General features: G+C 63.8%; 33 protein-coding genes and 3 pseudogenes. 24 read left to right on the top strand and 12 right to left on the bottom strand.

The annotated features are described in order from the left end of the window. Positions 1-2 precede the first annotated feature (2 nt). Positions 3-1,187, top strand: coding sequence for a beta-ketothiolase BktB (gene bktB / locus AC3FOF_RS40365; RefSeq protein ID WP_276267765.1), 1,185 nt, complete (start codon positions 3-5; stop codon positions 1,185-1,187). 296 nt (positions 1,188-1,483) lie between these two features. Here bktB and AC3FOF_RS40370 read toward each other — a convergent pair whose 3' ends face one another. Continuing rightward, positions 1,484-2,329, bottom strand: a complete 846-nt coding sequence (locus tag AC3FOF_RS40370; RefSeq protein WP_488729816.1) for an IclR family transcriptional regulator — start codon at positions 2,327-2,329, stop codon at positions 1,484-1,486. 118 nt (positions 2,330-2,447) lie between these two features. Here AC3FOF_RS40370 and AC3FOF_RS40375 point away from each other — a divergent pair, with 118 nt between their 5' ends. Further along, positions 2,448-3,869, top strand: a complete 1,422-nt coding sequence (locus tag AC3FOF_RS40375) for an amidase (RefSeq protein WP_488729817.1) — start codon at positions 2,448-2,450, stop codon at positions 3,867-3,869. Positions 3,870-3,901: 32 nt separating this feature from the next. Further along, positions 3,902-4,867 carry a Bug family tripartite tricarboxylate transporter substrate binding protein gene (locus tag AC3FOF_RS40380; protein ID WP_017224423.1) on the top strand — a complete coding sequence of 322 codons (966 nt, stop codon included), beginning with the start codon at positions 3,902-3,904 and terminating at the stop codon, positions 4,865-4,867. A gap of 666 nt (positions 4,868-5,533) precedes the next feature. Here the strand turns inward: AC3FOF_RS40380 and AC3FOF_RS40385 are convergent. Beyond that, a complete protein-coding gene (locus tag AC3FOF_RS40385; RefSeq protein WP_488729818.1) occupies positions 5,534-6,433 on the bottom strand; it encodes a LysR family transcriptional regulator in 900 nt (299 codons plus the stop codon). A 108-nt stretch (positions 6,434-6,541) separates the two neighbouring features. Between AC3FOF_RS40385 and AC3FOF_RS40390 the strand changes: the two genes are divergently transcribed. Beyond that, positions 6,542-7,315, top strand: coding sequence for an SDR family oxidoreductase (locus AC3FOF_RS40390; protein WP_017224425.1), 774 nt, complete (start codon positions 6,542-6,544; stop codon positions 7,313-7,315). A 302-nt stretch (positions 7,316-7,617) separates the two neighbouring features. Here the strand turns inward: AC3FOF_RS40390 and AC3FOF_RS40395 are convergent, their stop codons facing one another. Next, a complete protein-coding gene (locus AC3FOF_RS40395) occupies positions 7,618-8,061 on the bottom strand; it encodes a GNAT family N-acetyltransferase (RefSeq protein ID WP_017224426.1) in 444 nt (147 codons plus the stop codon). 393 nt (positions 8,062-8,454) lie between these two features. On the opposite strand from AC3FOF_RS40395, the pseudogene AC3FOF_RS40400 reads away from it, so the two are divergent. Further along, positions 8,455-8,908 (top strand): annotated as a pseudogene (locus AC3FOF_RS40400) (IS6 family transposase); the annotation flags it as partial. Here the strand turns inward: AC3FOF_RS40400 and AC3FOF_RS40405 are convergent. Beyond that, positions 8,906-9,841 (bottom strand): LysR family transcriptional regulator, encoded by a 936-nt coding sequence (locus AC3FOF_RS40405; protein ID WP_488729819.1) that lies wholly within the window; start codon positions 9,839-9,841, stop codon positions 8,906-8,908. The pseudogene AC3FOF_RS40400 and the gene AC3FOF_RS40405 overlap by 3 nt on opposite strands. Before the next feature lie 131 nt (positions 9,842-9,972). Between AC3FOF_RS40405 and AC3FOF_RS40410 the strand changes: the two genes are divergently transcribed. The 4 genes from AC3FOF_RS40410 (at position 9,973) to AC3FOF_RS40425 (ending at position 16,660) form a co-directional block, all read left to right on the top strand. Continuing rightward, positions 9,973-11,292 (top strand): MFS transporter, encoded by a 1,320-nt coding sequence (locus AC3FOF_RS40410; RefSeq protein ID WP_488729820.1) that lies wholly within the window; start codon positions 9,973-9,975, stop codon positions 11,290-11,292. Positions 11,293-11,454: 162 nt separating this feature from the next. After that, on the top strand, positions 11,455-12,594 hold the full coding sequence (locus AC3FOF_RS40415) for a serine hydrolase domain-containing protein (protein WP_276267770.1): 1,140 nt from the start codon (positions 11,455-11,457) through the stop codon (positions 12,592-12,594). Between the two features lie 615 nt (positions 12,595-13,209). Next, positions 13,210-13,968 (top strand): DeoR/GlpR family DNA-binding transcription regulator, encoded by a 759-nt coding sequence (locus tag AC3FOF_RS40420; protein ID WP_276267771.1) that lies wholly within the window; start codon positions 13,210-13,212, stop codon positions 13,966-13,968. Between the two features lie 493 nt (positions 13,969-14,461). Beyond that, positions 14,462-16,660, top strand: coding sequence for a phosphocholine-specific phospholipase C (locus tag AC3FOF_RS40425; RefSeq protein ID WP_276267773.1), 2,199 nt, complete (start codon positions 14,462-14,464; stop codon positions 16,658-16,660). Positions 16,661-16,712: 52 nt separating this feature from the next. On the opposite strand, the pseudogene AC3FOF_RS40430 reads toward AC3FOF_RS40425, so the two are convergent. Continuing rightward, positions 16,713-16,908 (bottom strand): annotated as a pseudogene (locus AC3FOF_RS40430) (hypothetical protein); the annotation flags it as partial. Between the two features lie 20 nt (positions 16,909-16,928). Then, positions 16,929-17,240, bottom strand: a complete 312-nt coding sequence (locus AC3FOF_RS40435; RefSeq protein ID WP_488729821.1) for a hypothetical protein — start codon at positions 17,238-17,240, stop codon at positions 16,929-16,931. Here AC3FOF_RS40435 and AC3FOF_RS40440 point away from each other — a divergent pair. After that, positions 17,233-17,979, top strand: coding sequence for a class I SAM-dependent methyltransferase (locus tag AC3FOF_RS40440; RefSeq protein ID WP_017224433.1), 747 nt, complete (start codon positions 17,233-17,235; stop codon positions 17,977-17,979). The genes AC3FOF_RS40435 and AC3FOF_RS40440 overlap by 8 nt on opposite strands. A gap of 445 nt (positions 17,980-18,424) precedes the next feature. On the opposite strand, the gene AC3FOF_RS40445 is transcribed toward AC3FOF_RS40440, so the two are convergent. Next, on the bottom strand, positions 18,425-19,462 hold the full coding sequence (locus AC3FOF_RS40445) for a zinc-dependent alcohol dehydrogenase family protein (protein WP_276265017.1): 1,038 nt from the start codon (positions 19,460-19,462) through the stop codon (positions 18,425-18,427). A gap of 526 nt (positions 19,463-19,988) precedes the next feature. Here AC3FOF_RS40445 and AC3FOF_RS40450 point away from each other — a divergent pair. Continuing rightward, positions 19,989-20,237, top strand: a complete 249-nt coding sequence (locus AC3FOF_RS40450; RefSeq protein ID WP_346430263.1) for a hypothetical protein — start codon at positions 19,989-19,991, stop codon at positions 20,235-20,237. A 207-nt stretch (positions 20,238-20,444) separates the two neighbouring features. On the opposite strand, the gene AC3FOF_RS40455 is transcribed toward AC3FOF_RS40450, so the two are convergent. After that, positions 20,445-21,140: a TetR/AcrR family transcriptional regulator gene (locus AC3FOF_RS40455; RefSeq protein ID WP_488729822.1), complete on the bottom strand. Its 696-nt coding sequence runs from the start codon at positions 21,138-21,140 to the stop codon at positions 20,445-20,447. A 119-nt stretch (positions 21,141-21,259) separates the two neighbouring features. On the opposite strand from AC3FOF_RS40455, the gene AC3FOF_RS40460 reads away from it, so the two are divergent. The 6 genes and pseudogenes from AC3FOF_RS40460 to AC3FOF_RS40485 form a co-directional block, all read left to right on the top strand. Continuing rightward, on the top strand, positions 21,260-22,135 hold the full coding sequence (locus AC3FOF_RS40460) for an alpha/beta fold hydrolase (protein ID WP_488729823.1): 876 nt from the start codon (positions 21,260-21,262) through the stop codon (positions 22,133-22,135). Beyond that, on the top strand, positions 22,132-22,530 hold the full coding sequence (locus AC3FOF_RS40465; RefSeq protein ID WP_488729824.1) for an FAD-dependent oxidoreductase: 399 nt from the start codon (positions 22,132-22,134) through the stop codon (positions 22,528-22,530). Before AC3FOF_RS40460 ends, AC3FOF_RS40465 begins: the two co-directional genes overlap by 4 nt. After that, positions 22,527-23,516: a VOC family protein gene (locus tag AC3FOF_RS40470; RefSeq protein WP_488729825.1), complete on the top strand. Its 990-nt coding sequence runs from the start codon at positions 22,527-22,529 to the stop codon at positions 23,514-23,516. Before AC3FOF_RS40465 ends, AC3FOF_RS40470 begins: the two co-directional genes overlap by 4 nt. Continuing rightward, on the top strand, positions 23,513-25,276 hold the full coding sequence (mhpA, locus tag AC3FOF_RS40475) for a bifunctional 3-(3-hydroxy-phenyl)propionate/3-hydroxycinnamic acid hydroxylase MhpA (protein WP_488729826.1): 1,764 nt from the start codon (positions 23,513-23,515) through the stop codon (positions 25,274-25,276). Before AC3FOF_RS40470 ends, mhpA begins: the two co-directional genes overlap by 4 nt. Further along, positions 25,273-26,058: a 2-keto-4-pentenoate hydratase gene (locus AC3FOF_RS40480; protein ID WP_488729827.1), complete on the top strand. Its 786-nt coding sequence runs from the start codon at positions 25,273-25,275 to the stop codon at positions 26,056-26,058. The genes mhpA and AC3FOF_RS40480 overlap by 4 nt, the downstream gene beginning before the upstream one ends. 259 nt (positions 26,059-26,317) lie before the next feature. Beyond that, a pseudogene (locus AC3FOF_RS40485) lies at positions 26,318-26,893 on the top strand (ISKra4-like element ISBte1 family transposase); the annotation flags it as partial. Between the two features lie 632 nt (positions 26,894-27,525). Here the strand turns inward: AC3FOF_RS40485 and AC3FOF_RS40490 are convergent. From AC3FOF_RS40490 to AC3FOF_RS40500, 3 genes are read right to left on the bottom strand one after another with little or no spacing between them, the layout of a single operon-like run. Beyond that, a complete protein-coding gene (locus AC3FOF_RS40490) occupies positions 27,526-29,001 on the bottom strand; it encodes an efflux transporter outer membrane subunit (RefSeq protein WP_488729828.1) in 1,476 nt (491 codons plus the stop codon). Positions 29,002-29,005: 4 nt separating this feature from the next. Next, complete coding sequence (locus tag AC3FOF_RS40495) at positions 29,006-32,149, bottom strand: multidrug efflux RND transporter permease subunit (protein WP_488729829.1); 3,144 nt, start codon at positions 32,147-32,149, stop codon at positions 29,006-29,008. A gap of 20 nt (positions 32,150-32,169) precedes the next feature. Beyond that, a complete protein-coding gene (locus AC3FOF_RS40500) occupies positions 32,170-33,327 on the bottom strand; it encodes an efflux RND transporter periplasmic adaptor subunit (RefSeq protein WP_488729830.1) in 1,158 nt (385 codons plus the stop codon). 116 nt (positions 33,328-33,443) lie between these two features. Between AC3FOF_RS40500 and AC3FOF_RS40505 the strand changes: the two genes are divergently transcribed. Together AC3FOF_RS40505 and AC3FOF_RS40510 are read left to right on the top strand one after the other, a co-directional pair. Continuing rightward, positions 33,444-34,190, top strand: coding sequence for a response regulator (locus tag AC3FOF_RS40505; protein WP_488729831.1), 747 nt, complete (start codon positions 33,444-33,446; stop codon positions 34,188-34,190). Then, positions 34,187-35,278, top strand: coding sequence for an ATP-binding protein (locus AC3FOF_RS40510; RefSeq protein ID WP_488729832.1), 1,092 nt, complete (start codon positions 34,187-34,189; stop codon positions 35,276-35,278). Before AC3FOF_RS40505 ends, AC3FOF_RS40510 begins: the two co-directional genes overlap by 4 nt. A 439-nt stretch (positions 35,279-35,717) precedes the next feature. Here AC3FOF_RS40510 and AC3FOF_RS40515 read toward each other — a convergent pair whose 3' ends face one another. After that, on the bottom strand, positions 35,718-36,212 hold the full coding sequence (locus AC3FOF_RS40515; protein ID WP_276265006.1) for a MarR family winged helix-turn-helix transcriptional regulator: 495 nt from the start codon (positions 36,210-36,212) through the stop codon (positions 35,718-35,720). Between the two features lie 506 nt (positions 36,213-36,718). On the opposite strand from AC3FOF_RS40515, the gene mhpT reads away from it, so the two are divergent. The 5 genes from mhpT to AC3FOF_RS40540 all read left to right on the top strand — a co-directional run bounded on the left by mhpT (position 36,719) and on the right by AC3FOF_RS40540 (position 44,018). Beyond that, entirely contained in the window at positions 36,719-37,933 is a 1,215-nt protein-coding gene (gene mhpT / locus AC3FOF_RS40520) for a 3-(3-hydroxy-phenyl)propionate transporter MhpT (protein ID WP_488729833.1), read from the top strand. A 66-nt stretch (positions 37,934-37,999) separates the two neighbouring features. Beyond that, positions 38,000-39,091, top strand: coding sequence for a porin (locus AC3FOF_RS40525; RefSeq protein ID WP_035806114.1), 1,092 nt, complete (start codon positions 38,000-38,002; stop codon positions 39,089-39,091). A gap of 369 nt (positions 39,092-39,460) precedes the next feature. Next, positions 39,461-40,933 (top strand): benzaldehyde dehydrogenase, encoded by a 1,473-nt coding sequence (locus AC3FOF_RS40530; RefSeq protein WP_488729834.1) that lies wholly within the window; start codon positions 39,461-39,463, stop codon positions 40,931-40,933. Positions 40,934-41,002: 69 nt separating this feature from the next. Beyond that, positions 41,003-41,836 carry a p-hydroxycinnamoyl CoA hydratase/lyase gene (locus AC3FOF_RS40535; protein WP_488728670.1) on the top strand — a complete coding sequence of 278 codons (834 nt, stop codon included), beginning with the start codon at positions 41,003-41,005 and terminating at the stop codon, positions 41,834-41,836. 16 nt (positions 41,837-41,852) lie between these two features. Further along, positions 41,853-44,018: an acetate--CoA ligase family protein gene (locus tag AC3FOF_RS40540; protein WP_488729835.1), complete on the top strand. Its 2,166-nt coding sequence runs from the start codon at positions 41,853-41,855 to the stop codon at positions 44,016-44,018. Positions 44,019-44,025: the final 7 nt, after the last annotated feature.

A 44,025-nucleotide genomic window follows, 5' to 3' on the forward strand; every position in this document is an offset into this window, starting at 1 on the left:
AGATGACACGTGAAGTGGTGGTGGTGAGCGGCGTGCGGACCGCGATCGGTACCTTCGGCGGCAGCCTGAAGGATCTTTCCCCGACCCAGATGGGTGCCATGGTGGTGCGTGAAGCACTGGCCCGCGCCCAGGTCAGCGGTGACGATGTCGGCCATGTGGTGTTTGGCAACGTGATCCAGACCGAACCACGGGATATGTACCTCGGCCGGGTGGCGGCAGTGGAGGGCGGCGTCACCATCGACGCGCCGGCACTGACCGTCAACCGCCTGTGCGGCTCGGGCCTGCAGGCCATCGTGAGCGCGGCGCAGTCCATCCTGCTGGGCGATACCGACGTGGCCATCGGCGGCGGGGCGGAAAGCATGAGCCGTGCGCCGTACCTGGCGCAGTCGGCACGCTGGGGGGCGCGCATGGGCGACGCCAAGATGCTCGACATGATGCTGGGCGCGCTGCACGATCCCTTCCATGGCATCCACATGGGCGTCACCGCCGAGAACGTGGCCAAGGAATACGACATCAGCCGCATCCAGCAGGACGAGGCCGCGCTGGAGTCGCATCGCCGTGCGTCGGCGGCGATCCGCGCCGGTCACTTCAAGGACCAGATCCTGCCGGTCACGCTGAAGGGCCGCAAGGGCGACGTCACCTTCGACACCGACGAGCACGTGCGCCACGACGCGGTCATGGAGGACATGTCCAAGCTCAAGCCGGTCTTCGTCAAGGAGAATGGCACGGTTACCGCGGGCAATGCCTCGGGCCTGAACGACGCCGCCGCCGCCGTGGTCCTGATGGAGCGTGCCGAGGCCGAGAAACGCGGCCTCAAGCCGCTGGCCCGCCTGGTCTCCTACGCGCATGCCGGCGTCGATCCCAAGACCATGGGCATCGGCCCGGTGCCGGCCACGAAGAAGGCGCTGGAACGCGCTGGCCTGACCGTGGCCGACCTCGACGTGATCGAAGCCAACGAGGCCTTTGCCGCACAGGCCTGCGCCGTCACCAAGGCGCTCGGGCTGGATTCGGCCAAGGTCAACCCGAACGGTTCAGGCATCTCGCTGGGCCACCCCATCGGCGCCACCGGCGCGCTGATCACCGTCAAGGCCCTGTACGAGCTGCAGCGCGTGCAAGGCCGCTATGCGCTGGTGACCATGTGCATCGGGGGCGGGCAGGGTATTGCTGCGATTTTTGAGCGGGTCTGAACTAAGGCCAAACCATTGCGCTTGGCACTGGGCGAGGGAGGAGCAGTTGGGGCGTGGCAATAAGAAGGGGAAATCCGGCAGGAAGTGTTGAGGATCATTACTCATATAAGTCAGCAAACTAGCGGACAGATGGGTACCTGAAGAACGAGCGCACGAGCTTTGGGTTGCGTTAATTTTTAGGGAGGTGCCGATTTGAAGTCAAACGGCTAGCGGAGGTGCGGCAGATCTCGCGAATTGCGGCCAATCCTCTTTAACGGCCGAGATCTGGAAAACCCAACTGCACGCGCGCCCGGCGATCAGGCCGGGCAGATGGCCTGTGCCGTCTGGAACAGCTCGGGCACGATCTCCCGCACAAGCCGCTCCCGTGGATAATCGTGCCCAGCAGCCGAGACGCTGATGGCGGCGAGCGGGAACTGCCTCCCGTCGCGGACCAGCACTGCCGCGCCGACCTGATTCTGCAGTACCTGACTATCGGTGAGCGCGTAGCCGTCTTCGCGGGCCTGGCGAATGGCGGCGAGCAGTTCATCGGGCTCGACCAGGGTGCGCGCCGTGAACGGCTGCCGCGGCGAGCGCTGCAACACCGAGAGCACTGCATCGTCGTCGAGCTGCGTCAGCAGCATGCGTCCCGCGCTGTTGCTCCAGGCCGGCATGCGACGGCCCGGCAGCATCTCGTTCAGTGTCAGTTGCCGGCTCGGCAAGCGCAGCAGGTAGATCATGTCCTGCCCCGCCAGCACGCTCATGTTCACCGCCAGCCCGCAGCGGTCGCGCAAGGCGACCAGATGCGGCGCCGCCATCGCGACCAGCCGGTCATTGCGCAGGAAGAAGTAGCCCAGCTCAACCACGCGAGGCCCAAGCCGATAGCGCCGCGATTCCGGGTCTTTCACCAGGTAATTCAGTTGCTCCCAGGTGTAGACGAAGCGCTGCGCCGCGCTCTTGCCCAGGCCGGTGACGCGCGCGATGTCGGTCAGTCCCAGCGATTCCGCGCTGTCACGGAAGGCCTCCAGCACGCGCATGCCCTTTTCCAACGAACCCACGAACAACGGATCGTCGGCGCGCTGGGCGGCGGTCGGTGTTTCCGTGTTGTCCTCGGGCGAGGTGGCGCCAGTGAGTCTGCCGCGCGGGTCCTTGGATGAAATCGTCATGGTGTCTCGGCAAAAGCTGATCGGGGAGGCTGGCGTGGATTGTCTCCGCTGCGGAATCCCCGTATGATGAATGAATAAACAATACAGTGTATTGTATAGCAATACAAGTGAGAATCCAATGACGAGCAAGCAGCCCTTGTGCCACTTGAGCGCGGTGGCACTCCGGACCGAAATCGGCGCCGGACGGGTCAGCGCTACAGAGGTGGTAACCGCGCACTTGGCGCAGATCGAGACCTGGAACCCGCGGGTCAACGCCATCGTGACGCTCGACGCGGAGCGCGCCCTGGCGCAGGCTGCCCGTGCCGACCAGGCACAGGCCAGCGGCGCCCCGCTGGGCTTGCTGCACGGCTTGCCGATCGCGCACAAGGACTCGTTCCTGACTGCGGGCATGCGCACCACTTATGGCTCACCGGTCTATCGCGATTTCATTCCCGAGCGGGACAGCCTGATCGTGACCCGCGAACGTGCGGCTGGCGCCATCACGCTGGGCAAGACGAACCTGCCGGAGTTCGGCGCGGGGTCGCAGACCTTCAACACCGTGTTCGGCCCCACCCGCAACCCGTACGACCTCGGCAAGACCGCGGGCGGCAGCAGCGGCGGGGCGGCCGCGGCTCTGGCTTGCGGCATGGTGCCGCTGGCCGATGGCACCGACATGGGCGGCTCGCTGCGCAACCCGGCGTCGTTCTGTAATGTGGTCGGGCTGCGTCCGTCCGCCGGCCGCGTGCCGCAATGGCCCACGGCCAGCCCGTACAACGCGCTGACCGTGGCGGGGCCGATGGCCCGCACGGTGGCTGATGTGGCGCTGCTGCTGGCCGCCACGGCCGGCCCCGACGCGCGCGATCCGCTGTCGATCGAACAGGATCCGCGCTGCTTCCTGGGCGCGCTCGAGCGCGACTTCAAGGGCACCCGCATTGCATTCGCGCCCACTTGGGGCGGCTTGCCCACGCAGCCGGCGGTGGTGCAGGCGCTCGATCGCCAGTTGGCGGTCTTCGAAGCGCTCGGCGCGCTGGTCGACATGGACTGCCCCGATTTCTCCGGCGCCGATGCATCGTTCCAGGCCCTGCGCGGGCAAGCTTTCGCGGTGGGATATGAAATGCTCCTACGGGAAAAACGCGACCAGCTCAAGGACTCGGTCATCTGGAACATAGAACTGGGCCTGCAGCAGGCGGGCTCGGTGCTGGTGCAGGCCGAACGCCAGCGCGCGGCGCTGTTCGCGCGCATGCACGCCTTCATGCAGACCCACGAATTCCTGATCGGCCCAGTCAGCCAGGTGGTGCCGTTCCCAGTCGAGCACGAGACCGTGCATGAGATCGAGGGAACGCCCATGCACAACTACATCGACTGGATGCGTTCGGGCTACTACCTGTCGTTGACCGGCCACCCGGTCATCTCGGTGCCGTGCGGCTTTACCGCCGACGGCTTGCCGGTCGGCATCCAGATCGTGGGCCGCTACCGCGACGAACTCGGCGTGCTGCAACTGGCCCGCGCCTTTGAACAAGCGACGCAGTTCTGGCTCCAGGCGCCGCGACTTCCCGACTGATTGCCACCTAAACCAAAGCAAGGGAGTTTCAGATGATCAAGCAGATACTCAACGCCGTCGTGTTTGGCGTCGTCTCCACCGCCTCGCTCTGCGCAAGCGCGCAGACCTACCCGACCAAGCCGGTCACCCTGGTGGTGCCGTTCCCGCCGGGCGGATCCGCCGACGTCATCGGTCGCCTCCTTGCCGCCAAGCTGGCACAGAACCTGGGCCAGTCCGTGGTGGTTGAAAACCGCCCGGGCGCCAATACCAGCCTCGCGGCCGCCGCAGTGGCGCGCGCGGCGCCGGACGGCTACACCGTCATGATCTCCGGGGCCCCCACGTATACGGTGAACCCGCTGCTCTATCAGAACCTGAAGTACGACCCGCTCAAGAGCTATGAGTACGTGGCGGCGGCGGGAAGCACGTCGTTCGTGATCCTGACCAATCCGCAAACCAAACTCAACAGTCTCGGCGATCTGACCACCCGCTCCTCCGAGCAGCCGCTGAGCTTCGGCTCGTTTGGCAATGGCTCGACGCCGCACATGGCCGGCGAGTTCCTGGCCCAGAAGACCGGCGTCAAGCTCCAGCACGTGCCCTACCGCGGCAGCGCGCCGGCGATGACCGACCTGATCGGCAACCAGATCCCGCTGTCGATTGACACCCTGGTCGCCGCGCTGCCGCAGATCAAGGCAGGCAAGGTCAAGGCGCTCGCGTTGACGGGCCACGCGCGTTCGGCGCTGGTGCCCAATGTGCCCACTGTGGCCGAAAGCGGTGTGGCCGGCTACGACTTTGAAACTTGGTTTGGCATCGTGGTGCCGCGCGGCACACCGGCCCCCATCGTGGCACGCCTGGCCAAGGGTGTGAGCACCGCAATGGCCGATCCGGACACGCGCACCAAGCTGCGCGATCAGGGATTCGAGTCGACCTTCCTCGACGCCGCAGCGTTCCGGCGCAAGGTGGAAAGCGAGTTGGATCGCAACGCGGGCATCATCAAGGTGGCGGGAATCACCGCCGACTGATCGTTGCATCGCAGCCCTGTCGCCGGCGAGTCGGTTTAGCCAAGCCGATGCACTGCCCATGGCACAGGCCACTGGGCGGTGACGCGCTACGGCTACGACGAGCGGGACTACGACTCCACTTGCATCACGATGATTGCGCCAGGAAATCGTCGGAAATGGGGTGATCGTACTATCCGTGCAAAACATAGCGGTAGCAAGGCGCGGAGCCGCCTGTAGCGAGCAATGCGTTTCGCGCGATCGGAGTATTTATAAGCCCCTGATAGATAATCACTTTCCGGGGCAAACCGCCAGAAAATGCACGGATAGTACGATCACCCCATCTACCCGCCGTGCACACCGGTTGCACACGCGCGAATCACACAACTTAGCCTGCAAGAAACGCCGCGAAACGGTCAATGTCCACGTTCCCGCCGCTAATGATGATGCACACGCGCTTGCCCATCAGGGCGCGATCGTCTTTGGCATGCTCATCAGGCCCAGTGTGGTGTTACGGAAGGCGCCGTCCGGCCACGCTACGGCGACCTGCATCGCCTGCAGGCAAGAATTGTCTGCGAGTGGATCATGCCTGATTGGGGGATTTATAAGTCATTGTTAGATTGGCCTTTCTGCAGCTTACCGGCTGAAAATGCTCGAAAAGCGCGATGACCTCAACCTGTACTGCAAACTTCAGCCAACAGCTACCTTTAAGACCTCCGTCAGCCAATCGCTGAACGCCTGGAGTCGCCGTGACAGGTGTCGGCGATGCGGATAGACCAGATGGACCGAGATTGACGGTGCTGGCCACGCTTGCAGCACCTCGACCAGCTCGCCTGCCGACAGGTGATTCTTGACGTCGAAGGCCGGGATCTGGATCAAGCCCAACCCGGCGAGGCAGCTGGCGATATAGGTCTCGGCGTTGTTCACCACCACCACGCCATCCATCCGCAGGGTCCGCAGGGACCCGTGCTCCATCCACTCCCAGGGTAAGACGCGTCCGCTCGTGGGAGACGCGTAGTTGACGGCTCGATGACCGGGCAGATCGGCAGGTGACTGGGGCACGCCGTGCTTCGACAGATAGGCCGGGCTGGCGCAGTTGACGAGCTGCAGCTGGCCCAATGGCCGCGCCACCAGGCTGCTGATGGAGAGCTTCCCCACGCGCAGGGCGCAGTCGATGCCTTCCTGCACCAGATCGATCATACGATCGCTAGAGCCCAACTCCAGCACCATGCCAGGATGGCGCTCGAAGAACATCGGCAACGCCGGGGCCACCAGCCGGCGCGCGATGCGGCTGGGCACGTCCACCCGCAGGCGCCCGGAAAGCGCCACGCCCTGCGGGCGGAACAGCTGCTCCAGTTCCTCGGCATCAGCCACCAGCGTGGCGGCGCGTTGCAGTAGCGCCTCGCCGTCCTGCGTCAGGCTCACTCGCCGCGTCGTGCGATTGAGCAAGCGCACGCCCAGGCGTGCTTCCAACTGCTGGATGGCCAGCGACACGGTAGGTCGCGGGAGCCCCATCTGGTCCGACGCAGCGGTGAAGCCGCCGCTGTGCGCCACACGCTGGAAGATGCGCAGCTGGTCGATCAGGTCCATGGCTTTATTGGTAACAAATCATGACTAGTCAATCTAATAAATTGAAGTTTATCGGTCAAGTTATGACCAATAGAATCCTTTAGCCATCCCCCCTGACTGGAGTCTCCCATGTCCAAGCACACCATCCCTGGCAAAGTTATCCTGATCGCCGGCGGCGCCAAGAACCTGGGCGGCCTGATCGCCCGTGACCTCGTTGCCCACGGCGCCAGGGCCGTGGCCATTCACTACAACAGCGATGCCAGCAAGGCCGACGCAGACGCCACGGTGGCCGCCCTCGAGAGCGCGGGTGCCAAGGCCGTCGCGCTGCAGGCCGACCTGACTACGGCCAGCGCCGTCGAAAAGCTGTTCGCCAATGCAGTAGCCGCCGTCGGCCGCCCGGACATCGCCATCAACACAGTGGGCAAGGTGCTGAAGAAGCCGATCGTCGAGATCAGCGAAGCCGAATACGACGAGATGAGCGCGGTCAACGCCAAGTCAGCATTCTTTTTCCTCAAGGAAGCCGGCAAGCATGTCAACGACGGCGGCAAGATCTGCACGCTCGTCACTTCGCTGCTGGGCGCCTTCACGCCGTTCTACGCCTCCTATGCCGGTACCAAGGCGCCGGTCGAGCATTTCACAAGAGCGGCCGCCAAGGAGTTCGGCGAGCGCGGCATTTCGGTAACTGCCGTCGGCCCGGGCCCGATGGACACGCCGTTCTTCTATGGTCAGGAGAGTACCGACGCGCAGGCCTATCACAAGACGGCCGCGGCGTTGTCTCCCTTCAGCAAGACCGGGCTGACCGACATCGAGGACGTGGTCCCCTTCATTCGCCATCTGGTGAGCGACGGCTGGTGGATCACCGGACAGACTATCCTGATCAACGGCGGGTACACGACGAAGTAAGCCGGGACGCTGTGCCGCCTCGTTTTTGGCTGAAGAGGCGGCCGGCCTTGCGAGCCGGTGGCCTGTGGGTGAACGGCTATCCCGGCGTTGCCCCGACCTTGGGCGGTTTCGCCCTTGCCCTATCCGGCCTGATGAGGGGGGCGCTGAAGCGGGTGGGCGCAGGCGTAGCGATAGGGGTGGCGAGCATATACGGGCCTGGTCTGCTCACACCTTTGCACAGCGGCACGTTCCAATCACCCCGCGCAAGCGTTACGCCGAGGAGCGCCGACGGGGTCCCGCCGGCGCTAACGCTCCTCGATGGCTCAAGTGAGCTCGCACCGCATGCAGAGAGCAGATGCCTGTGCTGCACGTTGAAATGCCGCCGACATTTTGATTTTTGCGGGGACCTGATCAGCAGGGAACAGGGAAAATCCCCAACGCGCAAAGTAGGCTGGGGCAGTGGTAGACAACAGGTAGGCCTCGCGCACTTCGGTCCCGCGAGCCTGCATCAATAGCGCTTCGACCAGTTGGCTGGCGATACCCCTGTCACGAAATGTCGGCTCGACCGCTACCGAGCGGATAAGGATCGCCTCACCGTGCCTTTCTGCTGCCGCGCACCCGATGACCCGACCATCTGCCAGCGCAATTTGGAACGAATCGATGATGTCGGAGACATCCTCCGTAGGCAGTCCGCAGCACTCAAGCAGTTCGGAAATTTGCTGGTAATCGGTTTGAGAGGCCGCGCGCAAACGAACGTCGGTCAACATTTCGACTAGGTCTCCAGGTTGCGCCGCCCCGGACGGGGAGAGGTCGGCTGCACTCGATGATCGCCTGATGGCATCTGCCCGCCATTTTTGTCATGCCGCCTTGGCCTGGCCCGGCTGAAGGGGGGCAGCGTCATTCGCGGGCTCGGCCAACATAGCCGGCACCCTACCACACTTGGTCCCGCAAGCCGGCTCTTCCGGCTATGGGCGTTTGAGAGTGATGATGCCTACTGCCGGAGCGGCACGGCTTCCGATGCCGGGCGATCTGGTCCTTGAGCATCGCCAGGCAGATCAAGCATGCGGGCATTGTCAGGTTGCCGGCTCGGTCGCGTAAGATGGCGCTATGAAGAAGAGGCAAGCTCGCTCCATCGCGGCCATCGCTATCCCGCCGCGGTCATCAGCAGCGCGGTGCGTTGGTACCTCCGGTTCAATCTGAGCCTGCGCGACATCGAGGAGCTGCTGTTCGAGCGAGGCGTGGTCGTAACCTATGGGACCATCCGTTGCTGGTGTGACAAATTCGGGGCCCACTTTGCTCACCGGGTGAAAGCCGAGCGGCGCAAACCGGGAAACGCCTGACATCTCGATGAGATGTTCGTGACGCTCGCGTGGCGCGCCACACCTGCTGTGGCGCGCAGTAGTCGAGCATGGCGCCGAACTCGACATCCTGCTGCAAAAGCGGCGCGACAAGGCTGCGGCCAAACGCTTCTTCAAGCGGCTGCTTCGCTCATGCCCAGTACCGAGCAAGATCGTCACCGATCAGTTGCGCAGCTATCCTGCGGCAAAGGCTGACGTTCCGGAACTGGCGAACGTGAAACATGTGTTCGTCAAAGCCAGCGCTCGCGTGAATTCAAGCCAGCATGCGCTGGATCTCCAGCCGCGCGCATTCGGCAAACCAGTCGGCCGACGCGTCCAGCCTGTGGCCCTTGCGCGTGACGAGGCCCAGGGGCAGGCTGGGCAGGGGCTGGCGCACGACAATCTCCTTGGAAACGCCGGCCAGCCAGGGTACCGAGAGGATGGGCCGGGGCGTGGGAACAATGGCGGCCCCTTCGGATGAAAGTACCAGTGATGCCATGGAGGAGGTGCATTCCATGGCCTGGCCCAGCGCGCTCACGCTATGGCTGGCTAGCCAGCGTCTTACCGCCTCGCTGATGCCGCCGCGCGAGCTGTCCAGCAGCCAGGGAGCGGCATGGGCCAGGTCGGCTAGGTCGTAGGATTGCGGCACCGGGTGCTTGCTGCGGCTGCGTGAAGCGGAGGCGGAGGCGGGCAGGCGGCCTGCGAGCGCGATTTCCAGCTCTCCCAGATTCTCAAATGCGAGGTCCGAGCCCTGCGCCCCGGGCAGTACGGCCGCGATGGCCAAGTCGATGGTGCCATCGCGCAGCATGGGCAGGGTCTGGGACAGAAAGGCATCGCGGATGCTCAGCGGAGCGTGGGGAAAGCGTTGCCGAAAGCGCGAGACGGTCTCGGTCAGGCAGACCAGCGAGAACGTGGGCGTGACCGCCACCTTGACGGGCGGACTGCCGAGGCCTTGCCTGTGGCGCACGGCGGCGCGCGCCTCGTCCATCTGGGCGAGTATGAGCTTGGCATGGGCCAGTAACTCCGCGCCCACAGGCGTGAGGCTCACGCCCTGCGGGTTGCGTTGCAGCAAGGAGGCCTGCATGTCCAGCTCCAGTTCGCGCAAGGCCTTGGTCAAGGCGGTCTGGGACAGCGACAAGGACTGGGCTGCGCGCCGGATGCTGCCGTGCTCGGCCACGGCGACCAGTGCATGCATCTGGTGTTTTTTCATGAGGGCTGATCGCGTCGCCAGGTGGAGATGACAACCAAAAGTGTGCGCCCTGAGATTTTACCGCTACCACCTGCATTGACCCAGCGCGCATAGTCGCAGGCATAACGATCAAAACTCCCAGGAGACGCCCCGTGCATTCCACCACTCAGGCCGCCACGCCCATTCGAGAACCATTTGACCAGGACAAGGGCGAGCAGGATCGCATCTACGCCAAGGTCACTCTGCGCCTGATCAGCTTTCTGTTCATCGGCTATGTGTTTGCCTTCATAGACCGCACCAACGTGGGCTTTGCCAAGCTGGGCATGCAGGCCGAGCTTGGCTTTAGCGAAGCCGTGTTCGGCCTGGGCGCGGGTATTTTCTTCGTGAGCTATTTTCTGCTCGAAGTGCCCAGCAACATCATGCTGGGCCGCTTTGGCGCGCGCCGCTGGATCGCGCGCATTCTGATCACGTGGGGCCTGCTGTCAGCGGCCACCTTGCTGGTGAAGACACCTACGCAGTTCTACGCGGTGCGCTTCTTGCTGGGTGGGGCCGAGGCGGGCTTCTTCCCCGGGGTGATGCTGTATCTGACGCAGTGGTACCCGGCCGAGCGCCGCAGCCGCGTGATCACCTTGTTCATGGCCGCCATTCCCGTAGGCAGCTTGCTTGGCGGCGTTGTCTCTGGCTGGATCTTGCAGCACTTCGCAAGCAGCTCCCTCATGGCTGCGTGGCAGTGGCTGTTTCTGCTCGAAGGCGCGCCTGCCGCGCTGGTGGGCGTGATCGCGCTGTGGTATCTGGATGACGGCATAGACCAGGCGCGCTGGCTCAGCCCAGCGGAAAAGCAGATGCTCAAGGCCCATGTGGCCAGCGATGGTAACCAAGCCATGACGCACAGCGTGGCCCAGGCGATGCGCTCGCCCCTGGTTTGGCTGCTGGCCTTCGTCAACTTCGCCTATCTGGCCGGGGTGACGCTGATGTTCTGGATGCCCAGCATGCTGCGCGACGCGGGCGTCAAGAGCACCGTGACCATCGGCTGGATGGTGGCCGCGCCGTTCGCGCTGGCCGTGGTGGGCATGCTGGCTCTGGGGCGCACCTCGGACCGTTTGCGCGAGCGGCGCTGGCATACGGCGATTCCCGGGCTGATCAGCGTCCTGGGCGTGGCCTTGATGCCGTTTGCGATGGGCGACGCCAACTTGCTTTTGATGGTATCGCTGCTGGCTGTGACGGGCAACGTGGTAGCCAATGCCTTGTACTGGAATCTGCCAACGGCCCTGCTTTCGGGCCCAGCGGCCCTGGTGGGCATTGCCTTCATCAACGCCTTTGGGCAGATGGCGGGCTTCCTGGGCCCCACGGTGTTTGGCAAGCTGTTCACGGTAACAGGTTCGGCCACCACGGGGCTTTACTTGCTGGCCGCAATGCTGGCCCTGGGCAGCCTGGCCGTGCTCGTGATTCCGCGTCGGCTGGTGAACCGCTGAGCGCAAGCACTGCCACTTCCTTCGATTCTCCGCGTGGCCCGGGCACTTTCGGGGCGCGTCTTTTCCATACCGCAGCAAGGAGTTCAGGCCATGGCGCCCGAATGCAGCTCTCTGATCCAACGAGGACCACAAGAACAACGAGGCCTGGGCGCGGCCCAGGATTTGTATGAACTCAGCGCCGAGGTGCAGACCCATACCTTTCGCAACATGCCGGCGCTATATCCGGTGCGGATCGTGCCGCGCGGCGCGCAGGTTCGTGCGCTGGGGCGGGGCCCGGAGATCGATCCGCGCTACGAGGTCGATGGCCAGAGCCTCGATGCCCAGGCCTTCATGGCGCGCAACGACGTGACCGGCCTGCTGGTGATGAAGGGCGACGACGTCGTGCTCGAGCGCTATGCCCAGGGCAATGACGAGGGCACGCGCTGGACCTCGTTTTCCGTGGCCAAGTCCATCTCCTCCACCCTGGTAGGGGCGGCGCTGCACGATGGTGCCATTGCCAGCCTCGACGATTCGGTGGTGCGCTACGTGCCCGCGCTCAAGGGATCGGGCTATGAGGGCGTGACGGTGGAGCAGGTGCTGAACATGACATCCGGCCTGCGCTGGGACGAGACCTACCGCAATCCAGGATCGGACAGGCGTGCCATGTTCGCAGCCCAGCTCAGCCTGGTGCCGGGCAGCATCCTGAAGGTGCTCGCGCAGTTGCCGCGCATGCATGCGCCGGGAACGGTGTTCAACTACAGCACGGGAGAGTCGTTCCTGCAGGCCGAGATCGTGAGCGCCGCCACGGGCATGAGTGCCGCCAGCTACCTGTCGAAAAAAATCTGGCAGCCCTTGGGGATGGAACGAGATAGCTTCTGGCAGCTGGACAGCCCTGATGGCATGGAGATAGGCAGCAGCGGCTTTGGCGCGGTGTTGCGCGACTATGGGCGCTTTGGCCGTTTCATCGCCAATGGCGGGTGCGTAGAGGGCCGTGCCGTGCTGCCGCCGGGCTGGGTGGACGACATTCCCAACCTGCCCGGGGACTCGGCGTTGCTCGACGTCAAGCCCTATGCGGGAGGCCATGCCCTGGGCTATCACCGCCAGTGGTGGCTGCTGCCCCAGGGCGAGAAGGCCTTGCCGGCCCATGGTCCCGGGGCGTTCTCGGCCATAGGCGTGTTCGGCCAGTACCTCTACATCAACCGCGATGCCGACGTAGTGGCCGTGCTTTGGGGCTCGGCGTCGGCGCCCGAGATGCCCGCTTACGAGGGCGAGATACTCGCATTCCTGGGCGCGGCCGTGCAAGCCGCGGGCCAAGCGGGTTAACGGTCCTGGACCACCGGGCGCGGGCGCCCCATGCCACTGCCTTTCCTACCGGATGCGAACTTAGGTCAGCTATCTGGTACCCCCTTGACGACTTCCCAAGTGAAAGCCGTGGCGCCGCAGAGCCTTGCTGCAGGCGGCTCCAAGCCCGACTACCGCCCCGAAAGATTCCGTCCTTTTCGCAGAAGAACGCCACGGGCTTCATCTACTTTTCCTCTTGGGCCGACGCCCCTTCGGTCCAGCCCCACTACAGGACCTTCAACCCTGCTACGGACGTCTCCGCCCCTGTGCCCCGTATCGGTACTCTCATCCTTGCGGAGACTTTCCGCTTGGATTTATCCCTTCGCATCGGGACGATAGGTTCCCAAATTCCTTATCGAAGCCTGCATCAAAGTCACGCCACCTTTGTGCCGGCTGCCGATTAGGCCGTCAGCAGGCATCGCCCAAGCTTGTCCCGGAGCGTGCAATCCCCCCCCCAGACCCGCGCATTGCTCCGCCCGACCTGCCTCTCCAATCCGCAACGCAAAACGAATCCGCTCGCCGGCAATGCCGGTCATGTTGTCGTCACATCCGCCAAGTACATTTTCATTCGAACATAATTCTTGCGCGAATGAACAAATGAGCCTGAGCCGCCGTCAACGAGACATCCTCGACTGGTTGCACGAAGTCGACCAGCTGAGCACTGAGCAACTGGCCGGCCACTTCAACGTGAGCAGCCAAACGATCCGTCGCGACATCAACGATCTCGATGAACAAGGCCTGGTCAAGCGCGTGCACGGCGGACTGAGCCTGCCGACGAACCAGCACAATAAGAGTTTCCTGCAGCGAAGCAATGTCCAGATCGAACGCAAGCGCCGTATCGCGCAGGCGGCCGTCGGTCTCATGCAGGACGACGCGACGATCTTTCTTGGCTATGGCACGACGGTGGCGGAATTCGCGCGTGCCCTTCCTCCGGACCGGCCGCTACGCGTGGTGACGAACAACATCGATGCCGTACGGGCTTTGGCCGACAAACCTGGGATAGAGACCTGGGTGGCTGGCGGCAAGCTGCGGCCAGCCGACCGCGATGTGATGGGAAGCGCCACGCTCGACTTCCTGCGCAAGTTCCGCGCGCACTTCGCGATCTGCGGCGTGGGCGCCGTGAGCGCCGACGGCACGCTCTACGAATTCCAGCCGGACGAAGCCGAATTGACCCAGGTCCTCCTCACGCACAGCCATCGCAGGCTGCTGCTTGCCGACAGTAGCAAGTTTCTGCGCGAGGCGCCCTGCAGGGTGGCGACGCTCGAACAGGTCGATCACTTCTTCACCGATGCCGACGTCTCCGCCGAGCTGCAAGCGCTCTGCGAGCGCGCGGGCGTGGAGACGCACCTTTGCTAAATGCCATGGCATGCCGGAACGGGACCAACGACTCGCGTATCGGCAGGCCCGACGTACCCCGACATACCAGACGCGAACGCGCTCGCGCGGCGTCGAAAACAAACCCCATGAAGCGTACCGGCACAGTCTTTCCCTCGCAGCCGAGCCTGCTCTAGGTACGCCCCGTGGTTGTCGCAGTACTCGCCATTGCGGCCGCCCGAATGACCACGAAGCACATCGCAACGATTCTTGCTCGGACTGCAACTGACCATCTCATGACTAGACCAATCCCTACACATCAAGAAACAAGCCGATCCATGCTGGGCATTGGTGCGCTATGCATCGTGTTGTTGCTGGGTGGCTGCGGTGGCGACGACAACGCGACGACGCCAACCACTCCGGCCAACCCCGGCGGCACTACGCCAGCGGCCTGCACCACGGCGCACTGCGCGCCAGCGCCCTGACTGAGGCACACCAAGATTTTGTCCGAGCAACCCGCAATCCTTGATCCGGTATGACCTTCAATCCTTCCAAACGCAAGTTCCTGCGCTCCTCCCTTGGCACCGCTGCCGCTGCCGCGACGCTTTCCACCTTCCCTCCGAGCATCCGGCGCGCGCTAGCCATCGAGGCCAACAACGCCACCGGCACCATTCAGGACGTCAAGCACGTGGTGATGGTGATGCTCGAAAACCGCGCCTTCGACAGCTACTTCGGCACCTTCAAGGGCGTGCGCGGCTATGGCGACCGCCATCCCATTCCGCTGGCCAATGGTCGCAATGTCTTCTACCAGACCGATGCGCTCGGCAACACTGTCACCCCGTACCACCTCGACGTGGCGAAGGGCAACGCGCAACGCGCTGGCGGCACGCCGCACACGTGGCCCGATGCGCAGGCAGCGTGGGATCACGGCCGCATGAATAAGTGGCCGAGCGCCAAGACGCCACTGTCGATGTCGTACTTCGAGAATACCGAGGTGCCGTTCCACCGTGCCCTGGCAGATGCATTCACGCTGTGCGACGCCTATCACTGCTCGATGCACACCGGCACCATTCCGAACCGGCTTTTCTACTGGACTGGCACCAACGGCCCGAGCGGCTCCAACGTGGCGGCCATGGTGAACGAGTTCAATGGCGGCAACGATGTCGGGCCGTCCTCGCAGGGCTGGACGTGGACCACCTACGCCGATCGCCTGGAGGCAGCCGGCGTGCCCTGGAAGGTCTACCAAACCTTGAACGACAACTTCGGCTGCAACGAGTTGATGTGCTTCCGCCACTGGCGCGCCGCCATCGAGTCGATGCCAGTAGCGCGCCGTCCGGTAGCCCTCCCTGCCATCTCGCCCGCGTACGATCCCACAATCGACGACGCGCTCAGCCCGCTTGCAAAGGGGTTCGGCAACACGATGCCCGACGGGTTCCTGCAGACGTTCCGTGACGACGTGCAGAACGGCACGCTGCCCTCGGTGTCGTGGATCGTTGCGCCGTCCACCTACAGCGAACACCCCGGCCCCTCCAGCCCAGCGCAAGGCGGCTGGTACATCCAGCAAGTCCTGGACGCGCTCACCGCGAATCCGGACGTCTGGAGCAAGACCGTGCTGCTGATCAACTACGACGAGAACGACGGCTTCTTCGACCACCTGCCGCCGCCGTCGGCACCGTCGCGCAACCCCGATGGCACCTTGGCCGGCGCGAGCACGCTGTCAGACGCCGACATGGCCTTCGAGTACTTCAACTATACACCGGCGACTTCGAACCAGCTGACGATGGACGGCAAACCCTTCGGCCCCGGCCCGCGCGTGCCGCTTTGGGTGATCTCGCCGTGGAGCCGTGGCGGATGGGTCAACTCGCAGACGTTCGACCACACCTCCACGCTGCTCTTTCTGGAGAAGCGGTTTGGCGTGCGCGAGCCCCAGATCGGCGCGTATCGCCGCGCCGTTTGCGGCGACCTGACGTCCGCCTTCAACTTTGTGAATCCGAACAAGGAGCGCATTCCCACGCTGGCCGGCCGCACGACCAAGGTGGCGGTCGACACCCTGGTGAAGACACAAGCCGCCATGCCCGCGATTCCGGTGCCCGCGGCGGCGAGCTTGCCGGTGCAGGAAGCCGGCTCCCGCCCTTCCCGTGCGCTGCCTTACGAATTGCACACCACCGCGCGTACCGACGCCTCGGGGACCGTCACGCTGCTGTTTGCTAACAACAGCACGAATGGCGTTGGTGCCGTGTTCCACGTCTACGACAAGCTTCATCTCGACAGCATTCCGCGACGCTACGTAGTGGAAGCAGGCAAATCCCTCGACGGGCTCTGGAGTACTGCCGCCGACACGGGCAGGTACAACCTCTGGGTGCTCGGCCCGAATGGCTACCACCGCGAATTCATCGGCGATACGAAAGAGCAGTCCACCGCGGGCGGCGTGGAAGTCCAGGTCTGCTACGCGTTGTGCGATCCGCCGCAGGTGCAGGTCAAGCTGTATAACCGCGGCACCAAGGCGGCCAACTTCAGCGTCAGCGCAACGGCTTACCGGACCGATGGTCCGTGGTCCGCGCGTGTCGAGGTAGGTCAGGTCGGCGAGCTGAACTGGGCGGTGGGCGAAAGCGGCGGCTGGTATGACCTTGTAGTCAACTGCGACGCCGCGCCTGCGTTCCAGCGCAGGTTCGCTGGCCGAATCGAGAACGGCAAGGACTCGGTCTCGGACCCGGCGATGGGCCAAGCGGCCTGAGCGACCAGGCGAGCGACACCCCGGCACGTGGTCCCGGGGCATTTTCACACCGCTATTTACGCAGATCGAAGCGGTCGAGGTTCATCACCTTGACCCAGTCTGCGACGAAGTCCTTCACGAACCTGTCCGCTCCGTTCTCGCTTGCGTAGACTTCGCAGAGTGTCCTTAGCCGGGCATTTGAACCGAATACAAGATCCACGCGCGATCCGGTCCACTTCACCTGTCCTGTCTGGATCGCGTCCTTCGAACCACATTGCGCGAGCGCCTTTCAAGCCGTTCCGCCTTGGGGCCGGTGGTCAAAAATCCGGGCGCGGCGGTGGCCGCTCCCGGTGTTACGTCCAAAACCAAAGCCGCCACGCAGCCGACTTCGATCAGGCGGCAGCGTGGCGGCGTACAAATGCCTTGTACGCGTTCTTAGCGTGATCGGTCGGATGCCACATCTGGCCAATCGCACTTCAAACATCAGGAGATGCGGCTTCACGGGAAGCTGTTCAGCATGTTCCTGCCGGGCGACAATACAGATATCAGCGTCATCCAGTTGAAGCTGTTCACCCATAAAGAGATTTCGCGAAATGGACATTCCACGGATCTTCAACATCACTGAGAGCGCTCATCGCATCCATAACCCGATTACCCCCGAAAAGCTCGCCACGCTCGGTGCTGCTCTACGCCTGCAACCAGGGGCGCAAGTGCTCGATCTCGGCAGCGGTTCAGGGGAGATGCTATGTACCTGGGCACGCGATCATGGCGTTATCGGCACCGGCATCGACATGAGCCCACTGTTCACTGAGCAAGCGAAACGCCGTGCGGTAGAACTCGGCGTCGCCGATCAAGTCCGGTTCATCCATGGCGATGCCGCCGGCTATGTCTCTGACGAGAAAGCCTGTGTGGCGGCCTGTGTCGGTGCCACATGGATCGGCGGAGGAGTCGGCGGCACTATCGAGCTTTTGGCGCGCAGCCTGCGCGCCGGAGGGATCATCCTCATCGGTGAGCCCTACTGGCGGCAGTTTCCGCCGACGGAAGATGTGGCTAAGGGGTGCCTTGCCAACTCCATCTCCGACTTTCTCAAGCTTCCAGAACTGCTCGCGTCTTTCGGCCACCTTGGCTACGACGTCGTTGAAATGGTCCTGGCTGACCAGGACGGCTGGGACAGATACGAGGCGGCCAAATGGCTCACCATGCGCTGCTGGCTTGAAGCCAATTCCGATGACGAGTTCGCGAAAGAGGTTCGAGCCCAACTGGCCTCGGAACCCGAGCGCTACACTACCTACACACGTGAATACCTAGGCTGGGGTGTGTTCGCGCTGATGGCTCGGTGATGAGGACGGCTACGCAAGTGGAAGAAGGCCGAGAGCCGGACTGACGTCTTCGGTACGTCGCCTTTGCGTCAATAGCCTTGTCGTGGGGGCGCGGGAACCGCCCCCCCGCCCGTTAGGGGAAGGGTTATGGTCCCCCCCCCCCCCCTTGTGGTCCATTCGCGTGTTGGGGGGGGGGTTTACCGCCCCGACGCGCAGTTGCGTGAACTGGTGAGAAGCCACCCGAACGCCACGATCAGGGAGTTGGTCCAAGGCAAGGCATGGCCGAGATTCGCAACTATGCTCTGCAGCGCATAATTGCGATTATGCACAGTTCCCGGTTATGCGCAGTCCGTAGGGCATTAGGAATTGCAATGTCCGGCCTTCAACTGCTTGCGCCAGATCTGGCCCGAAACGGCCTCGCATAATCGGTTGTGCGTCCGAAATTCGGTCGGACGGCGTCCGAAATTCAGGCGGAAATAATGACCTTCAATGCCTTGGACTGCGCCGCATTGGCGAAGGTGTCATACGCTTGCATAATCTCCTCAAGGCGGAACCGGTGCGTAATCAGTTGAGCCGGATCCAGCTTCTTGGCCGCCACGGTCTTGAGCAGCATTCCCGTCGTCTGGGTGTCCACCAGCCGCGTTGTGATAGAGATGTTCTGCATCCACAACGTTTCGAGATGGAGGTCCACTTTGCTGCCATGTACACCCACGTTGGCAATCACTCCACCGGGCGCAACGATGTCCTGGCAAACCTGAAAGGTTGCCGGGATCCCGACAGCTTCGATGGCCGTGTCCACGCCCAATCCGTCGGTCAGGAGCCGCACCGCCTCGGCGGCCAGTTCGCGGCCACTGTTGATCGTATCGGTAGCACCGAAACGCAGGGCTACCTCGAGGCGGCTATCGTCCAGATCAATCACGATAATGCGCGCGGGCGAATAGAACTGCGCCGTCAGCAGCGCAGCCAGCCCGACCGGGCCAGCCCCCACGATCGCGACGGTCCCGCCAGGGGCGACTTTCCCATTAAGCACGCCGCACTCGAACCCGGTAGGCAGAATATCGCTGAGCATCACCAATGAGGCTTCGTCCTGTCCGGGCGGAATGCGGTACAGGCTGGTGTCCGCGTGAGGGATGCGAACATACTCGGCCTGCGTGCCGTTGATGGTGTGGCCCAGCAGCCAGCCTCCGGTGGTGCAGTGCGAATACATGGCGCGGCGGCAGTAGTCACACTTTCCGCAACTGCTGATGCAGGAGATCAGCACACGATCGCCCGCCCTGAAGCTGGACACGCCCGCCCCGACCGATTCGATCACGCCTACACCTTCGTGACCCAGAACCGTACCGGGTTCGCAGGTCGGGACATCCCCCTTCAGGATATGTAGATCCGAGCCGCAAATCGTCGTGTGGGTGACTTTCACCACAGCGTCGGTGGGTTCCATGACCTCAGGCATTGGAACGTCCTTGACCGATTTCTTGCCCGGGCCACCATACACAAGAGCCTTCATGTCTTTCTCTCCTTTTTTGCTTTGCAAGCCGGTAAATACCGGTTGCCTTCGTTCGCCACGAACCAGGCAGCAGGTCCAGGATGGACTCGCAGGCAAAAGCGAGTACACAGCGCCGTCGATGCCAGCTCGAATGCCACAGATCCCGTACATGCAGCCAGATACCGACTCGATTGCCTCTTGCCGGAATCAAATCACTTCGAATCAGAATATCCTGAGCACCGATCAAGATGCCTTTGCTGTTTCAGCAAATATCGTGCCACGCAATCTTGATGGTGGTGCTAGAGGCGGAATGCCCCCTGGGCACGTGGCCTACCGTCCTAAAATGCTACGCGGCATCGGACAATTCGTCCGAATTCAAGTCGCCGTCCGGGCTGGTAGCCATCTCATGAAAAAGTGGGGTCGCATCAGTGGCAGGGGGAAGCAATCTCTATGCGGATCTGATGTAAGCGCGAAATTGAACCCACCTGGCATTTTCGGCTGAGAGTGGGCAGGCTTGCGTCCGCTACCACTATTTGCGGACGCAAGCATGATGGACAACGAATATGAGGTTCCGCCGCTGAGGGTGATCCGTGTTCGCTCCAACGGAAAGCGCGACTTTGACCCGAGGGATAAGCGCCAACTGGTCGAGGCGTGTCTGCGGCCCGGCGTATCGGTATCCGGGATGGCGCTCAACCATTCCAGCACCCGTCTCTGGCACCAGCGTTACCGAGGGCGGGGCTACCCAACGGCGCGACGGTCGAACTTGAATGCGGCGGGCAGGACGTTGCGCATGTGAAGGCGATGATCGAAGCGTTGGGAGCGCGTTGATGTTCCGTTTCGAACAGCGTCGGGCGGCGCCGTGGTCGACAAAGGCAACCCGCCGCCCGCCCGTGCACAACTCGCGCGACCCTCCCAACAGGAGCAAACATTGTCAATGTCAAATTCAACCGAGTAACTGTCTATCAATGCGGGGTAATCCCACACCTCCTAGCGTGGTTTGATGCTACTCTTTCTGCGCGATCATACGAGCCGTCGCTCTCGTTACCAGAGAGTCCTCCGACATGGTCAGCGGTTGCAGCGGGGCGAACGCGATCCGCTGCGCTTCCTTTTGCGGCACTCCAAGCGCGCTGAGCAGCGTCGCGACGGCATACTCCGGATAGTCATCGGCGGTTCCGCCAGCTTCCAGCCTGGCAATCGCCATTAGGGCCTGGCCGCCGATCAGGTCAAGCGCCACCTCGATCGGCACGCGATGGAAGCGCCGGGAAGCAAAACCCGCTTCCAGATGCTGCGGCACGTATTCGTAGAGCAGATTGTTCGGACTCGCCAGATGTAGGCCCGTGCGGACAATGAAACGCGCGAACAGGGGAAATGCGCGCGCCTTGTACAGGTAGAGCCGCACGCCGGTCGCGATCCGGACCGCGGGATCCTCGTACGCGCTGACCGCCTGCTCAATGGCGTTGATGAGCTCATTGCTGAGCTCTTCCGCGACGGCGATCAGCAACTCGTCATTGGTCCGGAAGTAGTTGTAGAAGGTGCCTTGCGAGACGCCAGCCGCCGCGATCACATCCTGGATCACGCTGGCACCCACGCCTTTCTCTGCAAATACCGCCAGCGCGCATTCTGCCAGGCGCGCCCGCATGCGCTCCCGTCGCTCTGCCGCTACGCGGGTTCGATGGTCAACCTTGCCTGCTTGCTTCATCGCTGCTTTGCGTCGTGTTCGTCGCCGCCATTTTAATCCCACCTAGGGAAAACGAGAATCTTGTCATAATGACAATAGTCTCAGTATGATGGGCGCATATCAGTTCGAGGGAGTGCGCGATGAATCTTGCCGACCTGCAGATTCCGTTAACCAGCAATACCGTCCGCATAGGCGGCAAGAACATCTTCTATGCCGAGGCTGGCGCCGGTGCGCCGTTGTTGATGTTGCATGGCGGGGGCCCCGGGGCCTCGGGGGTGCCGAACTACGAGCGCAATATCGCGGCGCTGGCGCGTCATTTCCGGGTGATCGTGCCCGACATGCCGGGCTACGGCCGCTCCACCAAGGGGCTCAGCCGCACCGACCCCTTCGGCGACTGCGCCAGCGCGATGCTGGGCCTGCTGGACTATCTGGAGGTTGACCGCGCCTGCGTGGTCGGCAACTCGCTGGGCGGGGCCTGCGCCTTGCGCATGGCGCTGGACCGCCCGCAACGGGTCGCGGGCCTGGTGCTGATGGGGCCGGGCGGGATCGATACCACGCGCAGCCTGCCGACGGCGGGGCTGAAGTGCCTGCTCGACTACTACAGCGGCGCAGGCCCGAGCAAGGAGAAGCTCAGCACCTTTATCCGCCAGTACCTGGTGTTCGACGGCGCGCGGGTGCCGCAGTCAGTGATCGAAGGGCGATTCCTGGCCAGCCTGGACCCCGAGGTGGTGGCCATGCCGCCGCTTGTGCGGCCCAAAGGCCTGCCGAAATTCCGGCTGATCGACTTCACGCGCGATCCGCGCCTATCCACGTTGCAGGCCCCGACGCTGGTGCTGTGGGGCACGGAAGACCTCGTCAACCGGCCCAGCGGCGCGCAGTCCTTGCAGAAGCGCATGCCCAACTGCGACACATACTTGTTCAGCCGCACTGGCCACTGGGTGCAATGGGAGCGAGCGGAGGAATTCAACGCCGCGGTGACGGCGTTCGCCAACAAGCGGATGGAGGCAGTGCAATGAGCGCCGCGGCATCCATCATCGTCGTGGGCGCTGGCCCGGTGGGCATGTGCGCCGCGATCGAGGCGGCGCGCCGCGACATCGATGTACTGGTCGTCGAGGCCAAGTCCGCCGACAAGGCGGCCGATGCCAGGTGCAATGCCGTGGCGTCGCGCATGCTCGAGACCCTGTGCCGCTTCGGCATTGCCGACCAGGTGCGCGCGGCGGGGCTGCAGGATGACTATGCCACGGTCGTCATGTACGCGACCAGCCTTGCCGGTCCAGAGCTTACGTGCATCGAACTGCCGTCACGCAATGAGCGCGCCACGGAGCGCTTCCCGGATGCGCGCTGGCGCACGCCCGAGCCCTTCGTGCGGGTCAGCCAGTTGTACTCCAAGCAGGAGGGCCTGTTCGCATGAAGACGACATTGTTTGGCCGCGTGCGGCTTGGCTATGTGATCGTTGAATCCAGCCGGCTGGCCGAGTGGAAGCGTTTTGCCGCTGACGGGCTGGGGCTGCACATCGATGAGGTCTCGGCTGACACGCTGGCGCTGCGTGTGGACGATCGCACCCGCCGTCTGGTGGTGCAGCGTGGCCCGGCGGAGGACGTCGTGGCGCTAGGCTGGGAGCTCGACGACGACGCGGCGCTGCACCTTGCGCTGGCGCGCGTGCGCGACAGCGGCGTCTCGGCGCAGCTTCACCGTGGCGACGAGGCGGCGGCGCGCGGCGTTTCGGAGTACTGGTCGTTCACCGGACCCAAGCGCACCTCGGTCGAACTGTTCACCACGCCCGTCATGACCGAACGCCCGCTGCGGATGAGGGCGAGCGGCTTTCTCACCGGTGCCGGCGGTCTGGGCCACGTCGCCATCAGCACCCGGGAGCCGGAGTCAATGAAAGGGTTCTGGGAAAGGATTTTCGATGCGCGCGTCTCCGACTCTATCGAGGACCGCCTGAGCGGCGTCGATCTCGATCTCACCTTCCTGCGGCTGAACGAGCGGCACCATACCGTCGCCATCGTATCCACGCGGGGTATACGCCTGAACCCGTTGCGTACCAGCATCCATCACATGAACCTGCAGGTGGCTAGCCTGGATGACGTGGTCGACGGCTATCGCCGCTGCCGTGAACTGGGTTACCCGATTGCAAATGCCATCGGCCAGCATCCCAATGATCGTGAACTGTCGTTCTATGTGGAGACGCCCAGCGGCTTCGAGATGGAAATCGGCTGGAACCCGATCGTGGTGACCGAAGAGGCCGAACGGCACTGGCGCCAGGCAACCTATCGCGGCATCAGCCTGTGGGGCCACTACCCCGAAAACCTGACGCTCGGCGTGTCGGCACGCCGCTTCGGGCGCGGCTTGCTGTCGCTGACGCGCGGTGAATTTACAGTGGGAGCGAAGCCATGAGCGCGCGGCAAGCGGAAGTCGACGTCGTCATCGCCGGCCTCGGTCCAACAGGTCTGGTGCTAGCGCATACCCTCGGCATGCGCGGCGTGTCGGTGCTGGTGCTGGAGCGCGAGCCGCAGTTCTACGGCAACGCGCGGGCCGTCTACACCGACGGCGAGTGCATGCGCATCTTCCAGTCCTTCGGCATGGCCGACCGGCTGCTGCGCGACATGCTGGAAGACGTCCCGGTGCAGATGATGCTGCCCGACGGTTCGTGCCTCGCCACGCTAAAGAGCGGCGACCGGCAATATGGCTGGGCGGAGAGCCACTTCTTCTACCAGCCGTTCCTGGAAACCGCGCTAGCCGATAACCTGTCGAACTATCCGACCGTCACTATCCTGCGCGGGCGCGAAGTCGTCGGGTTCGAGCAGGACGATGCGGGCGTGGATATCCGCCACATCGCCGCTGCAAGCAGCGGCTACGGCCAGGCGCCGGAGGCGGGTGGCCAGGGCCTGCACGCGTTCGAGGCCAGCGTTCGCGCACGCTATTTCGCCGGGGCCGATGGCGGACGCAGCGTGGTGCGCACCCAGCTTGGCATCAAGATGACGGGACGGTCCTTCCCCAATCCGTGGCTGGTGGTCGATATCAAGGCCAGGCATGGGATCGAAGGGCTGCGGCACGTGCCGTATTTCGCTTTCGTCTGCGATCCGGAATGCCCGACGGTGAACTGCGTGCAGCCGAAGGGCCATCACCGCTTCGAGTTCATGCTCGCTCCCGGCCAGACCAAAGAGCAGATGGAGGATCCGGCGACCGTGCGCCGCTACCTCTCCCGGTACGTCGACGTCGACCGTTTCGAGATCCTGCGCAAGCTGGTCTACACCTTCAATGCGCTCGTGGCGGAGCGCTGGCGCGATCGTCGCGTATTCCTGGCGGGCGATGCCGCACACATGATGCCTCAGTTCATCGGGCAGGGCATGAACGCCGGCGTGCGCGATGCCTATAACCTGGGCTGGAAGCTGCACGCCGTGCTGAGCGGAGCGGCGTCGGACAGCTTGCTCGATACCTATGAGCGCGAGCGCCGGCCCCACGCCACGGCGATGATCCGCGAGGCTGTGCGGGTGAAGGACTTTGTCTCGGTCTCCAATCCGGCGCTCGCAATGCTGCGCAACGGGCTATCGCGCGCCCTGACGCGGCTGCCTGCGATCGGGCCGTTCATCACCCGCGGCGACTTCATCCCGAGGCCGGTCTATCGACGCGGCGCCTACCTCGGCCTGCCGCGTCGCCGCTGGTCAGGGCGCGAGGGGACGCTGATGCCGCAGCCGATGGTGCGCGCCTCCGACGGCTGCCGCTATCGGCTGGATGACGTGCTGGGCGCAGGGTTCGTGCTGCTGGGGGCCGGTGTCGACCCGAGAGCGCTGCTGGATGCCGAAGCGCGCACGTGGTGTGACCGTATCGGCATACGCCATGCCGTGATCTATCCCTGGGGCGAGCGGCCATATGGTGCCAGCGAGCAGTGCTGGCCGACGGACCTGATCGAACTGGAAGATGTTTCCGGCGACTGGTACCGGTGGCTGAAGCGCGCCGGCGCCCGCCATGGCAGCGTGGCGATCCTGCGTCCGGACCGGTTCGTTTTCGGCGTCGTGCCAGGGCGCCGCCTTGACGAGGCCACCACGAAGCTGCGCGAACTGCTGGGTACGTCCGATACCTCCGTGCAGCCGGTGCTGCCCGATCGCGCTGCTTCCCGCATCAAACCATCCGTCCAGAGCAAGGAGGGCGCTTGAACGCGATCGAAGCTATCCAAGACGCGTCGCTGACGCTGCGCGAAGCCAGGGCGACCCGTGTCCCTGTATCCCCAGTCTCCGTGTCGCACCAGCTTGAGGGGCTTGAGGTTGCCTACCAGGTTGCGGAGTTGAATACCCTCGCGCGGCTGGAGTCCGGGCGCAGCATCGTCGGCAAGAAGATCGGCCTGACCTCGACAGCTGTGCAGCAGCAGCTAGGCGTCGACCAGCCGGACTTTGGCGTGCTGTTCGACGACATGGAGTTTCTCGACGGTGCCGAGATTCCAAGCGCGCGCCTGATCCAGCCGAAGATCGAGGCCGAGGTCGCGTTCGTGGTGGGTCGGGACCTGTCCACGCAATCACCCACCTACGCTGAATTCCTGAACTGCCTGGCCTACGCGCTGCCGGCGCTGGAGATCGTCGACAGCGCGATCGCGGATTGGAAGATCAGCCTGTTCGACTCGGTGGCGGACAATGCCTCTTCCGGGCTGTATGTGCTCGGCGACCAGCCGGTGCCCATCGGCGCGCTGGCGCTGGCTGACCTGGGCATGGCCATGACCCGGCAGGGCGCGACGGTTTCTGTGGGCGCCGGCTCCGCCTGCCTGGGCCATCCGTTGCGGGCGACCTACTGGCTGGCCCGTTTGATGAGTGAACGCGGCCAGGGCCTCCGGGCAGGGGAGGTGATCCTGTCCGGCGCACTCGGCCCCATGGTGCCTGTGAAGGCCGGCGACCTGATCCAGGCCCGTATTGCGGCGCTGGGCAACGTGAACTGCCGCATGGGCTGACCGCCCCGGAACAACGCTTATGACACAACGCAAACTGGAGGCCGCCATTATTGGCAGCGGCAATATCTGCACGGACCCGCAGCCCGGTCCATCGGACTGGTGCTAACCGTGATGGAGTTCCGTGCCGGTAGCGATGGGGTAAAGGGCTCGCTGGGGATTCTGCGCGGCCTCTTAGGGCTGACCCTGTCGATGATCCAGGACTGTGAATCCGGGCCGGGTTTCATGGTCTGCAGCGGCGACATCACCTCCAACACCAGTCAAGTTTGCAGCGTTGATGTCCTATGGCCTGACCGTCAACGTCCTGCAGGAGGTGTTGCCGCTCGCTCGTATGCTGGCTGCCAACTCGATCCGGCGCCAGGTCACCGCGCCCGGTCGCCGGCTGGAAGCGGAACAGGCTACCGATGCCCGGCAGCGGGTGGAGATGGCGGCGAGCATTCGTTCGCCCGACATCCCGGAGCCCAGTCCAGTGCGCGCGATTGGCGTCGACGGCGACTACCTTCGGCTGACGGGCCGCAAGCGCCACCAGGACGGTTGGTTTGAAGTGATTGTCGGCAAGTCCACGCGGGATCAGGGTGCCGGCCACAGTTTTGCCTACGTGCACAAGCTGGAGAATCGGCGGGCCGATCGCATGTTGAATTTCCTCCTGCGAGAAGGTGTGCAACCGGATCAACCGGTTACCTTTCTCTCGGCCGGCGGGGATACCGTACGGTCTGCCCAGTTCGGCTTTGGTGATCGCCTCGATTGGTTTCACATCGCCATGCGGGTACGGAACCTCGAACAGATGATCAAGAGCCGGCCAGCACACTGCGATGGCCCGAGCAATGCGATATTGATCAAGGTTGAACGATGGTATCCCTCCATCGCCACAGCAGAAAACCACCGCATTGCCGTCTAGTCAGCCCTCGCTTTGGCGCGCTCTCCTAATCGGGGTGATCGTACTCTCCGTGCAAAACATAGCGGTAGCAAGGCGTAGAGCCGCCTGTAGCGAGGTTTTTCGGCGCAACGCGTTTCGCGCGATCGGAGTATTTATAAGCCCTTGATAGATAATCACTTTCCGGGGCAAACCGCCAGAAAATGCACGGATAGTACGCCCACCCCATCCTGGCCTAGGCCTGTAGAAGGGAACCTGACGACGGTGACGCCGCCGGCAGATATTGAGGTCGGTTGAATCTCGAGATATCACTTCGTGACGACGCAGCAGGTTACCGTTCCCAGGTTGTGGACCGATAGCTCTTTGGGGGGAGCGGTTGTCGCGCATTGGCCAATCCCTATCTTCGGCGCACGGTATCGAGCCATGTCTCCCAGGAAATATCGCGCAGATCCGCAGGGGCGCCCACCACATCCTGGTAGCATCAGGCCAGCCGTCTTCATGCCCATGTCTGCGATATGGCGCTCCAGCATTCCTGGATCGTGCTGCGTCCCTTCCAATCGTGGACAAAGAACACGGCCTTGGATTGGGCGGTGTTTTTAGCTTCTTGATCCATCATTAGCAGTCCCGGAAAGCTCTTCTCGCTCACTCCCTAACGGAATGGGATCTGGTGCAAGGTCCTTTTCCATAAGGCCACCGCCCAGCGCCTTGTACAGCGCAACTGCGTTGCTGAACTCCCCTCGTCGCAGGTCCAGCAACGCCTGCTGAATCGCATACAGCTGGCGCTGAGAATCCAGCAACTCCAGTCTTCCCTCGACGCCCGCGCGGTAGCGCAGACTGGAGAGACGGACGCGGCGTTCGGCACTGGAGACCGCTCGGGTTTGCGCTTCGATCTGGCGGCCAAAGGTTGAGCGTCCCGCGAGACCATCGGCTACTTCTCGGAACGCAGCCTGGATGGCCCGTTCGTACCCGGCAATCGCACTGGACTTGCGCACCTCGGCCAGACGCAGTTCGGAGCGTAGCCTGCCGCCCCGGAATAACGGCAAGGTGATCTGGGGTGCAAAGGCCCATACGCGATGTGGGCCATCGAACAGGCCGCTCATGGCGGGGCTGGCGAAGCCCAGGGACGTGGTCAGTGACACGCGTGGGAAGAATGCTGCGCGCGCAGCACCGATGTCGGAATTGGCTGCCACCAGGTTTTGCTCGGCCTGGAGAATGTCCGGGCGGCGAAACAACAGATCGGACGGCAAGCCTGCCGGCAATTGGGTCACGACTGGCTGCTCTTCCAGAGACAGGGGGGCAGGCAGGTTCGTCGGCAACTCGGTACCAACCAGGAGCCGTAACGCGTTGCGAGCTTGTGCCAGCGCACGCGTGCGCGCCTCCAGATCGGCCTCAGCACTGGCGACCTGGCCTTCGGCCTGGGCGACGTCCAGGCCGCTGTTCTGGTTGGCCTCTTTCAACCGACGCGCCAGGTCGAGCGATTGCCGCCAGTCGGCCAGTGTGTGCTGGGCCAATTGTTGCTGTTCCTGCGCCAGCCGCTCTGCAAAGTAGGCATCCGCCACCGCGCCTACCAGCGAGATTTGCGCCGCCCGGCGCCCATGGTCGCTCGCCACGTAGCGGGCGAAGGCGGCATCGGACAGCGAGCGCACACGACCGAACAGGTCGATCTCGAACGCGTTCAGCCCCAGGTTGACACTGTACTGATCCTGAGTGGCCGCAGGCATGGCCGGGATGGCCCTGGCATTGGCGGCGGTACGCTGGCGCGTGGCGCTTCCGGTGGCGTCAATACCGGGCAGCCGCGCAGCGCGCTGGACGCCGTATTCGGCCTGAACAGCCTCGACATTCAGCGCAGCCAGGCGCAGGTCGCGGTTGTTGGCAAGTGCCAGTTCGATCAAGCGCTGCAGCCGCCGGTCGCCGAACATTGTGCGCCAGCCCAGGTCGGCTGCATCGCCTCGTGTCGCGGGGCTGTCCGCTGCCGGGAACGTCGCAGGCACCGGCAGCACGGGCTTGACCAGCGCGGGGGTCAGCGAGCAGGCTGACAGGGCGAGAACAAGCGGAAGAATGAGTAGTCGCATGGAATTAGCCCTCTTGTTCTTGATGGGGCGCAGGAGTCGTCTGGCGGGATGCGCGCCATGCCTCGAAGCGCTCCTGCATGCCCATCACGAACACAAAGAAGACAGGGACGAAGAAGACAGCCAATACAGTCGCACTGACCATGCCGCCGAACACACCGGTGCCGATGGCGCGCTGGGTTTCGGCGCTGGCGCCCATGGCGATCATCAGCGGCACTACGCCCAGGCCGAAAGCCAGTGAGGTCATCAGGATCGGGCGCAGGCGTAGCCGAGCGGCTTCAACCGCCGACTCCACCAGGCCCTTGCCCTGTTCGCGCAGTTGCTTGGCGAACTCGACGATCAGGATGGCGTTCTTGGCCGACAGGCCAATCACGGTGATCATGCCGACCTTGAAGAACACATCGTTGGGCATGCCGCGCATCAGCACCGCCAGCACTGCGCCAAGCAGGCCGAGGGGAACCACCAGCATGACCGACAGTGGAATGGCCCAGCTCTCATACAGCGCGGCGAGCACCAGGAACACCACCAGCATTGACAGCGCCATCAGTACCGGCGCCTGATCGGCCGACTGGCGCTCCTGCAGTGACTGGCCTGTCCAGGCGATGGCAAAACCGGCCGGCAACTGTGCGGCCAGGCGCTCCATTTCAGCCATGGCGGCACCGCTGGAGGTTCCGGGCGCGGCGTTGCCGGAGATGCGCGCGGCGGGGAAGCCCAGGAAGCGCACGAGCTGAAGCGGTGTCTCGCTCCAGGCCGGCCTGACCACTTCAGACAACGGCACCATGCCGCCGCTGGCGTTGCGCACGTACAGCTTGAGCACGTCGTCGATCTGCATGCGTGCTGGCGCATCGGACTGGATGATGACCTGCTGCATACGACCGGCGTTGGGAAAGTCGTTGACGTACAGCGAACCCATAGCCGTGGACAGCGTTTCGCTGATGCTGGTAAACGCGACGCCCAACGCTTCTGCCTTCTGTCGGTCGATGTCCAGACGGATACTGGTTCCGGCCGGGAGGCCATCGGGGTAAACGCCGCTGACGACTTTGCTCTGCGCCGCGAGTTCCAGCAGCTTGGTCTCGGCGGCCTTGAGCGCCGCATAGCCCTGGTTAGCGCGATCCTGCAGGCGCAACGTGAAGCCGGAACTGGTGCCCAGCTCGTCGATGGCAGGCGGCAGCAGGGTCATGACCGTGCCTTCCGTTGTGCTGGCCATGGCTTGCTGGGCCAGATTTACTTCGTCCTGGGCCGTAGCGCCGTTGCGCTCTTCCCAATCCTTCAACATGGCGAAGCCTATCGCTGCGTTTGGACCGGAGCCCGAGAAGCCGAAGCCGACGATGGTCATGTTGGACTGGATAGACGGGCGGGAGGCCACGTGCTGCTCAAATGCCTTGACCACATCCAACGTGCGCTCAGCCGTGGCATCTGCGGGAAGCTGAATGGCAGTCATGAAGTAGCCCTGGTCCTCCTCAGGCAGGAAGGACGATGGCAGTTGCCTGAAAGCCAGAACCAGGATTGCCGCAATGGCGGCGAACACCAGCATCACGCGGCCTGTGCGCGTCACCAGCCTGCTGACGCGCGACTCATAGCCTTGCGTCATCCGGTTGAAACGCCGGTTGAACCAGCCGAAGAAGCCTCGCTTCTCGTGGTGCCCGGGGGCGACCGGTTTGAGCAGCGTCGCGCACAGCGCGGGTGTCAGGGTGAGCGCAAGGAAAGCCGAGAACAGGATGGACACCGCCATCGACAGTGTGAACTGCTGGTAGATCACGCCTACCGAGCCGCTGGCCAGCGCCATCGGGATGAATACCGCCGTCAACACCAGCGTGATGCCGATGACCGCGCCGGTGATCTCCTTCATGGCCTTGGCCGTGGCGTCCTTGGGCGACAGGCCTTCATGTGCCATGAGTCGTTCGACGTTCTCCACCACTACGATGGCGTCGTCCACGATGATGCCGATGGCCAGCACCATGCCGAACATGGTCAGGACGTTGATTGAGAAGCCCGACAGCAACATGACGCTGAAGGTGCCGAGCAATGCAATCGGTGCCACGATGGCCGGGATGAGCGTATAGCGCACGTTCTGAAGGAACAGATACATGACCAGGAACACCAGCACCATCGCCTCGATCAGTGTATGGATGACCTTTTCGATTGATATCTTGACGAAGGGTGCGGTGTTGAAGGGAATCGAGTAGCTCATGCCCGCTGGCATGGTCTTGCTCAGTTCAGCCATGCGCGCCTGCACGCTTTCGGCGGTCCTGACGGCATTGGCACCCGGCGCAAGCTGCACGGCCGCGGAAGTAGCGGTCTTGCCGTTCTCGCGGTTGATAAAGCCATAGGACTGCGCGCCGAGTTCGACCCGCGCCACGTCGCCAAGCACAACCTTGGAGCCGTTGGCGTTGGCCCGCAGCACGATGCCCGCGAACTGCTCGGGGTTGGTGAGCTGGCCCTGCACCGTCAATGGCACCGTCACGCGCTGGCCCGGCAATGCCGGCGACGCTCCGACGCTCCCCGGCGCGATCTGGACGTTTTGCTGACTGATCGCCGACGAAAGATCGTTCATCGTCAGGCCGTAGGAAATCAGCTTGGCAGGATCCACCCAGATCCGCATCGCCTGCTCGGCACCGAACAACTGCACGCGTCCTACGCCCTCGATGCGGCGCAACTCCTCGACGATATTGCGCGCAATGTAGTCGCTGAGCGCGGTTTCGTCAAAGCGGCCGTCGTCGGACTTCAGTCCGATAATCATCAGGAAGCCGGACGATGCCGACTCCACTGTCAGTCCGTTCTGGCGCACCATTTGCGGGAGGCGCGGTTCGATGGCCTTGAGCTTGTTCTGCACATCGACCTGTGCCAGGGCCGGGTCAGTACCCGGCTTGAAGGTGGCGACGACCGATGCCGAGCCAGAGGTGTCTGCCGAGGACTCGAAGTAAAGCAGGTTCTTGACGCTGGACAGCTCCCGCTCGATGAGGCTGAGCACCCCATCGTTCATGGTCTGCGGCGTGGCACCTGGGTAGGTAGCGGAGATATTCACGGTCGGCGGTGCGACCGATGGATAGCGCGCGATGGGCAGCTTTGGGATGGCGATCAAGCCCAGCAGGATGGTGAACAGTGCGACGACCCAGGCAAAGACCGGGCGCTGGATGAAGAATTGGGGCATGGCTGTGCGCTTCCGACCGTTCAGAGCAAAGACGCGGCAGCAGCAGGCCTAGGCGCCTGCCGCGCGTGCACTGTCACTTCAATGCCGTCGGACAGGCGCGCCATCCCTTCGACTACGACGTTCTGCCCGGCGGAAAGGCCGGACAGTATGTGATAGCGCCGGCTCACCAGTTCGCCCAGTTCGACGGAGGTGAGGTGCGCCCGGTTCTTGGAATCGAGGGTCCAGACCTGCGGTCGGCTGCCGTTTCGCACAACCGCCTGCTGCGGCACCGTCAGCGCATCGGCATAGCTGGCGCGCGGCACTCGCGCGCGCACGAACATGCCCGGCAGCAGCAGACGTTGCGGGTTGTCCACCAGCACGCGCAACAGCACGTCACCGGTACCGGCATCGACGTTGATGCCCGAGAACAGGATGCGTCCGGTGACGTCATACGCCTCGCCATCGCCGCGCAACACTGCCACCGGCAGGCCATCGCTGGCGCTTGCCTGTCGCGTTGCCAGCGCTTGACGCAGCGATTCGAGCGATGAGGCCGGGCGACGCACGTCGACATAGACCTGGTCGACCTGATGGATGCGCGCCATCGGATTGCCGTCGCCGCTGCTGACCAGCGCGCCCTCGGTTACCAGCGCCTGGTCGATGCGTCCGGCAATGGGCGCTTCCACCGTGGCGAACTTCAGGTCCAGTTGCCGGCGCGCCAGCGTGGCACGGGCCTGTGCCACGTCGGCGGCGGCCTGGTCGCGCAGAGAGACTGCGTCGTCGTAGACCTGGCGGCTGACCGCATCGGCTTCTACCAGGGACTGCAGCCGCTTGGTTTGCACCTGGGCGCGCGCCAGCGCGGCCTCGGCCCGCCGCAGGGCGGCGGCGGTCGTGTCCATTTCGGCCTTGAAGGGGGCGGGGTTGATCTGAAACAGCGGCTGGCCGGCCTTCACCTCGGTGCCCTGTTCGAACAGACGGCGCTGCACGATGCCGCTGACCTGCGGCCGGATCTCGGCAATGCGCACCGCGGAGACGCGTCCTGGCAGATCCTCGCTCAGTTCCAGGCGGGACGCCTTAACAGTCGTGACAGAAACCAGCGGCGACGGCGGCGCGCCCTCCGGTTCGGCCTGACCGCAGCCTGCCAGCATCAGGGCCGCAAGCGCAATCAAGCCGCCATGGCGGCACAGTCGTTCGATCTTCATGTTGAATTCCTTCAGGCGCAGGCAGCCCTCTGCCCACAAAGAGGAACGAGAGTTTGCTTTGACCCGATGGCGTTTCGGCTGAGATAATGTGGAGATTCGATGGAGGCGGGAAGAAAATGACTGCCAGGCTTGAAAGAAACTCACACTGGGACGTTCTGAGGGAATCCGAATTTCTGGTGCTCATCGCCGAGGACGAGTCCGAGATCGCTGAAATTCTCGCGGCATACCTGGCGCGCGGCGGCTTGCGCACCATGCATGCCGCGGACGGCCAGCGGGCGCTCGAACTACATCAGACGCTCAAGCCCGACCTGGTGCTGCTAGACGTGCAGATGCCGCGCCTGGACGGCTGGCAGGTGCTCTCCGAGATCCGCCACCGTGGCGACACGCCCGTTATCATGCTGACGGCACTGGACCAGGACATCGACAAGCTGATGGGACTGCGCATTGGCGCCGACGACTATGTTGTCAAGCCGTTCAATCCGGCCGAAGTGGTGGCCAGGACGCAAGCGGTGCTGCGCCGCTCCGTGACGCGCGGCGATCGCCGGAATCGGCGGGTCCTGCGCGTGGCCCCATTCCAGATCGACCTGGAGAACCATGAAGCCAGCTTGCATGTGGCAGGCCAGCGCCAGCCGCTGGCGCTTACGCTAACCGAATTCAAGCTGCTCGCCCATCTGGCGGGCGCGCCCAAACGGGTGTTCAGCCGCACCGAACTGCTGGCCGCCTGCCTGCCGGAGGGGGATGCCATGGAACGCACGGTGGACAGCCACGTCAGTAAGCTGCGCAAGAAGCTGGAGGACCTCGGCGTCCAGGGAATCCCCGTTGGCGTGCGCGGCGTCGGCTACAAGCTCCAGAGCGGCGAATGAAACTGGTCGGACTGAGCCGCCAGATCGTGCTGTCCATGATGGCGATCGCGCTGGGCGTCACGTTGCTCGTCATTCTGACGTCGTACGCGTTCTACTTTCTATGGAGGATCTATTGGCCCGAGCAAGCATGCGAAGACAGCTGGATACCCACAGGGCCGGAGTGGGTGTGGATGATCGGCGCCACGATCTGCGGTCTGGCGCTGGCCGTCGTCGTGGCTGTCAATCTGTCGCGGCGCATCCTGGTGCCGCTGAACTCGGTGGCGGACAGCATCCGCCGCATGGCGCAGGGCGATCTGGACGCTCGCGCCGTGGCGGGCGACCGCTCGCTGGGCGAAGCCTCCCAGCTGGCTGACGACTTCAATGCGCTGGCGAATCAGTTGCAGCGCGTGACCGAGGAACAGGCGTTCTGGAACGCCGCGATCGCCCACGAACTGCGCACACCCGTGACCATCCTGCGCGGCCGCCTGCAAGGATTGGCCGAAGGCGTTTTCATGCCCGACGAATCACAGTTCCGCAGCCTGCTGGCCCAGGTCGAGAGCCTGGGGCGACTGATCGAGGACCTGCGGGTGGTGAGCCTGGCGGAAAGCGGCCATCTGCATCTGCAGGTGCGTGAGGCCAATCTTGCCGCCGAAGCCAACACCGTGGTGGACATGGTTGGGGACGCGCTCCAGGCGCGGGGGCAGCGCGCGATTCTGGAACTGGACACGCAGCCCGTACGCTGCGATCCGGTCCGCATGCGGCAGGCGCTGCTGGCGCTGCTTGACAACGTGCGCCGCTATGCCGTGCCAGGCCAGGTGCGAATCCAGTCTCATGCGAAGAATGGCTGGTGCGAGCTCAGCGTCGAGGATGACGGACCAGGCGTGCCGGAGGACTTCATTCCTCATGCGTTCACAGCGTTCCGGCGGGCCGAAGGCGCGCGCTCGGGCGGCAGCGGCCTGGGGCTGGCCGTGGTGGCGGCCATCGCGCGTGCGCATGGCGGGCACGCCGAATGCAGGAAGGCGGCTGGCGGTGGCACGGTTTTCACATTGATCTGGCCCGACTTGCCAGAAACTGGCTTGCCAGGGTCAAATCGCAGCGGACGCGCCTGAGAGGCGGGCCACGCGCACGCTTCACGTCCGCGTCCAGTTTTTGGGGAGTGCTTTCGGGGAATACGATTTCCATCGGCTCTCCTTGCCCCGCATCAGCAATATCAAGGGTGCCAGGTCGACGGCCTTTCAATTTGCTTGGGCCGCTCGTCCCCAGATCGCGAACCTCGCGATGTGGCTCGGCACTCAGTCGTCTGGCTCCGACGTTGCGACGAAGGTCCGCGGGCTGGACCGCTGGCCAGATTCGTTGGCGAAAGGGTCGATGGCCCCGCGCACAGAGCGGGTCCTGGCGACGACCTCCATCACTGCAATGTCCGGTGCAAATGCAATCGCACGACTTGCTTGCGACGCTCATGCAATTGCTTTCGCTTCCGGCATCGAGCATCTGCCATGTCGGACCGACTCAATCAGCCACAAGAGATACAAAGTTCATGCTGCCGAATCAATAGCGCAGATTGCGAACGCATTGCGTCAGCAGTTGGCGTAGCAGGGATACGTGCTGCGGATCGATGCCGTCAAGCATCTCCGTCTCCAGCTGTTTCACGGCCTTGTCGCACTGCATCAACAGCGTCTGTGCATCTTCCGTCAAGCCCAGCTTGATGATGCGTCCATGCGTCGGATCGGGCTCACGGATGATCCACCCGTTGGCTTCCATCATCTTGACGATCTCATTGGCGGACTGCGGGGACATGAATGACCGCTCGGCCAACTGTGCATTGGAGAGCCGGCCTCTCGCATGCAATACCGACATGGCAGTAAATGTTGTCAGCGTGATGCCATGCGGCGCCAGCACTTCACTCAACCGGCGCTTGACGATGCGATCGGTCCGCGCAATGAGATAGGGAATACGCGGTGGAACCGGGTTGGCCGTCTCCTGCCCAGCGACGGGACTTTGCACGACGGCGTTGACTGCCTTTTTCGTTCTTGGTGTTGCCATGGTGATATGCGGCGCGTCTTATCGCGTTCCAAGGGTCGTTTAGGGGTTTACACGCAACGATGATAAACCACTTGCAATATCAGGTAGGCTGATACTATATTGACAACCACAAAGAGGCAGCCTTGACCTTTTCGGCAACCAGCAACGCGACGGAAACTGCTTTCGCGGGGCTGGCCACGACCTGACAATAGGGAGACATTCATGCAGTGGAGCTTTGCAGGTGGCGCCTTGGTGGCCGCCGAGAGAGCGTTCGGCTCGATCATGGGCCGGGGTAACGATGACAACGGCGATCCCCCAATGGCCGCCCTCCTCGTGGCGTCGGTAGCGAGGCGCTGATGAACGGATATACGGCCATCAGCATTGAAGCTGGTCACGGCAGGGGCCACAACTCCCTGCCCGGTCTCGTTCTGCAAGCGCGTATCAACCACGCGTAGCAAAGCAGCTGTGGCGCTGACAACGCTGCGAACTTCCTCCGTATCTGATACGGCATCGATCAAAGAACCACCATGCAATCATCAACCGTAGTACGCACCGAGCCAGCCTCGGGCGTAGCGCTGACCCTCGGCCTATGCTTTATCGTCGCGCTCCTGGAAGGACTCGACCTGCAATCGATAGGTGTCGCGGCGCCCCGCATGGCACGCGAGTTCGGGCTGTCTGTTAGCCAGATGGGGTTGGCCTTCGGCGCCGGTACATTTGGCCTGTTGCCGGGTGCCATGCTTGGCGGACGCCTGGCCGATCGCATTGGTCGCAAGCGCGTGCTGATCATGGCCACGGCGCTTTTCGGGATCTTTTCTATCGGCACGGCACACGCCTGGGACTTCTGGAGCCTGGTGGCCATTCGCGTGGCCACCGGCATGGGACTGGGCGGCGCAATGCCAAACTTGATCGCGATCTGCTCGGAAGCGGTGCCTGCCCGTCTGCGCAATACCGCTGTCAGCATCATGTACTGTGGCATCCCACTTGGCGGTGCCATTGCGGCGGTAATCGGCATCGTCTCCGCCGGCGAAACGGGATGGCGTCACATTTTCTATGTCGGTGGCTTAGGGCCGCTGCTCGTGGTGCCGATGCTGCTGATGCTGCCAGAGTCGCGGCGCTTCGACGGACCGGAGGGAAATTCCGTCAAGCCGCCTTCCGTGGCCTGGGCGCTGTTCGCTGAACGTCGCGCGGCAGCAACCTGTTGTCTCTGGATCAGCTACTTCTTCACGCTGATTGTGCTTTATTTCCTGCTGAACTGGCTGCCGTCGCTCATGGTGGCGAATGGCTTGACCCGGGCGCAGGCTGGCATCGTGCAGATCATCTTCAACATCGGTGGCAGTGCCGGTGCGTTGGGCATCGGCATGCTGATGGACCGGGGTCATCCGCGAGCCGTCGTGTCGGGCATGTATGTCGGGATCATCGTCGCTCTCGCCACCATGGCGGCCGCCTCCGGAATGGCGTGGACGGCGTTCGGTGCGTTTCTGGCTGGCCTGTTTGTCACTGGCGCGCAATCCGTGCTGTATGCGCTGGGGGCCGCGTATTACCCGATGGCGGTGCGCGGTACCGGTGTGGGCGCCGCCGTCGCGGTGGGACGGCTTGGTGCGATTGCCGGGCCGATGCTGGCCGGACAACTGCTGGCAATGGGCAAGAACGCAAGCACGATCATCGGCGCCAGCATTCCTATCACCATCATCTCTGCTATTGCCGCATTGCTGTTGCTGCAGCGGCCTGCGGAAAGAGACTGACAGCGCCAACATCAACATCGGGAAGAGGGAGGAAACTAGACAATGAAAGAAAAGATCCGTTACCGCATGCGGCAATGCCTGCTCGTATTGACATCGCTTGCTGCGCTGCCGGCGGTCGCGACGGCGCAATCAGTGACACTGTACGGGGTCGTGGATACAGGCATCGAGTATGTGAATTCGATCGGGTCGAGCAGGAGTAGCGTGGTACGCGTCCCGAACATCACAGGTACGGTGCCGTCGCGCTGGGGGATTCGCGGCACAGAAGACCTGGGTGGCGGACTCAAGAGCCTCTTTGTGCTGGAATCCGGTTTCGCTCCGGACACCGGGGCATCGGGGCAAGGCGGCAGGTTGTTTGGCAGGCAGGCACTGGTAGGGTTGTCCGGAAGCTGGGGGCAAATTGCGCTGGGACGCCAATACACGATGCTGTTCTGGTCGATGCTCGACGCGGATATCCTGGGACCTCAGGTGTATGGCATTGGTTCGCTGGACAGCTATGTCCCTAATGCGCGCGCCGACAATGCGGTCTCGTACAAGGGAACGTTCGGCGGATTGACGCTCGGCGCCACCTATAGCTTCGGGCGCGACACCGTCAACGCCGGCCCTAGCCCGGTGGGCACGAACTGCGCGGGCGAGAATCCTGCCGACAAGTCAGCCTGCCGTGAATGGTCCGCGTTGCTCCAGTACGCGACCGGGTCCTGGGGCGTATCGGCGGCATACGACTCGCTGCGTGGCGGGCCCGGTGCGTTCGCGGGGCTGACCCGCAGCGCACTGAAGGACGATCGCCTTTCCCTCAACGGCTACGTATTGCTTGATCGCACGAAAGCAGGCGTGGGGGTACTTAGCCGCAACAACGAGGGGAGTTCCACGCCGCGCAGCGAACTGTACTATGCCGGGGTAGCGTATGACCTCACACCGGCCCTGACGCTTGCTGGTCAGATCAACTATCTGACATTCCGCCACAGCGACGACAAGGCGGTGCTCTTCGCCGTCCGCGGAACTTATGCCTTCTCGAAGCGAACGATGCTCTACGGCACGGCGGGGTACATCAACAATGATGGTCAGCTCGCCTTGTCAGTGAGCGGCGGGGCGCCAGGCGGGAATCCTCCAGCGGGCGGATCGCAATTCGGTGTGATGGCGGGCGTGAAGCACATCTTCTAGGGGGCGCTGATCATAGGCTCGCGCATTCGTGAGCCGATACACCGGCTTGGAACGTTTGCGCGGCTCGCCGGTTGTAAGACACCGATCGCCCGCGGGCTTGGAATGTTCGATGCGTCTTTCCACGCGATCCCGAATAGCAGGGCAAGGATCACGATGCTCCGGACTGATCGCGTCGAAGTCGATCCTGCAAAGATGAAGCATCTCGCGCCCTGCGCGTACGAGGTTGCTGAAGCGATCGTGCCCTCGCTTCCGGTGTCATCGCTAGATCAGCGGTGTTTCAACGTTCCGTCGATGTGGCGAGGTGTTCGCCACGGCGATCGGAGACGGCTGCATTTGACTACTACTTGACTATTACTTGAGACATCTGCCATGAGCAACTCGTCAGATTTTACGCTTGCCAGTGCCAATACTTGGCAGGGCGCGATCTTCAACGGCGACTGGGTCCGCGTGTCCAGTGTCCTGGACGTCGTCGAGCCGGCCTCCGGCCAGCCGCTGCACCAGGTCGGCAGGGCCGCGCCGGAAGACGTGACCGCTGCCGTGCAAGCGGCGCGGACGGCGCAGCGCGCCTGGGCCGCCACGCCGCCGCGCGAGCGGGCGTCCGTGTTTCACCGTGCTGCGGCCCTGCTGCAGGAACAGGCGCCTGTCGCCGCGGCACTGATCGCGCGAGAAACCGGCGCCATCCTGCCGAAGGGCGAGCATGAGGTGCGAGAGGCGATCGTGCTGCTGCAGCGTGCTGCGGCTATGCCGCTGGAAGCCAACGGCCGGGTGCTGCCGAGCGCGCCGGGCCGGCTCAGCATTGCCCGTCAGCTGCCGCTTGGCGTGGTCGGTGTGATTTCTCCGTTCAATTTCCCGCTGGTGCTGTCGCTGCGCTCCGTCGCGCCTGCGCTCGCGGTGGGCAACGCGGTGGTGATCAAGCCCGATCCGCGCACGCCATACGCAGGCGGTTTCGTGATTGCGGAAGTACTGGCCGCCGCGGGCTTGCCGAAGGGCCTGCTTCACGTGCTGCCCGGCGGCGCGGACGTCGGGCAGGCGCTGGTCGAGGCGCCCGGCGTGCCGATGCTTGCGTTTACCGGTTCGACGGCCGCCGGCCGCAAGATCGGCGAATTGGCGGGCAAGCATCTCAAAAAAGTGTCACTGGAGCTGGGCGGCAAGAACTCGCTGATCGTGCTCGACGACGCCGATCTCGACAAGACCGTGTCGGCAATCGCGTTCGGTGCCTGGTTCCACCAGGGGCAGATCTGCATGGCGACCGGCCGGGTGCTGGCCCACCGCAGCATCGCGGCGGAACTCACGCGGCGCCTGGCCGACAAGGCGCGCCACCTGCCGGTCGGCGATCCGGCCGTGGAGCACGTAGCGCTCGGTCCGATCATCGACCGCCGGCAGTTGCAGAACGTCGTTGACATCGTCGATGCCTCGGTGGCGGCCGGTGCCGTGGTCGAGGCGGGCGGAACCCACGAGGGACTGTTCTACCGGCCGACCGTGCTGTCCAACGTGAAGCCGGGCATGCGCGCTTTCGACGAAGAGATCTTCGGGCCCGTCGCGAGCGTGATCCCGTTCGATACCGACGACGAAGCCATCGAGCTTGCCAATCGTACCGACTACGGCTTGTCGGCGGGCGTGATTTCGGCCTCTGTGGGCCGCGCCATGGCCCTCGGCGAGCGGCTGCACACGGGCCTGCTGCATATCAACGACCAGACCGTCGCCGACGAGGTGATCAACCCGTTCGGCGGCACCGGCGCATCGGGCAACGGCAGCAGCGTGGGCGGCCCCGCCGACTGGGAGCAGTACACGCACTGGCAATGGGTGACGGTCAAGGACGCCGTTCCGCAGTATCCGTTCTGAACCCGGGCGGAGCGTCCGCGCGGGCGCTCCGGCCGATCTCTTCATTCTTTTTTCATCAAGGTGCAGGCCATGAGCAATCAAGCAGAGGAACAAACCGTCGTTTTCAGCATCGAGAACGGCGTGGCATGGGTCAAATTCAACCGCCCGGAAAAACGCAACGCGATGAGCCCGGCGCTGAACCGGCGCATGATGCAGGTGCTCGACGAGCTGGAGTTCCATCCGGAGGTCGGCGTGCTCGTGCTGACCGGCGAAGGCACCGCGTGGACGGCCGGCATGGATCTTCAGGAGTATTTCCGCGACACTGAAGCGCATGGCCTGAAGGGCACGCGCAAGGCACAGCGCGAGAGCTACGGCTGGTGGCGGCGCCTGCGCTGGTACCAGAAGCCTACCATCGCGATGATCAACGGCTGGTGCTTCGGTGGCGGCTACGGTCCGCTGTTCGCGTGCGATCTGGCGTTCTGCTCCGAGGAAGCGCACTTCGGCCTGTCCGAGATCAACTGGGGCATTCTGCCGGGCGGGGGCGCGTCGAAGGTCGCCGCAGAACTGCTCTCGTTCCGCCGTGCGATGTATCACGCGATGCTCGGCGAGAACATCGACGGCCGCAAGGCCGAGGAATGGGGCCTCGTCAACGAGGCGGTGCCTGCCGCGCAACTGCGCGAGCGTGTCAGCGAAGTGGCCCTGGCGCTGCTGAAGAAGAATCCGAGCGCCTTGAAAGCCACCAAGGACGCCGTCCGCCGCGTACGTGAGATGACCTATGACAACGCCGAGGATTTCCTCGTGCGAGCCCAGGAGGCGGCCAACAGTTTCGACGACGACGGCCGCAAGGAAGGCCTCAAGCAGTTCCTCGACGACAAGACCTACAAGCCTGGTCTCGGCGCCTACGATCTTAACCGCAAGCGCTGAGCGCCGGAGTCCGCCGATGAATACGACCCAATCCACGTCGCGGCCGGGGGTGAGCCGCGCGGCCATGGCGCGTCTGCTGAGACCGGCGTCGATCGCCATTGTCGGCGCCTCGCCGACGCCGGGCGCACTCGGCGCTTCGGTACTGGCTAACCTCCAGCGCAACGATTACGGGGGCAGGATCTATCTGGTCAATCCGAAGCGCGATGAGATCAATGGCCGGCCGTGTGTGAACTCGATCGAACAGTTGCCGCCAGGCGTGGATGTCGCCGTGCTGGCAATTCCACAGGCGGCGGTGCTTGACGCCGTGCGCCAGCTTGCGGACCGAAACGTGGGGGCCGTCGTGATCTTTTCCGCCGGTTTTGCCGAGGCGGGACCGGAAGGGATCGCGCAGCAGCACGAGATCGCGCGGATCGCAGCCGAGACGGGCATGCTCATCGAAGGGCCGAATTGCCTCGGTTGCATCAACTATCTCGACCGTGTGCCGCTGACGTTCATCGAGACCGACGTGAGCGCGGTGCAGGCGCAGCGCAGCCGCAGCGAGCCCGCGATCGGCATTCTGTCGCAGAGCGGGGCGATGATGGCTGTGCTCAACACCACGCTGACGAGCCGCCATCTGCCGCTTTCGTATGCCGTATCGACCGGCAACGAGGCGGCCAGCCATCTCGAGGACTATCTGGAATTCCTGCTCGACGACCCGGGCACCCGCGTCGTCGCAATGATTGCCGAGCAATTCCGGCAGCCACGCCGACTGCTCGACGCTGCGCGGCGCGCGCGGCGGGCGGGCAAGCTGCTGGTATTGCTGCATCCGGGCAAGAGCGCCGCCGCGCGCGCTTCGGCGGCCACGCATACGGGGGCGATGGCGGGCGACCATGCCGTGATGCGCACCAAGGTCGAACGCGCGGGCGTCGTGATGGCGCAGACGTTGGAGGAACTGGGCGATATCGCGGAGATCGGTTTGCGCTGCGCGAGCCTGCCTGGCCGCGGGACGGCGATCCTGGGCGAATCGGGAGCGTTCAAGGCGTTGTGTCTGGATGTGTGCGAGGCGCTCGGCCTTGACTTGCCCGTGATCGACGATGAGAGCGCGCCCGCGTTGCGCGCGGCGATGCCGCCGTTCGTCGCGGTCGCCAATCCGATCGATCTGACCGCACAAGGGCTAGTCGATCCGGACCTGTACTACCGCACGCTCTCGGCGCTGTTCGACGACGCTCGATTCTCGGCCGTCGTGGTCGGCCTGATCCAGACCGATCCGGTTACGTGTGCGATCAAGATGCCGCCCGTGCTGCGCGCAGTGCGGGAGCTGCGACCGCAAAAACCTGTGATCTGCGCGGGGCTCGACGAAGGGGCGATCGTGCCGGCCGAGTACATCGATCAGATGCGCGAACTGGGCGTGCCGTATTTCCCGAGCACCGAGCGTGCTTTGCGCGCCGTTGCCCGACTCAGCGAACTCGGTACGCGCGACTTCGCCGAGTCTGCGCATGAACCGGTTGCAGCCGACCTGCCGCGGCAAGGGGACGTTGTGCCCGAATACCGCGCCAAGCGGATCCTCGCACCACTCGGCATTCCGTTTGCGCCCGGCGAGCTGGCCACGAACCTCGATGCCGCGCTGACGATCGCGGATCGGATTGGCTACCCGATCGCGCTAAAGATGCAAGCGGTCGAGTTGAGCCACAAGAGCGACGTCGGCGGCGTGATACTCGGTGTCGACTGCGCCGACAATCTGCGCGCAGCTTGGATGCAGCTCGACGACAATTTGAAGCGACATGCGCCGGACGTGGTGCTCGACGGTGTGCTGGTCGAGAAGATGGGCAGCCGCGGTCTTGAGATGATCGTCGGCGCGCGTAACGATCCGCAATGGGGGCCTGTGATCCTGGTTGGCCTCGGTGGCGTCACGGCGGAGATAACGCGTGATGTACGTCTGCTGGCCCACGATTTGCCGATGGAAGCGGTCGTGCACGAGTTGAGGCAATTGCGGGGCGCTGCCTTGCTGCAAGGATATCGGGGAGAGCCGCCGCTTGACGTGGACGCGCTAGCGCGGGTGGTGGCAAACCTTGGCGCGCTGCTGCAATCCGAACCCCGCATCCGTGAGATCGACCTGAATCCGGTGATTGTTTATCGACAAGGTTCCGGCGTACTTGCATTGGACGCGTTGATGCTCGTGAAGCCGTGCGAATTGTCAACTTGATTGTCAA

Source organism: Cupriavidus sp. 96C5-1, from assembly GCF_057798855.1.

Excerpts from the sequence above, each read along its gene's own strand:
- AC3FOF_RS40540 (WP_488729835.1), top strand. The coding sequence starts at position 41,853 with ATGAATACGACCCAATCCACGTCGCGGCCGGGGGTGAGCCGCGCGGCC.
- AC3FOF_RS40370 (WP_488729816.1), bottom strand. The coding sequence starts at position 2,329 with ATGACGATTTCATCCAAGGACCCGCGCGGCAGACTCACTGGCGCCACC.
- bktB (WP_276267765.1), top strand. The coding sequence starts at position 3 with ATGACACGTGAAGTGGTGGTGGTGAGCGGCGTGCGGACCGCGATCGGT.
- AC3FOF_RS40390 (WP_017224425.1), top strand. The coding sequence starts at position 6,542 with ATGTCCAAGCACACCATCCCTGGCAAAGTTATCCTGATCGCCGGCGGC.
- AC3FOF_RS40425 (WP_276267773.1), top strand. The coding sequence starts at position 14,462 with ATGACCTTCAATCCTTCCAAACGCAAGTTCCTGCGCTCCTCCCTTGGC.
- AC3FOF_RS40490 (WP_488729828.1), bottom strand. The coding sequence starts at position 29,001 with ATGCGACTACTCATTCTTCCGCTTGTTCTCGCCCTGTCAGCCTGCTCG.
- AC3FOF_RS40405 (WP_488729819.1), bottom strand. The coding sequence starts at position 9,841 with ATGAAAAAACACCAGATGCATGCACTGGTCGCCGTGGCCGAGCACGGC.
- AC3FOF_RS40500 (WP_488729830.1), bottom strand. The coding sequence starts at position 33,327 with ATGAAGATCGAACGACTGTGCCGCCATGGCGGCTTGATTGCGCTTGCG.
- AC3FOF_RS40510 (WP_488729832.1), top strand. The coding sequence starts at position 34,187 with ATGAAACTGGTCGGACTGAGCCGCCAGATCGTGCTGTCCATGATGGCG.
- AC3FOF_RS40375 (WP_488729817.1), top strand. The coding sequence starts at position 2,448 with ATGACGAGCAAGCAGCCCTTGTGCCACTTGAGCGCGGTGGCACTCCGG.
- AC3FOF_RS40535 (WP_488728670.1), top strand. The coding sequence starts at position 41,003 with ATGAGCAATCAAGCAGAGGAACAAACCGTCGTTTTCAGCATCGAGAAC.
- AC3FOF_RS40460 (WP_488729823.1), top strand. The coding sequence starts at position 21,260 with ATGAATCTTGCCGACCTGCAGATTCCGTTAACCAGCAATACCGTCCGC.
- AC3FOF_RS40505 (WP_488729831.1), top strand. The coding sequence starts at position 33,444 with ATGACTGCCAGGCTTGAAAGAAACTCACACTGGGACGTTCTGAGGGAA.
- AC3FOF_RS40470 (WP_488729825.1), top strand. The coding sequence starts at position 22,527 with ATGAAGACGACATTGTTTGGCCGCGTGCGGCTTGGCTATGTGATCGTT.
- AC3FOF_RS40445 (WP_276265017.1), bottom strand. The coding sequence starts at position 19,462 with ATGAAGGCTCTTGTGTATGGTGGCCCGGGCAAGAAATCGGTCAAGGAC.
- AC3FOF_RS40495 (WP_488729829.1), bottom strand. The coding sequence starts at position 32,149 with ATGCCCCAATTCTTCATCCAGCGCCCGGTCTTTGCCTGGGTCGTCGCA.
- mhpA (WP_488729826.1), top strand. The coding sequence starts at position 23,513 with ATGAGCGCGCGGCAAGCGGAAGTCGACGTCGTCATCGCCGGCCTCGGT.
- AC3FOF_RS40420 (WP_276267771.1), top strand. The coding sequence starts at position 13,210 with ATGAGCCTGAGCCGCCGTCAACGAGACATCCTCGACTGGTTGCACGAA.
- mhpT (WP_488729833.1), top strand. The coding sequence starts at position 36,719 with ATGCAATCATCAACCGTAGTACGCACCGAGCCAGCCTCGGGCGTAGCG.
- AC3FOF_RS40395 (WP_017224426.1), bottom strand. The coding sequence starts at position 8,061 with ATGTTGACCGACGTTCGTTTGCGCGCGGCCTCTCAAACCGATTACCAG.
- AC3FOF_RS40435 (WP_488729821.1), bottom strand. The coding sequence starts at position 17,240 with ATGTCCATTTCGCGAAATCTCTTTATGGGTGAACAGCTTCAACTGGAT.
- AC3FOF_RS40525 (WP_035806114.1), top strand. The coding sequence starts at position 38,000 with ATGCGGCAATGCCTGCTCGTATTGACATCGCTTGCTGCGCTGCCGGCG.
- AC3FOF_RS40385 (WP_488729818.1), bottom strand. The coding sequence starts at position 6,433 with ATGGACCTGATCGACCAGCTGCGCATCTTCCAGCGTGTGGCGCACAGC.
- AC3FOF_RS40450 (WP_346430263.1), top strand. The coding sequence starts at position 19,989 with ATGATGGACAACGAATATGAGGTTCCGCCGCTGAGGGTGATCCGTGTT.
- AC3FOF_RS40465 (WP_488729824.1), top strand. The coding sequence starts at position 22,132 with ATGAGCGCCGCGGCATCCATCATCGTCGTGGGCGCTGGCCCGGTGGGC.
- AC3FOF_RS40530 (WP_488729834.1), top strand. The coding sequence starts at position 39,461 with ATGAGCAACTCGTCAGATTTTACGCTTGCCAGTGCCAATACTTGGCAG.
- AC3FOF_RS40440 (WP_017224433.1), top strand. The coding sequence starts at position 17,233 with ATGGACATTCCACGGATCTTCAACATCACTGAGAGCGCTCATCGCATC.
- AC3FOF_RS40455 (WP_488729822.1), bottom strand. The coding sequence starts at position 21,140 with ATGAAGCAAGCAGGCAAGGTTGACCATCGAACCCGCGTAGCGGCAGAG.
- AC3FOF_RS40380 (WP_017224423.1), top strand. The coding sequence starts at position 3,902 with ATGATCAAGCAGATACTCAACGCCGTCGTGTTTGGCGTCGTCTCCACC.
- AC3FOF_RS40515 (WP_276265006.1), bottom strand. The coding sequence starts at position 36,212 with ATGGCAACACCAAGAACGAAAAAGGCAGTCAACGCCGTCGTGCAAAGT.